This is a genomic window from Streptomyces sp. NPDC055749, assembly GCF_053617235.1.
The window spans coordinates 110,018-164,937 of sequence record NZ_JBSHFH010000013.1 but is presented as its reverse complement, the minus strand read 5'-3'; the positions used below and the strand labels follow the sequence as shown (position 1 = coordinate 164,937).

The window sequence follows — 54,920 nt, the reverse complement described above, 5'->3', positions numbered from 1 at the left end:
CGTCCTAGGGTTGCTGTGTGAACGAGCTCGACGTTGTGGGTGTCCGGGTGGAAATGCCCTCCAATCAACCGATCGTGCTCCTGCGTGAAGTGGGAGGCGACCGGTACCTCCCCATTTGGATCGGTCCCGGCGAGGCGACAGCGATCGCCTTCGCCCAGCAGGGCATGGCTCCGGCCAGGCCGCTGACCCATGATCTCTTCAAGGATGTGCTCGAGGCCGTAGGCCAGGAGCTCACCGAGGTCCGTATCACGGACCTCCGAGAAGGGGTCTTCTACGCGGAGCTGGTCTTCGCGAGCGGGGTCGAGGTGAGCGCGCGGCCGTCCGACGCCATAGCGCTCGCCCTGCGCACCGGCACGCCGATCTACGGCAGTGACGGGGTGCTGGACGATGCGGGGATCGCCATCCCTGACGAGCAGGAGGACGAGGTGGAGAAGTTCCGCGAGTTCCTCGACCAGATCTCGCCGGAGGATTTCGATACCAACAGTCAGTGACCGTCCAGCAGGGGTGCAGTCAGCGCATCCGACAAGCCGTTCCCGGTAGCGAGTCACGGGAAACCACCCTCAGGGTGATTATCACTCGGCGTGCCGAGTGTGGCGATCGTTGACGCACCCCGAGTGACTGCCTACCTTCGAGATGGCAGGTCAAGGACGGAGGTCGGCGTGAGAAGCAGCGGCGACGGTACGGTGGCGGGCGGGCCGTATCCGCAGCAGGGCAGTGCAGCCGACCACAGCATCAGGCAGCCGGTTCCACCGGTTCAGCCGGTGGTGGCGGCGGCGGACGGTGTGGCAGCGGTGGGCGACATCGGCTACCGGGGCCCGACCGCGTGTGCGGCGGCGGGTATCACCTACAGGCAGCTCGACTACTGGGCGCGTACAGGGCTGGTCGAGCCGAGTGTGCGTCCCGCGTACGGGTCGGGGACCCAGCGTCTCTACAGTTTCCGGGATGTGGTCCTCCTCAAGATCGTGAAGCGGTTCCTGGACACGGGTGTCGCTCTGCAGAACATCCGCAGCACGGTCCAGCATCTGAGGGCCCGCGGATTCCAGGACCTCGAACGCATGACGCTGATGAGCGACGGCGCGACGGTCTACGAGTGTTCCTCGCCCGACGAGGTCGTGAAGCTGCTCCAAGGAGGTCAGGGCGTCTTCGGCATCGCCGTCGGCGTCGTCTGGCGGGACGTGGACGTGGCCCTGTCCCAGCTGCACGGCGAGCGGGTCGATACCGGCGAGACACTGATCGGCAACAACCCCGCGGACGAACTGGCCAGGCGACGCAACCGCGCCGGGTGAGCGGTGTGGACTGCCCGGGCCTCCAGGGGCGCCGGGCAGGCCGATTGTCAGTGCCATAGGGCAGCATCGATTGATGTGAGAGCCGCGCCCACCATCCTGCATCTGGACATGGATGCCTTCTACGCCTCCGCGGAGCAGGCGGCGAAGCCGAGCCTGCGCGGCAAGCCCGTGGTGGTGGGCGGTCTCGGGCCGCGCGGGGTCGTGGCCACCGCCTCGTACGAGGCACGACGCTTCGGCGTCCACTCGGCGATGCCGATGGCCCAGGCCCGCAGGCTCGCGCCCAACGCCGCCTACCTGGTGCCGCGCTTCACCCTGTACCGAACGGTGAGCGACCAGGTGATGGGGCTCCTGGGGCGCATGTCACCCCTCGTGGAGCCGCTCAGCCTGGACGAGGCGTTCGTCGACCTGGAGGCCGGCGGGGTCGCCGACGACTCGGCCTCGGCCCGCGAGATCGGCGAGCAGCTGCGTACCGCGATCAGGGCCGTCACAGGACTCACCGGTTCCGTCGGTCTGGCCGGGTCCAAGATGCTGGCCAAGATCGCCTCGGAGGAGGCCAAGCCGGACGGGCTCTTCCTCATCGAGCCGGGTACCGAACGGGAACTTCTGGCGCCCATGTCCGTGCGCATCCTGCCGGGCGTCGGGCCGGCCACGGGAGACCATCTGCGGCGGGCCGGGATGACCACGGTGCGCGATCTGGCCGACGCCGGCGAGGCGGAGCTCGTACGGCTGCTGGGCAAGGCGCACGGCGCCTCGCTGCACCTCATGGCCCTCGGGTACGACGACCGGCCCGTGGTGGCGGAGCGGGACGCCAAGTCCGTATCGGTCGAGGACACCTTCGATGTGGACCTGCACGACCGGGTGCGCGTCAGGACCGAGGTGGAACGGCTCTCGGACCGGTGCGTACGGCGGCTGCGGGCCGCGGAGCGCTCGGGGCGGACCGTGGTGCTGAAGGTGCGGCGCTACGACTTCTCGACGCTCACCCGCTCCGAGACCCTGCGGGGGCCCACGGACGACCCCACCGTGATCAGGGAGGCCGCCGCGCGGCTGCTGGAGGCCGTCGACACCACCGGGGGCGTACGACTGCTCGGGGTGGGCGTCACGGGGCTTGCGGACTTCACCCAGGAGGATCTGTTCGCGCAGGCCGCCGACGCGCTGAGCGCCGCCGCGGACCTCGAGGCGACCGCCGAGGCCGGTGCCGACGAGGAACCGGCGGACGCGACCGAGGAAGCCACCGAGGAGACCCCAGAGCAGCTAGCCGCACGGCGCTGGCCCTCCGGACACGACGTACGGCACGAGACGTACGGCCACGGGTGGGTCCAGGGCAGCGGCGTGGGCCGGGTGACCGTGCGCTTCGAGGAACCGGGCGACGCCCCGGGCCGCGTACGCACCTTCCGCATCGACGACCCGGAGCTGCAGCCGGCCGAGCCGCTGCCGCTCGTGAAGGACCCCGTGGACTACTCCTCCTGGCCGGCCAGCCTGCCGAAGTCCCGGTCCGGGGCCACGTCCTCGGGGGGCGGCGAGTCCAGACCGTAGTGGCGGTACAGCTGCAGCTCCTGTTCCGGTGAGAGATGCCGGCCGACACCGAAGTCGGGCGCGTCCTTGATCAAGGCGCGGTCGAAGGGGATGCGCAGCGAGTCTTCGACGAATTCGCTCGGCTCCAGGGGCACGAAGGCGTCCCTGCTGAACAGCCCGGTACGCACCGCCGCCCACTCGGGCACACCGGTCGCGTCGTCGAGATAGACCTCATCCACCGTTCCGATCTTGGCGCCCTTGCGGTCGAATGCCTTGCGGCCGATCAGGCTGCGCGGATCGATATCGGTCTGCACGGTGCCTCCCACTGGTCGCAACAACTGAGGGTGGTCCCCCTATTACTCCACAAGCACTACGAAAGTGCAGATCGAGGGCGTCGGCCACTCGAGACGGCCGGCGCGTGCCCGCTGGTACGCTGGCAGTGGCTGCTGACCCCGTGCGGGAGAGTCCTCCGGTTAAGAACCCGGAGGCGCCGAAGGAGCAAATCCTCCCCGGAATCTCTCAGGCCCCCGTACCGCACGGTTGAGGTCACTCTGGAAAGCAGGACGGGACTCGTACGGGCAGATGCCGGCACGGGACCCTTCCTCACCGACGGTGAAAGCCGGTACGCCTTGGCGCGTGCCGGTGAAGCTCTCAGGTTGAGATGACAGAGGGGGAGGCCGTTCGGGCACCCACGCCGTGGTGCCCCTCGCAGGTCGTGACAGACCAGGAGGCCTCCATCATGACCCCCCGTCGCACTCCGCTCTCCCAGCTGGAGCAGGGCATTCCCTTCGAGCAGCGCCACATCGGGCCCGATGGCGAGGCCCAGGCGAAGATGCTCGCCCAGGTCGGCTACGGCTCCCTCGACGAGCTCACCGCCGCCGCGGTGCCCGACGTGATCAGGAGTGCGGAGGCGCTGAACCTCCCCGCCGCCCGCACCGAGGCCGAGGTCCTGGCCGAGCTGCGCTCCCTCGCCGACCGCAACCAGGTGCTCGCCCCGATGATCGGGCTCGGCTACTACGGCACCTTCACCCCGCCGGTGATCCTCCGCAACGTCATGGAGAACCCGGCCTGGTACACGGCGTACACCCCGTACCAACCGGAGATCTCCCAGGGCCGCCTCGAGGCGCTCCTCAACTTCCAGACCATGGTCGCCGAGCTGACCGGACTGCCGACCTCGGGCGCATCCCTGCTCGACGAGGGCACCGCCGCCGCCGAGGCCATGGCGCTGGCGCGGCGCGTCGGCAAGGTCAAGAACGGCGTCTTCCTGGTCGACGCGGACACCCTGCCGCAGACGATCGCGGTGATAGAGACCCGCGCGGAGCCGACCGGTGTCGAGGTCGTCGTCGCCGACCTTTCCGAGGGCATCCCCGCGGACGTCGCCGAGCGCGGTGTCTTCGGCGTGCTGCTCCAGTACCCGGGTGCCTCCGGAGCCGTCCGGGACATCAAGCCCGTCATCGAGCAGGCCCACGAGCTCGGCGCGATCGTCACCGTCGCCGCCGACCTGCTGGCCCTGACCCTGCTCACCTCGCCCGGCGAGCTGGGCGCGGACATCGCGGTCGGCACCACGCAGCGCTTCGGTGTGCCGATGGGCTTCGGCGGACCGCACGCGGGCTTCATGGCCGTACGCGAGAAGTTCGCCCGCTCCCTGCCCGGCCGTCTGGTCGGTGTCTCCGTGGACGCCGACGGCAACAAGGCGTACCGCCTGGCCCTCCAGACCCGCGAGCAGCACATCCGCCGGGAGAAGGCCACCAGCAACATCTGTACCGCTCAGGTGCTGCTCGCCGTGATGGCCGGGATGTACGCGGTCTACCACGGCCCCGACGGGCTGCGGACGATCGCCCGGCGCACGCACCGCTACGCCACGATCCTCGCCGAGGGCCTGCGGTCCGCCGGCGTGGACGTGGTGCACGGTTCCTACTTCGACACGATCACCGTGCGGGTCCCCGGCAAGGCCGAGGAGATCGTCGCGGAGGCCCGTGGGCGCGGTGTGAACCTGCGGCTCGTCGACGGCGACCTGGTCTCCCTCGCCTGCGACGAGACCACGACCCGTACGCAGATCTCCGCCGTCTGGGCCGCCTTCGGCGCCGACGGCGACATCGAGGCGCTGGACGCGGCCACCGCGGACTCGCTGCCCGATGATCTGCTGCGCACGGACTCGATCCTGGCCCACCCCGTTTTCCACCAGCACCGTTCCGAGACGGCGATGCTGCGCTACCTGCGCAAGCTGGCCGACCGTGACTACGCGCTGGACCGCGGAATGATCCCGCTCGGCTCCTGCACCATGAAGCTGAACGCGACCACGGAGATGGAGTCGATCACCTGGCCCGAGTTCGGCGCGCTGCACCCCTTCGCGCCGGCCGAGCAGGCCCAGGGCTTCCTGACCCTGATCCGCGAGCTTGAGGAGCGTCTGGCCGAGGTCACGGGCTACGACGCCGTCTCCATCCAGCCGAACGCGGGCTCGCAGGGCGAGTTCGCCGGTCTGCTGGCCGTTCGCGCGTACCACCGGGCCAACGGCGACGACCAGCGCACGGTCTGCCTGATCCCCTCGTCGGCGCACGGCACCAACGCCGCGAGCGCCGTGATGGCCGGCATGAAGGTCGTCGTGGTGAAGACCGCCGACGACGGCGAGGTCGACATCGAGGACCTGCGCGCGAAGATCGAGAAGCACCGCGACGAGCTCGCCGTGCTCATGATCACGTACCCCTCGACGCACGGTGTCTTCGAGGAGCACGTCGCGGACATCTGCGGCGAGGTGCACGACGCGGGCGGCCAGGTGTACGTCGACGGCGCCAACCTCAACGCGCTGGTCGGTCTGGCCAAGCCCGGCAAGTTCGGCGGCGACGTCTCGCACCTGAATCTGCACAAGACCTTCTGCATCCCGCACGGCGGCGGCGGTCCGGGTGTCGGCCCGGTCGGCGTGCGCGCCCACCTCGCGCCGTACCTCCCGAACCACCCGCTCCAGCCCGCCGCGGGCCCGGAGACCGGCGTGGGGCCGATCTCGGCCGCCCCGTGGGGCTCGGCGGGCATTCTTCCCATCTCCTGGGCGTACGTGCGCCTGATGGGCGGAGAGGGCCTCAAGCGGGCCACGCAGGTGGCCGTGCTCGCCGCGAACTACATCGCCAAGCGGCTCGAACCGCACTACCCGATCCTGTACAACGGCCCGGCCGGTCTGGTCGCGCACGAGTGCATCGTCGACCTGCGGCCGATCTCCAAGGCGACCGGGGTCAGCATCGACGACGTGGCCAAGCGCCTGATCGACTACGGCTTCCACTCGCCGACCATGTCGTTCCCGGTGGCCGGGACGCTGATGATCGAGCCGACCGAGAGCGAGAACCTCGCGGAGCTCGACCGTTTCTGCGACACGATGATCGCCATTCGCGGCGAGATCGAGAAGGTCGCCTCCGGTGAGTGGAGCGCGGACGACAACCCGCTGAGCAACGCCCCCCACACGGCGGCGGCGCTCGGTGGCGACTGGGCGCACGGCTACAGCCGTGAGACGGCGGTCTTCCCGGCCGGTGTGTCCCCCGCGGACAAGTACTGGCCGCCGGTGCGCCGGATCGACGGTGCCTTCGGCGACCGCAACCTGGTCTGCTCCTGCCCGCCGCTGGACGAGTACGACAACTGAGGTACAAGCGGTAGAGCGTGACGCGGACATGCGTCGGGGCCGGTGCGGAGACTTCTCCGGCCGGCCCCAGTTCGTACGGCCGCTGTCAGGGTCTGATCCAGACGGCGGACCCTAGGCGGCTTTCATGATCCGGCCGGTTTCCAGCGGCCGGTGCGGTGCGATGATCTGCCCGTCCGGGAGCAGTTCGCCGGTGTCCTCGAAGAGCAGGACGCCGTTGCACAGCAGGCTCCAGCCCTGCTCCGGGTGGTGTGCCGTGAGGCGCGCGGCTTCCCGGTCGGCGGAGTCTGCGGACGGGCAGGGTGGCTGGTGCTGGCACATGGATGGGTTCTTTCGCTGCGTTGAGTTGATTGTCCTGCGGCTTGACGGTGTGTTCATGGCCGCCCCCGTATCAGTCGGTCCGGTCCCAGTGTTGCCCCACGGGAGTCATTCCGCAGGGATTTCGTGGCAGCTCTTGTCCTCCTCTGAGGACGCATCACCCGGCCGGGCGGTTCAGGGCAACTCCACTGTCTCTTCGGGTGGTTCGGGGTGGCCCGTACGGACTAGTCCGTACGGGCAGAACCGCGCCCCCGCCGCGGAGTTCCGGTAGCCGGAACAGCGAGGCGGGGGCGACGGAAGGGGTTCAGGCGGGCGAGCCGAGCAGGGGGCCGGGCGGAATGCGCAGCGTCATCACGGGCAACAGGTCGGCGACCGCGTGCGGGCGGTGGGCGGCGATGCCCGGGGGTGCGGGCGCCAGTGGTACGAGAACGTCGGTCGGGTCGAGTGTGCCGCCGGACGCGTCGGCTGTGATGTCACCGTGCAGCCACAGCGTGAGCATGTAGAGACCGGGGATGGACAGCAGGCGCGGCTGGCACGGGGCCGTCGCCGCTTCGGCCTGTCGCACGGCCAGCTCCGTCGAGGCGATGTACGGGCCCTCGAAGAAGTGCGAGAAGGCCCAGCCGTCCGGAGTCAGCATGGTGTCCGCGGCGGCGATCGCGCGGTCCCCGCTGCGGATCATGAAGCGCCAGCCGGCGAGGCGGGTGCTGGGTGCTGCCTCGTTCGGAGTGATCCTGTCCAGTACGTGGACGGGGAGCGGTAGTTCGGGGCTCAGCGGTCCCTGGACGGACCGGAGAGCGGGCGTGCGGGCCTCGCGGACTGCGGTGGGAGAACCGAGTGCCGCGAGAACGCTGCGCAATGCGGGCGCGGGAGCCTGGGGTACATGCAGCGGCATGGTGAGTCGCCTCTCACTTCGGAGACACGGTGATGCGTGGGCGGGTGCAGACGGCGCTGTCGGCGTGCCGGGGCCAGAGGACGGCCGGTAACGGGGCCTGTGCGTCAACTCTCTGCCTCGTTCGCGGAGTTTATACGACACGTGTTCACACGGTGTTTCCGCTAGCCGTTTCCCATATTGTCCGCAAGGCGGTATCAGGACTTCGGAATGCGGAGTTTCAGGTGATTCGGCCTGCCCGGACTTCCTCCGCCAGGGGTTTACCCGATACGGCGGTAGGCTGAAACTCGACGATGCTTTCACCGCGCGTCAGGCAGCGGAATGTGCAGCTGCGCCATGCCGACGGAATGTGCCCCCGGCCTCCGTCATCAGACTATCGGCTACCCGGGGTCCATGAGGGCGTTATCGATCACGTCGTCTGGGCATTATCGATCGTGATACGAACGGCCTGGGCCGCGGGCCGGTCAAACGAGGAAGGACGCTGCCATGGGGGAGAAGGTCGTGGCGGGCGCCTTTGACCTGTCCGATCGGCAGGCTTACCGCGAGAAGCTCAACCAGTGCCTGGAGGGGCTGGGGAGGCTGCTGGCGGAGCGGAGGTTCGAGCGTCCCAGGAATCTCATGGGGCTGGAGATAGAGCTGAATCTCGCAGGTGCGGACGGTATGCCGCGGATGATGAATGCCGAGGTGCTCCAGCGCATCGCGAGCAAGGATTTCCAGACCGAACTGGGGATGTTCAATCTCGAAGTAAATATCGTTCCGCACCGTCTGAGCGGTCGCGTTTTCGATCAGCTCGCCGAGGAGCTGAGGACCGGGCTCGCCTATGCCCACCGGAAGGCCGGCGAGGTCGACGCGGGCATCATGATGATCGGAATCCTGCCGACGCTGGGCAGGGAGGACGTGGTCTCGGCGAATCTTTCCGAGGTGGACCGCTACACGCTGCTCAACGACCAAATGGCGGCGGCCCGCGGCGAGGATTTCGCCCTCGATATCGAGGGCGTGGAACGACTTGTCTTCACCTCTCCGTCCATCGCTCCGGAATCGGCGTGCACCTCGGTCCAGCTGCATCTGCAGGTGACGCCGGACCGCTTCGCCGACGTGTGGAACGCGGCGCAGGCCATCGCCCCCGTGCAGATCGCACTCGGGGCCAACGCGCCCTTCCTGTTCGGCAAGGAGCTGTGGCGGGAGACCCGGCCGCCGCTGTTCCAGCAGGCCACGGACGTCCGGCCGCCGGAGTTCCGCAATCAGGGCGTGCGCCCGAGGACCTGGTTCGGTGAGCGCTGGATCAGCTCCGCGTACGAACTCTTCGAGGAGAACCTGCGCTACTTCCCGCCGCTGCTGCCCATCCGCGACGACGAGGACCCACTGCGCGTGCTCGACCAGGGCGGGGTGCCACAGCTGGCGGAGCTCGTCCTGCACAACGGCACGGTCTACCGCTGGAACCGGCCGGTCTACGGCCTGTCCGGCGGTGTTCCCCACCTGCGGGTCGAGAACCGGGTGCTGCCGGCAGGACCCACCGTGACCGATGTGATCGCGAACGCGGCCTTCTACTACGGTCTCGTGCGCGCGCTGGCCGAGGAACCCCGGCCGGTATGGACCAGGCTGCCGTTCGCCGCCGCCGCCGAGAACTTCGACACCGCCTGCCGGTACGGCATCGACGCCGAGCTGCTCTGGCCCCGCCCCGGCCGCTCGGGCGGCATCACCAAGGTGCCCGCGGTCAAGCTCGTACGCGACGAACTGCTGCCCCTGGCCGCCGCCGGGCTCGATTCCTGGAACATCGAGCCCGCGGACCGCGATCTCTACCTCGGTGTCATCGAGGAGCGGTGCAAGCGGCGGATGAACGGGGCCTCCTGGCAGGTCGACACCTACCACCGGGCCCTGGAGGCGGGTCTCGAACGGGACGCGGCGCTGGCCGCCACCACCCGGCGCTACGGCGAACTGATGCAGGCCGGTGAGCCCGTGCACACCTGGCCGGTGGGCTTCCCCGCGCCCTGAGCCAGGGGGCCACGTCGCGGGCTACTCGCCCCCGGCGGGGCTGCTCTGTCCGGCCGTCATGATCGCCTGGAGGATCACCGCCTGGATCTCGGCCGGGTCGCTGACCTGGTAGCCGCCGCCCCCGGTCACCTCGGCTATCGCGGCCACCTCCTCGCGATCGGCGTCGGGACCGACGGCGATGGCGATGATCGGAACGGGGCGCTCCGGGTCCGCGATCGTCTTGAGCTGCGCGATGAGCGCGCTGCGGGAGATGCTGACCGGGTCCTGGTTGGAGCCGTCCGTCAGGATCACCAGGGCGTTGAACTTGCCCTTTACATACGTCGACTGCGCCTCCTTGTACGAGGCCAGCGTCGTGTCGTACAGACCCGTCGCGCCGTTCGGCACGGGCTGGAGTTCGGCGAACGCGGCGGCGAGCGCCTCCCGGTGGGTGCGACCGCCCTTCGCCGGGTCGCCGAGCCGGCGGGTGGGCATCAGCTTGCGGTAGTCCTTCGTGCCGTCGAGCGTCGTCGCGAACTCCCAGAGCCCGATCTCGTCGTTCGGCGTGAACTGGGTGAGTGCCTGGATCAGGGACGCCTTCGTGACGTCCATCCGTGACTGCCCGCGGCCGGGTACGAGGGTGGCCATGGAGCCGGAGGCGTCGACGACGGTGGTCAGCCGCGCGCTCTGCACGGTGATCGTCCACATGCCGAGCGTCTCCTGGAGCGCCGCCGCGGAGGGTGGAGCGGCGGCCGATGTGGCGTACGGCTGGGGCTTTTTGCCGCCCGCCGCCGCGACGACCGACGTGCCCGCCGTGCCGTCAGCGATACGGAACCCCCGCTGTTCCAGCGTGCGCCGGGAGCTCTCGTCCCTGAGCAGGGTCATGAACCGCAGGGCCGCGCGGGACTGGTCGGTGGTCAGTTCCGGTTCGTTGACCAGTGCGTACGGATAGTTGAGCAGCGGGGTGCCGTCCTTCGGATAGAAGAGGTCCAGCCTTCCGCCGCCGGTCGAGTCCGCGTTGTGCGTGAAGGCCGCCTGCTCCGAGAGGAGCACCGCCTGGTTGCGTTTCGGGTTGCCCTCCTCGGCGCCCGAGCTGTCCTGGGCCAGCGTCTCCAGCACCTGGGCGTCGCTGTCGGACATCCGCTGCGCCAGGACCTTCGCGGTCTCGGCGACCCGGGTGTCGCTGTCCCCGCCCTGTTCGTCGGACGAAGCGCCGATGCTGGCGAGCGCCAGCAGGCCGGTGGCGCTCCGCGCGGGGTCCGCGGCGCCGAGGCGTACCTTGTCCGACTGCATGGCGGAGGCGACCAGCTCGGCCCAGGAGTACGTCTTCCTGGGCCAGCCGAGCGTCCTGGACGCGGACGGCACCATGGCGAAGGCCACCGGGGACGCGGCCACCGAGTCGCCGGGGGCGACCGGGATTCCGTCGCCGTTCCCCCTGGCCCTGTCCAGCCAGAGGTCCGAGTCCGGCAGCCAGACCTGGTAGTCGGGTGCCTTGTCACTCCTGGCCAGCGCGTCCGCGACCTTGTAGGAGTCGCGGGCCACCACCTCGACGTACAGGCAGTGGCCGTCCGATCTCACCCCGTCCTTGCGCGCCCTGTCGGCGACGGCACGCACGGCGGGGGCGATGTCGGGGGAGGCGACCATGGACACCCGTACCGCGGAGTCCTCACAGGACTCGGAGAGCGACAGCAGACCGCCCTGCGCGGCGACCGCCGTTCCCGCCGCCACTGCGAGCACGAGCATGGTGGCGATGGCGACGGTGCGGCGGCGCCGGGGAGGGGCGTCCCCGGCGCCCTCCGTCGCGTAGTCGTCGGGCAAGCTGTGACGTCCCATGTCGGTGGTGCCCCTCCTTGAGGATGAACAAGGAAAAGGGGGACCACACCATCACCAATGGTGGTCGTCCCCCGGCAGGTCGCGCATGATCTTCGTACCTGCATTCGAGACCCTAGCGGGGCGGTGGGGAAGATGAGACGTGAATGCACAACTAAAGGCAGGTGTACAGGTGGAGGCGGGGCGTGTGGCTGATATTTATCCCCAAGAGGCCGTACCACGAAGGATCTTGCGGTCCGAGACGGTGCTGGTCCTGGCTCTCTCGCTCGGCGCCAGCGGGGTGTCTGCCCTTATCAGTTTTGTCGGATCGCTGACGAAGCCGGGGGGACTGAAGGATCAGGCGGCCACGCTCAACGGTTCGTACGCGCCGGGGCGGCCATGGCTGGATCTCGCCTGGCAACTGTTCGGAATCACCACGGCCCTGGTGCCTGTCGCCCTGGTGGCGCACCTGTTGATCAGGGAGGGGGCGAGCCTGCGGGCGATCGGTTTCGACCGGACCAGGCCCGGGTCCGACCTCGGCCGCGGCACCCTGATCGCCGCGGGCATCGGCAGCGCCGGGCTCGCCTTCTATCTGGTGGCGCGGGCCACCGGATTCAATCTGACGGTGGTGCCGGAGTCGCTGCCGGAGGTGTGGTGGAAGTTCCCCGTACTGATTCTCTCCGCGCTCCAGAACTCCGTACTGGAGGAGGTGATCGTCGTCGGCTATCTGCTCCGCAGGCTGGGGCAGTTGGGCTGGACGCCGATGGCCGCCCTGGTGGCCAGTTCGGTGCTCCGCGGCTCGTACCACCTGTACCAGGGCATCGGCGGTTTCATCGGGAACCTGGTGATGGGTGTGGTCTTCGTGCTGCTGTACCGGCGCTGGGGGCGGGTCGGACCGCTGGTCGTCGCGCACGCGCTGCTCGATATCGGCGCGTTCGTCGGCTACGCGCTGCTCGCCGGGAAGGTGGGCTGGCTGCCCACGCCGTGAGCGGACCGCCGGCGAAGGGGCGTGCGGGGTTTCCCGTACGCCCCTTCGGGCTGTCAGGGCGCGGTGAGCAGTTCGCCGTCGATGACCGTGACGGCGTGGCCGGTGAGCAGGGTGCGGTCGCCGCGCAGGGATGTACGGACGAGGCCGGTCCTGGCCGAGCACTGCAGGCCGGTGAGTTCGTCGCGGCCCAGCCGTGCGGACCAGAACGGCGCGAGGGCGGTGTGCGCACTGCCGGTCACCGGGTCCTCGTCGATGCCGACCCCCGGGAAGAAGCCGCGCGAGACGAAGTCGTAGCCGCGCGAGGGGTCTTCGGCCGCGGCGGTGGCGATGATCCCGCGCCGCGAGCAGGCGGCGAGTCCGGGGATGTCGGGCGTCAGCGCGCGTACGGCTGCCTCGTCCGCGAGTTCGATCAGCAGATCGCCGATGTGCTCCCCGGTGTCGAGGACGGTGACGGGCTCGGCCCCCAGCGCCCTCGCCAGGCCGGGAGGGGCGGTGGCGGGGGTCAGCGGGGCCGTCGGGAAGTCGAGGGTCAGCGTGCCGTCCGGGTGTGCGGTCGCGGTGAGGATGCCGCAGCGCGCCGCGAAACGCACCGTCCCGCTCGCGGTACCCGTGGTGTGCAGGACGTGGGCCGTGGCGAGTGTGGCGTGCCCGCACATGTCGACCTCGGTTGCCGGGGTGAACCAGCGCAGCGCCCAGTCGGCATCGCCGCCCGGCGGCAGTGGGTGGGCGAACGCGGTCTCGGCGAGGTTGACCTCGGCGGCGACCTGCTGGAGCCAGGTGTCGTCCGGGAAGCCGTCGGAGTCCAGGAGCAGGACCCCGGCGGGGTTGCCGGTGAAGGGGCGGTCGGTGAACGCGTCGACGATGCGAATCCTCATGACGTGACGGTAGGGCCGCGGGAGAGCCCCGGGCCAAGGCCAATCCGGGGTGACTGGACCGGAGGGGTCGCCGGAGGGGAGGCCGCTGACCTGTGACACCGAAGTAAGGAAGCGTCGTCGTGCTCCCGAACGCACCTATTTGCATCTTGTGAGCCCTCGCCGTATTTCAGGGGGATACCCGCGCTGCTCTGCCAGCGGCAGAACAGCGGCCGGACCGGGCTCGACGATTACTACAGTCCAGCCTCATGACGACGATTACGACGCGTACGGTCGAGTACCCGGCCGACGGTCTGACGATGATCGGGCACCTCGCGCTCCCGGCCGGTGTCGACCGCCGGCCCGCGGTGCTGCTCGGACCGGAGGGCACGGGGCTCAGCGACGTCGAGCGCCGCCGGGCCGATGCTCTCGCCGAGCTGGGATACGTAGCGTTGGCCTTCGACCTCCACGGCGGGCGCTATTTGAGCGACCCCGAGGAGATGCTGGCCCGTTGCATGCCACTGCTCGCTGATCCCGACCGGATGCGGGGCATCGGCCATGCAGCGCTCGACGTGTTGTGCACCGAACCGCGGACCGACCCCGACCGGATCGCCGCCGTCGGCTACGGCACCGGGGGCGCCGTCGTGCTGGAACTCGGGCGCGACGGCGTCAACCTGCGCGCGATCGGGACAGTCAACGCAACGACCACGGGCCGACCGGGCGAGGCGGCGCGCATTCGCTGCCCGGTGTGGGCCGGGGTCGGGTCGGAAGACCCGATCATGTCGCCCGCGCAACGGAACGAGTTCACCGCTGAGATGCAGGCCGCGGGCGTCGACTGGCGCCTCGCGGTCTACGGCGGCGCCTTGCACGCCTTCCACCACCCGCCGGTCGACCACCCCACGGTCCCCGGCGTCGGCTACCACCCACAGCACGCGCAGCGAGCCTGGCGCGACGTCGTCGACCTGCTCGCCGAGTGCCTGCCCGTGACGGAGGACCTGGGGGCCTGACCCAGGCACTGGTCAACGCTGACGTTGCCGACCGTCTCTGGACTCGGCACCAAGGAGCACCCGAAAGCTCGATTGCCAAGCGACACGTACCGATATATCGTTGAAGCATCGCGACAGATCAACGATGGAAGGAGCGTAGCGATGCGTTCACATGGACATGGCAATGAACACGGACATGGACACTGCGGGCCCGGTCATCGCGGTCAGGGCGACTTCGAGGAGAGGCGGGCTGCCTTCGGGCCGTTCGGGCCGCCCTTCGGCGGTGGGCCTTTCGGTGGCGGGCGTGGACGGGGCGGCGGTAGGGGGAGGGCGCGGCGCGGCGATGTGCGCGCGTCGATCCTCACCCTGCTCAAGGACCGGCCGATGCACGGTTACGAGATGATCCAGGAGATCGGCGAGCGGAGCGGCGGGGCCTGGCGGCCCAGTCCGGGTTCCGTCTATCCGACCCTTCAGCTGCTGGAGGACGAGGGTCTGATCGTCAGCGAGACCGAGGGCGGCAAGAAGCTGTTCACGCTCACCGATGCCGGGCGCACCGAGGCCGAGTCCGGTCCCGACGCGCCCTGGGAAGAGGCCGGGCGCGGTGTCGACTGGGAGAGTGTCAACGAGATCCGGCAGGCCGGCTTCGGTCTGATGGAGGCGTACGGCCAGGTCTGGAAGACCGGCTCCGCCGAGCAGCGGCAGAAGGCGCTCGGCGTCATCAATGACGCCCGTAAGCGGCTCTATCTGATTCTGGCCGACGAGGACTGACGCCGTCGTGCGCGAGTCCGCCAGGAAGGGCCCCGCGGCCTATGGCTGCGGGGCCCCTCCGGTGTCGGGTGCCGTGCGGTCGGGCAGCGGTCACGCGGTGACCAGGCCGCCCAGCTTGCGCAGTGATTCGTGCAGGGCGGACGTGGCCGAATCCTTCAGCTTGCCCGCCATGAGGGAGACCGCGGCGCCGGTGAACTCCCCGTCGATCCGTACGGTGGTGGCGTCTCCGTCCGGGGTCAGCGCGTAGCGCATGGACAGGTTGACGCCCATCGGCCCCTTGCCGGTGGTGGTCAGCAGCCGCCCCGCCTCCAGCTCCGAGACCGTCCACGTCACCTCGGCCGGGAAGCCCATCAGCTTCATGTTCTCCTCGTAGGTGGCCGCGAGCTCCAGGGAGCCGGGCCCGCCCTTGGGGAAGCTGGTGTGGGTGGCGTTCCACTCGCCGTACGCCGAGAAGTCCGTCAGCTGCGCCCAGACCTTCTCGGCCGGTGCCTCGATGCGTGCCTCCGCGCTGACTTCGGCCATGCGACCACCCCTTGCTCGTCGGGTTACGGTGCCGCGGAACGTAGTGGCAGCGGCGGAAACATTCAATACTGATGACCTGTCAGATCTGCTGGGTCTGGCGGCTCGGCCAGATCACCGCGGAGTCGAACCGGTCGGACGCGCGGGGGTGCGGGCCCTCGTCGTGGCAGTGGAACGCCGCCCAGAAGAGGTCGGCGGCCAGCGCGTCGGGCGGTGCGTAGACCCGGTAGACGTACTGCTGCCCGTCGACCGCCAGCAGGGCGACCATCCAGAACATTTCGCCCACCCTCCCTCCGACGCCGTCTTGAGGCTGTGGCCAGTGGGACGTACGCGCCGTGGCCGATGGTTGCTCCGGGAGTACGAGGCAAGGCGGCGCGCGCCGTTTCCCCTGATCGGTACCGCGCGGCTGCCAGATCTCATCCAGAAGGATGAGGAACCGCGCTGGTGTGCCCAACTTGGGTGGGATGTGCGAATGGGCCGCTCCGGGGATGCCTTTACGCCACGGGACTGATGGGGTGAGAGGTGTGCAAAACCGGACGCCGCGGATTCCTGAACAGCCCGCACCGAACCCTGCCGAGCTCGACGCCAGATTCACCGTGGAACTGGCCTCGGTGGTGACCGGTGCACGCAGGCGGGCCCTGCGCGACGGTGACCGCCACATCGACACCGCCCATCTGCTGCACTCGCTCATCGAGTCGGACCCCGAGGTCCGGGCGGCCTTCGACGGGGGTCCGCGACTCGCGAAGGTGCTCGGCTATCTCGTGCAGCGCAGCATCGGCTACGGGCTCCGCTGGCAGGGGGCGGTCGAGGACTCGGGCACTGTCCCCCTGGTGCGCGAGGCAGGGGTGGACGGCTGGTCCCCCTCGGCCGTGGCCGCCATGGAAGGGGCGCGGGCGCGTGCGGAGCGGCGCGGGGAGAGCAGGGCCGGCGGTCTGGATCTTCTCGCCGCGTTCGCCGCGGACTCCGAGTGCCGGGCGGTGGAAGTGCTGGACCGGGCAGGCGTGGACGCCACATGGCTGGCGGAGCGTACAGCCGACCGCACAGCGGAGGCGTCCGGCCAGGCATGACAGCCGTGACAGGGGTGACGCTACTGGTGACACCTGTCATGATGTGCCGATGTACGCGTCTCAGGGGAGAAGCGCCGGCCTGGGACTAGCCCTGGCCTCGGCGTTCGCATTCGGTGGTTCGGGAGTGGCGGCCAAGCCGCTGATCGAGGCGGGGCTCGACCCCCTGCATGTGGTGTGGCTACGGGTGGCGGGTGCCGCTCTTGTCATGCTGCCGGTCGCCTGGCGCCACCGGAATCTGGTCCGTGAGCGGCCCGCCCTGCTGGCCGGCTTCGGACTGCTCGCCGTCGCGGGTGTGCAGGCGTGCTACTTCGCCGCCATCTCCCGTATCCCCGTCGGCGTGGCCCTCCTCGTCGAGTATCTGGCGCCCGCACTCGTGCTCGGCTGGGTCAGGTTCGTGCAGCGCAGGCCGGTCACCCGGGCCGCGGCCGTCGGCGTGGTCCTCGCGGTCGGCGGACTCGCCTGCGTCGTCGAGATCTGGGCGGGACTGAGCTTCGACGCCGTCGGGCTGCTCCTCGCCCTCGGCGCCGCCTGCTGTCAGGTCGGCTACTTCGTCCTCTCCGACCAGGGCGGCCAGGACACCGAGGGCAGCGGCGGCAAGCACGCCGAACCTCCGCACCCGGTCGGCGTGATCGCGTACGGACTGCTCATCGGCGCCGCGGTTCTCACCGTGGTCGCCCGGCCCTGGGGCATGGACTGGTCGATTCTCGGGGGCAGTGCCGATATGAACGGCACCGGCGTCCCGGCCTGGCTGCTGCTCGGCTGGATCGTGCTGCTCGCGACCGTCGTCGCCTACGTCACCGGGGTCATCTCGGTGCGGCTGCTCTCCCCGCAGGTGGCGGGCGTGGTCGCCTGTCTGGAGGCGGTCATCGCGACCGTGCTGGCCTGGGTGCTGCTCGGTGAGCACCTTTCGCCGCCCCAGCTCATCGGCGGCAGCGTGGTGCTGATCGGCGCGTTCATCGCCCAGTCCTCGGCGCCGAAGCCGCCGTCTGGTCCGGTGGCCTCCGGGTCGGGTGTCCCGGGTGCGGAGCGGGGTGACGGGCAGGCCGAGGGGGAGTTGTCCGCCGGCCGGACCTCGCCGTAGTGTGACGATCATGCATCTGACTGTGCTTCCGCCGCCTGCCCTCTAGCGCGGGCGGCAATTCCTGACGAAGACCGGGCTCGGGCAGTCCCCGAGCGGTTCGTCGCTGCCCGCGTGCGGAGCCGAGCGACCACCTCCCGTTCTCTGTCTGGAGAAGCACGTGTCCCAATCCACGTCCGGCCTGCCCGTCGGCCGGAGCATCCTGTATCTGATCGTCGCCGGAGTCGCCTGGGGAACGGCGGGCGCCGCCGCTTCCCTGATCTTCCGGGCCAGCGATCTCGGCCCGCTCGCCCTCTCGTTCTGGCGCTGCGTCGGCGGGCTCGTCCTGCTCGCGGGGGCGCTCGCACTGAGGCCCGGACGCACCCCGGCACCCGCTGAGTCCCGCCGTCGCCGGCTGCTGCGCATCCTGGGTACGGGCATCGGCCTCACCGTGTTCCAGAGCGCCTACTTCGCGGCTGTGGAGGTGACAGGGCTCGCCGTCGGGACCGTGGTCACCCTGGGCGCCGGGCCCGTCCTCATCGCCGTGGGCGCACGGCTGACCATGGGTGAACGGCTCGGCCGCGGCGGGACGGCCGCCGTGGCGGGAGCACTCGCGGGGCTCGTCGTGCTGGTGCTCGGGGGCGAGGGCGCCGAGGTCGAGCCGCTCGGCATCGCCCTCGCCCTGCTGTCCGCCTCGGGCTATGCGGCCATCACGGTGCTGACCCGGTGGCTGGGGCGCGGAGGACAGGGCGGCGACGCGCTGGCCACCAGCGCCTGGGCCTTCGGCATCGGCGCGGTGGGACTGCTGCCCATGGCGGCCGCGGAAGGGCTCGTACCGCACACCGCGGACACGGCCCAGGTGGTGTGGCTGCTGGTCTATGTGGCCGCCGTCCCGACGGCGCTCGCCTACGCGTTGTACTTCGCGGGAGCTGCGGCCGTACGGTCCGCGACCGTGTCCGTGATCATGCTCCTGGAGCCGGTGAGCGCCGCGGTGATCGCCGTGACCGTGCTGCACGAACAGCTCACGGCCGCCACGGTCGTCGGCACGCTGCTGCTGCTCGTCGCGGTGGCCGGTCTCGCAGCGGCCGAGGCGCGCGGAGCAGCCCTCGCGCGCCGGGAGACGGTGCTCGTCTGACCCGTCCCCGGGCGGTGGTGTCACCGTGCGACGGACCCGCTCCCCTGCGGCGGGCCCGTCGCACGGATGCCGTTCAGAGCGACGTCAGATAATCCGGCACCGTGATCGCCGGGTCCAGGTCGTCGGCGGGGACCGGGGTCGCGTAGCCGCGGGTGAGCGGGACGACGCCGGACCAGTAGGGGAGCGAGACGTCCTCGGGGTCGTCGTTCGGACCGCCGGTACGGACCTTGGCGGAGACCTCGTCGAGGTCCAGACGGATCACCGCGGTGGCGGCGAGCTCCTTCGCGTCCGCGGGCCGCGAGTCCCGCGACCGGCCGGGCACAACCTGGTCGACGATGGCGTCGAGCGCGATCCGGCGCTCCTCGGGGTCGGTGACCGTACGGGCTATGCCGTGGACGACGACCGAGCGGTAGTTCATCGAGTGGTGGAAGGCGGAGCGGGCCAGCACCAGACCGTCGACATGCGTGACCGTGAGGCAGACGGCGAGGCCCGGGTCCGTCCTGCCCGCCGCCAGCAGCGGCCGGGAACCCGTCGAGCCGTGCACATAGAGCCGCTCGCCCACCCGGCCGAACAGGGTCGGCAGGACGACCGGCGCCCCGTCCCGTACGAAGCCGAGGTGGCAGAGGTAGGCCGAGTCGAGAACCGAGTGGACCAGCTCGCGGTCGTAGGTGGCGCGTTCGCGGCCCCTGCTCGGGACCGTCCGGTCCGTCGGCTCGTAGGGGGCAGCGACGCGCGGGCCCGTGCTGTCGGGCGAGATGGTGTCCGGCAGGGCGGTGTCCGACATTGCGTACTCCATTGCACTAGTGCATAATGATGTTTGTGCTAGGAGACTATCCGATCAGAGGGCGGCGTGCATCCGAGATCGCCGAGAGTGTGGAGCGGGCGGTCGGGTCGGGTGACCTCGCGCCCGGTCATGTCCTGCCTCCGATGCGGGAGTTGGCGACCCGGCTCGGGGTCAATCCGAATACCGTGGCGGCTGCCTACCGAACGCTGCGCGAGCGCGGGGTGATCGAGACGTCCGGACGCCGTGGCAGCCGGGTCCGGCCACGACCCGCGAGCACCGCGCGCGGCTCCCTGCGGGTCGAAGTTCCGCCCGGAGTGAGGGACTTGGGGGAGGGGAACCCCGACCCCCGCTTGTTGCCCGACCTCGGCGACGCGCTGGCCGCCGCGGCGCGCGCGAACACGGCGCGGCCCGGGATGTACGGGGACGAGCCGGTGCTACCGGAACTGGCCGCGCTCGCGCGGGCCGCGATGGACGCCGACGGGGTGTCCGCGGGGCCCGTGACCGTGACGTCCGGGTCGCTCGACGCGATCGAGCGTGTGCTCTCGGCGCATATGAAACCGGGCGACGCGGTCGCGGTCGAGGACCCCGGATGGGGAGCCCTGCTCGACCTCGTACCGGCTCTCGGTCTGCGTCCCGTGCCCGTCGGAGTGGACGACGAAGGGCCGCGCACCGCCGATGTGGAGCAGGCGCTGCGGGCGGGTGCGCGGGCGCTGGTGGTGACCGACCGGGCGCAGAATCCCACGGGCGCCGCGGTGAGCGCAGGCCGGGCGCGCGAGCTGCGGGCCGTGCTCGCCGGCCACCGCGGAGTCCTGCTGATCGAGGACGACCACGGGCACGCGATCGTCGATCTGCCCCTTCATCCGCTCACGGGGATCACGGACCGCTGGGCGTTCGTGAGGTCCGTCGCGAAGGCGTACGGGCCGGATCTGCGGCTCGCGGTGCTGACCGGGGACGCGGTCACGGTCGACCGGGTGGCGGGACGGCAGCAGTTGGGGCCCGGCTGGGTCAGCAGACTGCTGCAGCACGCCGTGGTGCACCTGTGGACCTCGAAGGCTGTCGACTCCGCGGCCGTCGCCCGGGCGTACGCGGAGCGGCGGGACGCGCTCGTGCGGGCGCTGCTGGACCGCGGCGTCCAGGCGCACGGCCGGAGCGGGATGAACGTGTGGGTGCCCGTCAGTGACGAGACCGGGGCGGTGACGCGGCTGCTGCGCGCCGGATGGGCGGTGGCGCCGGGCGCACGCTTCCGGATGTCCGCCCCGCAAGGAGTGCGGCTCACCGTGTCGGGGCTGGCCGCCGCCGACATCGAGCCGCTGGCGGATGCGGTGGCCGCGGCAGCGGGTCCGGCCCGGCCGATCAGCTTCGGCTGAGCCGCCGTTCTCCGGCGAGCGGTGCGCGGGCGCGGCTCTGGGCGAGGGCGGCCCCGGCGAGGACGATCAGGGCCCCGACCGGAGTGTTCCAGCTCAGCTGTTCGCCGAGCAGGGCCACTCCGGCGGCGGTGGCGATGACCGGGACGAAGTACGTCACCATCTGCGCGGTCGTCGGACCGACCTCCTGGACCAGCTCGTACTGGAGCAGCATCGCGAACCCCGTTCCGATAGCTCCGAGGCCAGCACCGAGAGCGTCGGCAGCAGCGGGAACCCCTCGGGGGCGGCGCTGAAAAACGGTGTCACCAGGGCGAGTTGGACGGTTGCGACGAGAAGCTGGCTGCCGGTCAGGGTGAGGGCGGACGAACCGCTGTCCGCCAGCGTCCTGCGTACATAGATCCAGCCGATCGGATAGCAGAGGGCGGCCAGCAGCGCCATCGCCGTACCGGAGAAGTCCAGCCCGGAGAAGCCCTGCCAGGCGCCGAGCACGGTCAGGACGCCGATGAAGCCGAGCCCGAGGCCGGCGACGCGGCGGCGGGTCGGGCGGTCCTCGGAGAGCGCGACGAGCGAGAGCGCCATGCCCCACAGCGGTGAGGTGGCGTTGCAGATGCCGGCGAGCGTCGACGGGATGGTGAGCTCGGCGTAGGCGAACAGCGAGAACGGAAGCGCGTTGAGGAACAGCGCCGCGACGAACAGATGGCCCCAGGTCCCGGCGGAGCGCGGCAGCCGCTCGCGGCGCACCGCCATGGCGACGGCGAGCACCGCCGTACCCGAGAGGAGGCGGCCGAAGGCGACCTGGAGCGGGGCGTACCCGTCGGTGCCCACCTTGATGAGCAGGAAGCTGAAGCCCCAGATGAGCGCGAGCGCCGCGAAGCGGATGCGCCAGTCCACCTTCCGGCGGCCGGCGGCAGCGGCGGGGAGCGGCGGCGGGGGGCCTGCGGAGGGGGTTCGGGGTGCTGCTCGCGGGGCGGAGGGGGCGCTCATGAGCTCAAGGATGACGACCGGAACCACGTAGGACAAGTGAGACTTTCTGTGGGTGTTCGCGTAGCATTTCTTACATGTTGAATCTGGAGCGGCTGCGGACGCTGGACGCCCTCGCGCGGCACGGCTCGGTGAGCGGGGCCGCCGACGGGCTGCACGTGACGACATCGGCGGTCTCGCAGCAGATGGCCAAGCTGGAACGGGAGGTCGGGCAGCAGCTGCTCGCGAAGAACGGCCGCGGGGTCCGCCTCACCGACGCGGGGCGGCTGCTCGCCGATCATGCCGCCCGGATCCTCTCCCAGGTGGCACTCGCGCAGTCCGACATCGAGGCGCAGCGCGGCCGGGTGGTGGGCGAAGTGCGGCTCGCGGCCTTTCCGACCGCGGCCCGCGGACTCTTCCCCGCGGCGCTCACGGCGCTGCGTGCGGATCACCCCGAACTCAAGGTCTGCACCAAGGAACTGGAGCCCGAGGACGGCATCCGCGCGGTGCTCCGCGGCGACAGCGATCTCGCGGTGGTGCTCGACTGGAGCAACAAGCGTCTGCCGGTGCCCGGTGGTCTCGCGAAGGCCGAACTCCTGGACGATGCACCGGACATCGCCATGCCGGCCGGCCATCCTCTCGCGGACCGTACCGAAGTCGATCTGGAGGACTTCGCCGACGACGAATGGGTGTCCTGGCCCGAGGGCGAATTCTGTTACGAGTGGCTGATGTTCACCCTGCGCTCCAAAGGGATCGAGCCCCGCATCGCGCATCTCGCGGGCGAGCATCACACCCAACTCGCGCTGATCGCCGCCGGTTTCGGGGTCTGCGTGGCGCCCCGGCTCGGGCGCGGACCGGTGCCGGACGGGGTGCGGCTGGTGCCCGTACGGCAGCAGATGCGGCGCCACATCCACGCGGTGTGGCGGACCGACGCGGACCGGCGGCCTTCGATCAGGGCGGCGGTCGAGGCGCTGCGCGCGGCGGGCCGGACACTCGGCGCTCCCGGAGTGCCCAGCCCCTGACGCCGGTCGGGCGGGCTCTACGAGAGGGCCGCCAGCTTCCGGAAGTCCCAGGAGGTGATGGCGTCCGGCGTGAGGCGCAGCCAGGCGTGCCGGCCGTCGTGCGGCATGGTCTCCAGGCCGAAGTACTTCGACGCGAACAGCTGCTCGGGCACGTCCAGTGCGGCGCAGATCTCGCCGGTACGGGGCGCCTCGCCGACGAAGACGGCCGTACCGGAGAGTTCCACGCCGCGCAGCTCGCCGTACTCCACCCCGTCGTCGACGACCACGGCGAGGCGCGGGTCGTGGCGCAGCTGGGACCACCGCAGGCTCCGGGTGATCGAGTACAGCCAGAGTGACGTGCCGTCCCAGACGAACCACAGCGCTCCGATGTGGGGACGTCCGTCCTCGGAGACGGTGGCGACCCGGCAGGTGCGCTGTTCGGCGAGGTAGGCGTCCCGTTCGCCGGGGGTCATCATGATCCGGCGGCCTCGCCGCTGAGTGGCGGTCATGGGGCGTTCCTTCCTGCTGGGCACAGTAACTGACTAGGTGTCAGGAATCATGAAGGCTCTTCCTTCGTCACGCAATGGGCGCTAGCCTCGCGCGCCCGGCCGACACGTACGAAAGGGGACGTCGTGCCTGCGAAGGACGTGAAGGATTCCAGGAGCCGGCTTGCCGAGCAGCTCGATCCGGCGACGACTGTCCTGCTGACCGTCGAATGCCAGCAGGGTGTCGTGGGCCCCGGCAGCGCACTGCCGGAACTCGCCGATGAGGCCCGGTCCTCCGGCGTGCTCGACAGGATCGCCCGGCTTGTCGCCGGGGCGCACGAGTCGGGGGTCCAGGTCGTGCACGCCGTCGCCGAGCGCCGCCCCGACGGGCGCGGCGCCAACCACAACGCCCGCCTGTTCCGGGCCGCCGCCCGGCTGCCCGTCCAGCAGTACGCCGGCAGTGCGGCGGTGCGGGTCGCCGCTCCCATCGAGGTGGCGGACGAGGACTTCGTCGTGCGGCGGCTGCACGGCCTCTCCCCGCTGGCCGGCACGGATGTGGGCGCGCTGCTGCGCAATCTGGGCTGCCGGACCCTGGTCGTCACCGGGGTCTCCGCCAATGTGGCGATCCCGAACGCCGTCTTCGACGCGGTGAACCTCGGCTGTACGGCGGTGGTGCCGGCCGACGCCATCGCGGGGGTGCCCGCCGAGTACACCCCCGCGATGATCCGTAACACGCTGGCCCTCGTCGCGACGATCACCACCGTCGACGAGGCGCTGGCCTGCTGGAAGCGCCCGGGGCGGCGGGGGCCGGTCACACCAGGCTGATCGAGCCGCCCTCGACCTTGATGGCCTTGGCGGGCAGCGGCTGGGTCGCCGGCCCGCCGGTCACGGTGCCGGTCTCGGCGTCGAACGTACTGCCGTGACAGGGGCAGTTGATGACGCCGCCCGAGATGCCCTTCACCGAGCACCCCTGGTGTGTGCACTTGGACGAGAACGCCTTGAACTCGCCGGCCTTCGGCTGCGTCACCACCACGCCCTGGTCGGCGAAGACCATCCCGCCGCCCTCGGGGATGTCGGTGGTCTTCGCGAGGACTTCGCCGCCGGTGTTCGCCGCGTCCCCGTCACCCTCCCCGCCCGTCGAGGCCGTCTCGCTGCCGCACGCGGTGAGTGCGGCAGCCACCCCTGCCGCACCGACCGCGGCGACGACGGTGCGGCGCCGGAGGCGGAGCTGACTCTCCTGCGATGCGCTCATGCCGGCTTTCCCTTCATCGGATGTATGACGTCGACCATGCATACGGGAGTGGGCGCCGTCGTGTTCAACGTTCGGCGAAAACAGGCCGTGCGCATGTCTTCACTGGGCTCGGGGGGGGGCTGTTACATTCCGGAAGGTCCTGCTCGGCGCCCTCGTCGTCGGCGCGCAGGGGCGGCCGGTGGACTTCCTCACCGTCCTGGTGCCGCGGTCCGACTACCTCATCGAGGACATCTGGGACGTGGTCGGGCTCCGCGGTACCGCCAGCAACGACATCCTCGTCGAGTCGGCGTTCGTGCCCGCCCACCGCGTGCTCCGCAACTACGAGCAGGCCCGGCTGAAGGTGCCCGGGCAGCAGGTCAACCCGGGGCCGCTGTACCGGCTGCCGTTCGGCGCGATCTTCACGAGCGCCGTCACCGCGCCGGTGATCGGAGCGGTGTCGGGCGGCTACGCCTCGTACGTGTCACGGATGAAGGAGAGGGTGCGGCTCAGCCTCGGCGGCGGCAGTTTCACCGAGGACCCGTTCGCCCAGGTCGCCATCGCGCGCGCCGCGTCCGACATCGACGCGACGGTCCTGCAGATGGACCGGAACCTGCGCGAGCTCTCCGCGCTCGCCGCCGCCGGGCAGGAGATACCCATGGAGCTGAGGCTGCGCACCCGCCGCGACCAGGTCCGGGGCACCGAACGGGCCGTCGCCGCGATCGACCTGCTCTTCAAGACCGCCGGCGGCAACGCGCTGCGGCGCGGCAACCCCGTCGAGCGCGCCTGGCGCGATGCCCACGCGGGCAGCGTCCACGTCGCCAACGACGTGGAGCGGGCCCTCGCCATGTACGGCCGGGGGGGGGCCTTCGGCCTGACGGTCGAGGACAACCTCGTCTGAGAAGCGCGAAACGGTCCCGGACCCCCGCGAGGGTCCGGGACCGTTTGCATGCCGCCCTCAGCCCTGACTGCCCGCCGCCTTCGCGGCGAGGTAGCGGGCGGGGAACTCCCCGCCGCCGTGCACCGCCAGGTCCGCCCCGTTGACGTACCCGGCCAGGCCGCTCGCGAGGAACAGGCAGGCGCGGGCGACGTCCTCGGGCACCGCCATCCGGCCCATCGGGACGACGCCCGCCACCGACGCCCCGCCGTCCGCACCGTAGACCGAGGCCGCGCTCTCCGTGCGGGTCAGCCCCGTGGTGATGTGGTTCACCCGGACCGTGGGAGCCCACTCCAGGGCCAAGGCCCTGGTGAGGGCGAGCAGCCCGGCCTTGGCCGCCGTGTACGCGGCGGTGCCGGGCTGCGGGTCATGGGCGGAGACGCTGCCGATGTTGACGATGGAGCCGCCGCCGTCCTGGGCCCGCATCACACGGTGGGCCGCCTGCGCCGCATAGAAGGGCGCGAGCAGATTCAGCGCGACGATCTTCTCCACGAAACGCGGCGAGACGGTCGCCGCGTCCGAGTCCGGGGAACCACCCGCGTTGTTGACGAGTACGTCGAGCCGGCCGAAGCGTTCCACCACGCTGTCCACCAACGAGGACACCGCCGCCGGATCGCGCACATCGGCCGGGACGAAGACCGCTTCCCGGCCCCCGGCCGCGGGTACGGAGTCCGGCGCGTTGCGGCCACAGACGACCACGTCGGCCCCGGCGCCGAGGAACGCCCCGGCGATGGCGGCGCCGATGCCCTTGGTGCCGCCGGTGACCAGCACCACGCGCCCCGTGAAGTCCAGCGGGCTGCCGATGTCCATGTGTCGTAGACCTCTCTCCGTCTGCTGGAACCCGCTCATCGCGCGGCCAGGCCGAGCGCGGCGGCGAGCCGTGCCCGGTGGTGCGCGGGCGGGCCGAACAGCTCGCCCGCCCCGTGCGCCCGCTTGAAATAGCGGTGCGCGTCGTGCTCCCAGGTGATCCCGATCCCGCCGTGCAGCTGGATCATCTCGCCGGCTACCGCCGAGAACGCCTCGGAGCAGACCGACTTCGCGACAGCCGCGGCCCGTGGCAGCGCACCCGGGTCCTCGTCGGCGGCGAACGCGGCGCCGAGCGCCGCCGAACGCGCCGACTCCACCAGGACATAGGCGTCCGCAAGCCGGTGCTTCACGGCCTGGAACGAGCCGATGGGCCGGCCGAACTGGACACGCTCCCTGGCGTATTCGACGGTCAGCTCCAGACAGCGCCCGGCCGCGCCCACCTGCTCTGCGGCGAGTGCCGTGCACACCAGGTCCCGTACGTGCTCCAGGCTCCGTCCGCCGTCGCCGTCCACGCCCAGCAGGCGTCCCTCGGCGCCGTCCAGCATCCAACCGGCCTGGCCCCGGGTGTCGTCCATGGTGACGACGGGGATCCGATGGACCCCTGCGCCGTCCGTCGCCACCTCGAAGAGCGACACTCCACGAGCCGTACGAGCCGCGACGAGCAGGACGCCGATGCCTGGCCAGTCCAGTACGTGTTCCTTGGCCCCGGTGACCAGCCAGGCGCCACCGGGACAGGGCACCGCCTCGGTGCGGATCGCGGCCGGGTCCCAGGAACCCTGCTCTGCCCAGGCCAGAGTGCCCACCGAGGTGCCGTCGGCGAGCCCCGGCAGCAGCCGCCCGCAGGCATCCTTGTCACCGGAGGCCAGCAACGCCCCCACCGTGAGCACCGCCGAGCCCAGAAACGGCAGCGGGCTCAGGCTCCGGCCCAGCTCCTCCATCAGCACATGGACGTCCCGGGCGCCACCGCCCGCCCCGCCGTACCCCTCGGGCACGGCGAGACCGGCTGCACCGATCTGTTCGGTCAACACACCCCAGGCAGACAATCCCTGATGTTGTGTCAGCACGGACCGTACGGCCGACCGGAGGTCTTCCTGTTCTTCTGTCAGCCTCATCGGGCCGCTCCCCTCGCTATGCGGTCAGACGGCCAGTACGCGGGCCCGGCAAGCGGCCGGAGTGCCCCACGCATCGCGCAGCGGGCGGGCCTTGCGGATCCAGAGGGACAGATCGAGTTCGTCGGTGTAGCCCACGGCCCCGTGCAACTGGAGGGCCGTGCGCGCCGCCCCGTACGCGGCCTCGCCCGCCGTGACCTTGGCCGCGGCGATCCCGCGCCCCGCGTCCTCGTCGCCCGCGGCCAGCGCGAGCGCTGCGCCGTGCACCAGCGGCTCGGCGAACTCCAGGGCCAGCAGGGTGTCCGCCAGGCGGTGCTTGACCGCCTGGAAGGAGCCGATCGCGACACCGAACTGGGTGCGCCGGGTGACGTATTCGACGGTACGGGCCAGCAGGGTCCGGCCGACCCCGAGCGCCTGGGCCGCCGTGGCGAGGGCGGCCACATCGGCCGCGTACCCCGCGGCGGCGGCCACTGCCGGGCCCTGCGCGAGGACCGTCCCGCCCGATGGCCGCGACAGCCGCCGTCCCGGGTCGGCCGATGGCTGTACGGGGCCCTGCCCGGCGGCGACGCGCAGGATGTCACCGTCCACCACGAACACCGCGTCGGTCATGTCGGTGTCCAGGGCGTACGGGCCGAGAGCCGTCAGACACAGAGAGGCGACGGACTTGCCCGAGGCGATACCTGGCAGCCGGGCGGCGGCCACGTCGTCTTCGCCGAGCCGGCCCAGGAGCGCCGCCGCTGCAACCGTCTCGACCAGTGGCCCAGGAACGGCGTGCCGTCCCAACGTCTCGAAGGCAACGGCCAGGTCCAGGGGCAGCATGCCGAGACCGTCGTGCTCCTCCGGTACGGCGAGTGCGAACACCCCGGCCTCGGCCAGCCGGGTCCAGACGGCCCGCCCCGGGCCGTGGTCGCCGGTGGCCCAGGACCGTATCGCGGCCGGGGTGTCGCAGGACGTGAGCAGGCCGTCGAGCGAGCGGGCGAAATCACGCTGCTCGGCGTCGAGGAAGAAGCGCATCACCGGCGTCCCTTCGGCAGGCCGAGCAGACGCTCGGCGATGATGTCGCGCTGGATCTCGTTGGTGCCGGCGTACAGGGGGCCGGCCAGGGAGAAGGTGTAGCCCTCCGCCCAGCCGCCGTCGGCGGGCGATTCGCCCGCGTGGTCGGCGAGTTCACCGAACGGACCGAGCAGGTCGAGCGCCGTCTCGTGCAGGGCAAGGTCCAGTTCGGACCAGTAGACCTTGTTGAGACTGGACGCGGCCCCGGCGGGTCCGCCCTCGTCGTGCAGTACGTGCGAGGCGCCCGCGTACGAGAACAGCCGGTAGGCGCGCGCCCCGATCACCGCGTCGGCGACCCGGTCGCGCATCGCCGTGTCCGCCGGGTCGCCGTGCTCGCGCCACAGGGTGGTCAGCCGGTCCGCGGCGGCCGTGAAACGGCCCGGGCTGCGCAGGGTGAGTCCGCGTTCGTTGCCGGTGGTGCTCATGGCGACCCGCCAGCCCTGCCCCGGCTCGCCGATGACGTCCTCGTCCGGGACGAACACCTCGTCCAGGAAGAGTTCGGCGAAGGCGGGCTTGCCGTCGAGCCGCCCGATGGGCCGCACCGTGACGCCCTCGGCGTCCAGCGGGAACATCAGATACGTCAGCCCCCGGTGCGGCCGGTCCGCGTCCGGGTCGCTGCGGAACAGGCCGAAGGCCCGGTCGGCGAAGGCGGCCCGGGACGACCAGGTCTTCTGGCCGCTGAGCAGCCAGCCGCCCTCGGTCCGTACGGCGGTCGACCTCAGCGAGGCCAGATCCGAGCCGGACTCCGGCTCCGACCACGCCTGCGCCCAGATGACCTCGCCGCGTGCCATCGCGGGCAGGATCCGGGCCCGCTGCTCTGCGGTGCCGTTCTCGAAGAGGGTGGGGGCCAGCAGATTGATGCCGTTCTGGCTGACCCGGCCGGGAGCCCCGGCGGCGTAGTACTCCTCCTCGAAGACCAGCCAGCGCAGCAGCGAACCGCCGCGTCCGCCGAACTCCTCGGGCCAGGAGACCACCGACCACCGGTCGGCGGCGAGCGTGGCCTCCCACTGCCGGTGGGCGGCGAATCCCTCGGCGGTCTCCAGTGACGGCAGCGGGGAGGCAGGGACGTGAGCGGCCAGCCAGTCGCGTACCTCGGTACGGAACGCCTCGTCGGCCGCGTCGAAATCCAGGTCCATCAGCCGGCCGCCTTCTTCATCGCCCCGATGTCCATGCCGCCCAGGGAGTCGCGTGCGGTCTCCGCGTTGTGGGCGTGTGCCACGTGGTGCAGGCCGAACACCGAGTCCAGGCCGGTGTGCAGCCCTTGCAGGTCCTCGGCCTGGTTGACGGCGCGCTTGGTCAGCGAGAGGCCGAGGCGCGGCATCTCGGCGATTCGCAGCGCCAACTCCTCTGTGTGTTGGGCCAGTTCATCCCTCGGAACGACCCGGTTGATCATGCCGACCTCGTACGCGCGCCGGGCGCTCATCCGGTCTCCGGTGTAGAGGAACTCCTTGGCGATACGGGGTGGCATCACCCAGGGATGTGCGAAGTACTCGACACCGGGGATGCCCATGCGGACCACCGGGTCTGCGAAGAACGCGTCATCCGACGCCACGATCAGGTCGCAGATCCAGGCGAGCATCAGACCGCCCGCGACGCACGCGCCCTGTACGGACGCGATGACCGGCTTGGGCAGCTCCCGCCATCGGCGGCACATCCCCAAGTACACCTCGGACTCGCGGGCGAAGCGGCTCTCCGCGCCCTCTTTGTCCGAGTGGTCCCACCAGAGTCCCGCACGGCGTTCGAAGGGCAGATGGGCGTCCCGCTCCGGTGTGCCGATGTCGTGGCCGGCGGAGAAGTGCTTGCCCGCCCCGGCCAGGACGATGGTCTTCACCTCGCTGTCGTCGGCCGCGCGGTAGAACGCCCGGTCCAGGGCGTAGGTCATCGCGGAGTTCTGCGCGTTGCGGTAGTCGGGCCGGTTCATGGTCACCGTCGCGACCGGACCCTGCTTCTCGTAGCGCACCGGTTCGTCGTGGGCAGCGGACATCGGCCCCTCCTTCCCTAACAAGTGTTTGGTAGATTAACGTACCCCCATGAGCAGCGTCGAGGAGTTCCGCACCGAGATCCGCGGCTGGCTGGCCGCCAACCTCACCGGTCCTTTCGCGGGCCTGCGAGGCCGCGGCGGCCCCGGACGTGAGCACGAGGCCTTCGCCGAACGGCTCGGCTGGGAACGGCATATGGCCGCCGAGGGCTGGACCTGTGTGGGCTGGCCCGAGGAGCACGGGGGCCGGGGCGCGACCATCGAGCAGCAGGTCGCCTTCCACGAGGAGTACGCCCTGGCCGACGCCCCAGCGCGCGTCAACCACATCGGGGAGCAACTGCTCGGCCCGACGCTGGTGGCCTTCGGCACTCCCGAACAGCGGGCCAGGTTCCTGCCGCCGATCGTCGCCGTCGAGGAGCTGTGGTGCCAGGGCTACAGCGAGCCCGACGCCGGGTCCGACCTGGCGAACGTACGGACCAGGGCCGAGCGGGACGGCGAGGAGTGGGTCGTCACCGGGCAGAAGGTCTGGACGTCACTCGCCCACGAGGCGCAGTGGTGCTTCGTCGTCGCCCGCACCGAGCCCGGCTCGGCCCGCCACCACGGTCTGTCCTACCTTCTGGTCCCGCTGGACGGGCCGGGCGTGGAGGTCCGGCCGATCGCCCAGCTGACGGGCACGTCCGAGTTCAACGAGGTGTTCTTCGACGGCGCCCGCACCCGCGCCGAACACATCGTCGGAGCCCCGGGCGACGGCTGGCGCGTGGCCATGGCGACCCTCGGCTTCGAACGCGGTGTCTCCACCCTCGGCCAGCAGGTCGGCTTCCGGCGCGAACTGGAAACCCTCATCGACCTGGCCAGGCGCAACGGCGCAGCCGACGACCCGCTGATCCGCGACCGGCTCGCCCGCGCCTGGACGGGTCTTGAGACCATCCGGTGCAACGCCCTGCGCATGCTCGACGGCGTGGCCGCCGGTGCGCCAGGGCCCGAGGCGTCCATCGGGAAGATCTTCTGGGCCACCTGGCACCGGGAACTCGGCGAACTGGCCATGAGCGTCCTGGGCGCCGGCGGCATGGTCGCCCCCGGGGAGCCGTACGAACTCGACGACTGGCAGCGGCTGTTCCTCTTCTCCCGCTCCGACACCATCTACGCCGGTTCCAACGAGATCCAGCGCAACATCATCGCCGAGCGCGTCCTCGGCCTGCCCAAGGAGATCCGCCCGTGAGCACCCAGCCGCCCTATGTACCGGGCCACTCCCTCCTGGACGGCCGCACCGCGGTGATCACCGCCGCCGCGGGCGCCGGGATCGGCGGAGCGACCGCCCGCAAGTTCCTTGAGGAGGGCGCCCGGATCGTCATCGGCGACGCCCACGAACGCCGCCTGAAGGAGAGCGCCGCCGCGTTCGCCGAGGAATTCGGTGCGGACAGCATCGCCGCACTGCCCTGCGACGTCACCGACCAGCAGCAGGTCGACGCCCTGTTCGCGCTCGCCGCGGAACGCCACGGCGGCCTCGACATCGTCGTCAACAACGCCGGGCTCGGCGGCACCGCCGACCTCGTCGACATGACCGACGACCAGTGGTCGAAGGTCCTCGACGTCACCCTGAACGGCACCTTCCGCTGCACCCGCACCGCCCTGCGCCACTTCAAGGAGCGCCACGTCAAGGGCCGCGGCACCGGCGGCATCGTCGTCAACAACGCATCCGTCATCGGCTGGCGCGCCCAGCGCGGCCAGGCCCACTACGCCGCCGCGAAGGCCGGCGTCATGGCACTGACCCGGTGCGCCGCCCTGGAGGCCGCCGATTTCGGCGTACGCGTCAACGCCGTCGCCCCCAGCCTGGCCATGCACCCGCACCTGGTGAAGGTCGCCACCCCGGACCTCCTCGCCGAACTCACCGAACGCGAGGCCTTCGGCCGGTACGCCGAGCCCTGGGAGATCGCCAACGTCATCGTCTTCTTGGCCAGCGCCTACTCCTCGTACATGACGGGGGAGACCGTCTCCGTCAGCAGCCAGAGGGCGTGAACGCGATCGCCACGAACGCCAACGCCGAGCGCCGCGCCGAACTCCTGGCGACAGCGGCCGGGGTGTTCGCAGCCCAGGGCTACAACGCCACCACCGTACGCCGCATCGCAGACACCGCCGGGCTCCTCGCGGGCAGTCTCTACTACCACTTCGACTCCAAGGAATCGATGCTGGACGAGATCCTCTCGGCCTTCCTGGACGAGCTGTGGGCGGGCTACGACGCCGTACTCGCCGCCGGACTCGGACCCCGGGAGACCATCGAGGCCCTCGTCACCCAGTCCTTCCGGCAGATCGACCGGCACGGAGCAGCGGTCGCCATCTACCAGCGGGAGTCCAAGCACCTCTCCGCCCAGCCGCGCTTCGCCTACCTCGCCGACACCCGGCTGAAGTTCGAGAACGCCTGGCTGCGCACCCTGGAACGCGGCGTCGCCGAGCAGACCTTCCGCAGCGACCTGGACGTGCGGCTCGTCTACCGCTTCGTCCGCGACACCGTCTGGGTGGCCGCCTCGTGGTACCGCCAGGGCGGCACGCACAGTCCGGAGGAGATCGCCCGCCAGTACCTGTCCATGGTCCTCGAAGGCATCACCACACATAACTGACACATCATCATGTCTCTTACGAAGGAGCTGTCATGGCTGAGGCCTACATAGTCGAAGCGGTCCGCACACCGGTCGGCCGGCGTAAGGGCGGGCTGTCCGCCGTCCACCCCGCCGACCTCGGGGCCCATGTCATCAAGGCGCTCGTCGAGCGCACCGGGGTCGACCCGGCCGCCGTGGAGGACGTCGTCTTCGGCTGCCTGGACACCGTCGGCCCGCAGGCCGGGGACATCGCCCGCACCTCGTGGCTCGCCGCGGGCCTGCCCGAAGAGGTGCCCGGCACCACCGTCGACCGGCAGTGCGGCTCCTCCCAGCAGGCCGTCCACTTCGCCGCCCAGGGCGTCCTGTCCGGCACCCAGGACCTGGTCGTCGCGGGCGGCACCCAGAACATGTCGATGATCCCGATCGCCTTCGCAAGCCGTCAGGCCGCGGAACCCCTGGGACTCACCGACGGCCCGTACGCGGGTTCGGTGGGCTGGCGCTCCCGCTACGGCGACGCGCCCGTCAACCAGTTCCACGGCGCCGAACTGATCGCCGAGAAGTGGGGCATCAGCCGCCAGGACATGGAGGAGTTCGCGCTGCGCTCCCACCAGCGGGCCCTGCACGCCATCGACGAGGGCCGCTTCGCCCGCGAGACGGTCGCGTACGGAGACGTGTCGGTGGACGAGGGGCCGCGCCGGGACACCTCGCTCGCCAAGATGGCTGCCCTCAAGCCGGTGGTCGAGGGCGGCCGGCTCACTGCCGGGGTCTCCTCGCAGGTCTCCGACGGCGCATCGGCGCTGCTCATCGCCTCCGAGCGGGCCGTCTCCGAGCACGGCCTGACGCCCCGGGCCCGCATCCACCATCTGTCGGTGCGCGGCGAGGACCCGATCCGGATGCTGTCGGCGCCCATCCCGGCGACGGCGTACGCGCTGAAGAAGGCCGGGATGTCCATCGGCGACATCGACCTCGTCGAGATCAACGAGGCGTTCGCGCCGGTCGTCCTGGCCTGGTTGAAGGAGACCGGCGCCGACCCCGACAAGGTCAACGTCAACGGCGGGGCCATCGCGCTCGGCCACCCGCTCGGCGCCACCGGCACGAAGCTGATGACGACCCTCCTGTACGAACTGGAGCGCACCGGCGGCCGATACGGCCTGCAGACCATGTGCGAGGGCGGCGGCCAGGCCAACGTCACCATCATCGAACGCCTCTGACGGGCCCCGCGGATGTACGGAAGGGGGTGGCCCGGACGATGATCCGGGCCGCCCCCTTTCGCGCGTACGGCTCAGCGGGCGCCGAGCGTCTTCAGCGTGGCCTGCGCCTCCGCCATGATCCGCTCGACCAGTTCCGAACAGGACGGCAGATCCTCGATCAGGCCCGCCACCTGCCCCGAGGCCATCACGCCGATGTCCGTACGCCCCTCGACCAGCGAGGCCTTCAGCAGCATCGGAGTGTTGGCGGCCAGCAGCACCTGACTCCAGGTCAGCTCCTTGCCGTGCTTCATCGCCAGTCCGTCGCGAATCAGTTGGGGCCAGCTCGCACCCGACTCCTTCCGGAAGGCCGAGGCGTGCCGCACCGCCCTGAGCAGGGAGGCCGCACGGCCTGAGCGCTCCAGGGAGTCGACCATGCCGGTGCGCAGCATGCGGTGCGGCAGGCCGTCGACCCGGTTCGTGACCGTGACGTCATTGACTGTGGCGGCCAGGTACTTGGCCTTCACCGCCGCCGGGACGGTGCTGTCGGAGGTGAGCAGGAAGCGCGTACCCAGTCCGATCCCGGCGGCCCCGAAGGCGAGCGCGGCGACCAGGCCGCGGCCGTCGTGGAAGCCGCCCGCCGCGATCACCGGGATGTCGACGGCGTCCACGACCTGGGGGAGCAGCACGGTGGTGGCCACGTTGCCCGTATGGCCGCCGCCCTCACCGCCCTGCACCATCACGGCGTCGGCGCCCCACGCGGCGACCTTCTCCGCGTGCCGGCGGGCGCCCACGGACGGGATGACGACGACACCCGCGTCCTTGAGACGCGCGATCAGCTCCTTCGACGGGGCGAGCGCGAACGACGCCACCCGTACCCCCTCGTCGATGATGATCCGCACCCGCTCGCCCGCGTCCCCCGCGTCCGCCCGCAGATTGACGCCGAACGGCGCGTCCGTACGGGACTTGACCTCGCGGACCGCCGCGCGCAGCTGCTCCACGGCCATCGTCGCGGAGGCCAGGATGCCGAGCGCCCCCGCGTTCGCGGATGCGGACACCAGCCGGGGACCGGCCACCCATCCCATCCCGGTCTGCACGATCGGGTACCGCACTCCGGTCAGTTCGGTGAGTGCGGTCGGCACGGGCCCGGTCATGCCGGGACCTCGCGCTCGCGCAGGCCCTTCGGGTCGATGACCTCGCGGATCAGCCGGAGCTCCGCCCCGGTGGGCTCCCGCGTGAAGGGCACCTCGTCGGGAATCGTGAGGGCGAACCCGGTGGCTTCGGTGACCTGCTCGACGCTCACGCCTGGGTGCAGGGAACGCAGCCGCATCGACCGGTCGGGGGTCTCGAAGTCGAAGACGCCCAGGTTGCTGACGACTTCGGGGATGCGGTGGTAGCGGGTCGCGGAAGACCCGGCAGCCGCCGCCCGGTCGTACCCGACCCCGCTGACCATGTCGACGTGCTCCACGAACACCCGCTGCGAGTGCTTCGGCACCCAGTAACTCGTCGGATTGTTCAGGGTGTTGACAGGGGCGCCCCGCACCCCGAGCAGCTGCCGGGCGGGCCTGGCCCAGTCGCCGATGCAGGAGATGTTCTGGTTGCCGTGCCGGTCGATCTGGCTGGCGCCCATCATCACGTGCCGACGGCCGGTGGCGGTGAGCGTCAGATGCTGACGGAACGGCAGCCAGCCCTCCACGCTCCCCGGCTTCACCCCCACCGCGGGGGTGTCGCCCATCAGCAGCGCCTCCCCGTCGGTCAGCAGCAGATCGGGCGAGAAGGTGAGCCTCGCCAGACGCGCCCCGATGGCGGGGACGGTGCCCATCGGGCTGGCGAGGATCTCGCCCGCGTCGCGCCAGGCCTCCGCGCAGGCCACCACGCAGTACTCGGCGCGGCTCGCCGTCGCGATGCCGGTGGTGTCGGTGCCGCTCATGCTTCCTCCTGGTGGAACGCGGTGACGGCGGCCTGGTAGGCGGCCTCGTCCCCGGACAGGAACCGTTCGACGAAAGCGGGCCATGCCTCGGGGTCGCGGGCGGCCCGCACATAGGCGCGCTGGAAGGTCTCGTCCCGGTCGTGGTCGGGCACGCAGGACGTGAAGTGCGCGCCGTTCGGTGTCTCGACGACCCCGTCCACGAACAGCCGCTTGACCAGCAGCGTCTGCGGCCCGTGCTCCTTCAGCAGGTCCGCCGTCTCCACGATCCGTTCGCAGGAGACGTACGCGTGGTCGGCGGCCTCGCAGAACAGGTCGTCGAAGTACGGGTCGGGGCCCAGGTACTGACCGTTGCCCTGCGCGTCCGAACGATTGAGATGGACCAGGGCGGCGTCCAGCCGCAGGCCCGGTGCGGCAACCAGCTTCTCCCCGTCCTCGTACGGTGAAGTGACCGTACGCAGCGCCGGGTTGACCTTCATCAGGTCCGAGCCGAGACCGGCCCGCACCGGCATGAACGGCAGCCGCTGCGCGCCCGCCGTCAGCCCCCACATCAGCATCGCCTCGTCGAGCTCGACCATCTCGAAGGCGCCGCGCTGCCGGGCGGCGGTGAAATGCGGTTCGAGCGGTATCGAGTCGAGCGTCCCGAACGCCGCGACCAGCTTGCGGATCCTCCCCGCGGCGGCGAGCAGACCGACGTCCGGGCCGCCGTAGGACACCACGGTCAGATCGGTGACGTCCGAGCGCAGCAGCGCCCGGACCAGGGCCATCGGCTTGCGGCGCGAACCCCAGCCGCCGATGCCGATCGTCATCCCGCTCGCCAGCCGGCCGACGACGTCGTCGGCCGTCATCCTCTTGTCCTGTGTCACGTCTGCTGCTCCTTGTCCGTGCCGAAGGTGTCGCGCACGCGGTCGGCGACGCCGCTGAGGTTGGCCTCGAAGGTGAAGCCCTGCTCGAAGCGGTAGCTGCGGCGTACGTCGACGGGGTCGATGCCGTTGATGGCGGCCTTGGCCAGCCGGATCAGATAACCGTCCTTGGCGGCGATCTCCCCTGCCAGTTCCAGGGCGGCCCCGGCCAGCCGGTCACGCGGGACGACGCTCCAGACCGAGCCGTGCCGGTGCAGCTCCTCGGCCGTCACGGTGCGCGAGGTGTAGTACAGGGTGCGCATCAGATGCTGCGGAACCAGCCGGGCCAGGTGGGTGGCCGCGCCCAGCGCGCCACGGTCCAGCTCCGGCAGGCCGAAGGACGCGTCGTCACTGGCGACGATCGCGTCCGCGTTGCCCACCAGGCCGATTCCGCCGCCCAGACAGAAGCCCTGCACGGCGGCGACCACCGGGACCTCGCACTCGTAGACCGCCGCGAACGCCTCGTAACAACCCCGGTTGGCGCCGATCAGCGCCTCGGGCCCGGCCGCGCGCTGCATTTCCTTGATGTCCACGCCCGCGTTGAATCCGCGGCCCTCGGCGGTGAGGACCACACAGCGGACGTCCGGGTCGGCCCCGGCGGCGCGCACCGCGGTGGCCAGGTCGTACCAGCCCTGTACGGGCAGGGCGTTGACCGGAGGGAAGTCCACGGTGACGACTGCGATGCCGGCTTGTGGGACGGAGGTGGAGACACCCATGAGCAGATCAGCTACCTTTCCACCAAACGTTTGTTAGGCCCGAAGGTAGCAGCGATACGGACGCCGCGGGAGAGTGTCATGCCACTCAGTGGTGGCGGCGCCCCGCTTCCCGCCCATCGAAAGGACACCCGTCATGAGCTCATCGACCGGTCTGTGCAGCGGACGCGTCGCCGTCGTCACCGGCGCGGGCCGCGGACTCGGCCGCGCCCACGCCCTGGCCTTCGCCGCCGAGGGTGCGAGGGTCGTCGTCAACGACCTTGGGGTGGGCCCCGACGGCTCCGGCACCGCCACCGGCCCCGCGCAGCAGGTCGTGGACGAGATCCGCGCGGCCGGCGGCGAGGCCGTCGCGCACAACGGCGACATCGCCACCGCCGAGGGCGCGGCCTCCCTGGTCGCGACGGCGCTCGACTCCTTCGGCCGGCTGGACACACTCGTCAACAACGCCGGATTCCTCCGGGACCGGATGCTGGTCAACCTGGACGAGGACGACTGGGACGCCGTGATGCGGGTCCACCTCAAGGGCCACTTCCTGCCGCTCAAGCACGCGGCGGCGCACTGGCGCGCCGAGGCGAAGGCCGGCCGCACGCCCGAGGCGAGGGTCGTCAACACCAGTTCCGGGGCGGGCCTGTTGGGCAGCGTCGGCCAGGGCAACTACGCGGCTGCCAAGGCCGGAATCGTCGGCCTGACCCTCGTGGCCGCCGCCGAGATGGGCCGCTACGGAGTCCAGGTCAACGCGATCGCCCCGGCCGCCCGTACCCGGATGACCGAGGCGACCTTCGCCGAGACGATGGCGGCGCCGGGCGAGGGGGCCTTCGATGCGATGGCCCCGGAGAACGTCTCGCCGCTCGTCGTCTGGCTTGGCTCCCCGGCGTGCGCCGGGGTGAGCGGCCGGGTCTTCGAGGCCGAGGCCGGACGGATCACGGTGATGGAGGGCTGGCGCCCCGGCCCCACCGCCGACAAGGGCGCCCGCTGGAGCCCGGCCGAGGCGGGGGCGGCGGTGACCGACCTGCTCGCCGCCGCCGAGGCGCCGCAGCCGGTGTACGGGGCCCGCTGAAACCTGGGGCGTGTCCGCAGAGTCCCGTCTGGCCGGCGGCGTCTGGCAGGCACTCTCGCGGCGTTGCCGAAATGCCCGAGCAGCTCCGCTGCAAGGGCACTCCGGCGCCTTGCGAGAGCACGCACCAGACGCCGCCGGCCCCGCCCTTCGGGCGGACGACGATACTTCGCGGACACTCCCTAAGACCCCTCGGGGTGGTGACGGCCCGTCACCACCCCCGCACCCCCGCCGGCCAGCAGCGCGGGGGACTCCGGACGGCCGTCCAGGATCCGGTTGGTCCGGGTGGTCACCTGCCACCCCGAGGGGGTGCGGCGCAGCCGCCAGTGGTTCGCCGTGGCCCGGCGCACCACGTACCGGCCCTCCTCGTGCACCACCATCAGCGAATGGCACACCGCCACGGCCTCGTCGCCGCCGACCGTGATGTGCGGCGGGCCCACGAGGTGCGCACAGCCCCGCCGTATCCAGCCCTGGTGCGCGGGGGAGCGCACCATCTCACGGATCTGCTCGCGGCCCGCGAGGACGATCTCGTCGATGTCGTACACACCGTCGGGTGCCCAGAGCGCGGCGACACCGTCCGCGTCGCCGCCGTCCACCAGTGGCCCGTACGCGGCCATCGTGCGGGCGATGTCACGTTCGTCCTCCAGTCGTCCGAGCCGGGCTCGACGGCGGCCAGCCGGTCCTCGCTCATGCGCGTGCCTCCCCGGCGATCACGGCGAGCGCCTCCAACTGCTCGACGTAGTGGCTCGCGGACCGCGCCGTCAGCGACACGCCGACCAGGGTGGCCCCGGCCTCGTACACCTTCCGCAGCGCCGTCCTCGTACCCTCGGCGTCGCCGGACGGGTCCTGCGGCCGGCCCGCACTCAGCACCACCTCGAAGCCCTCCGGGAGGGCGGCCGCGGCGACCATCTCGCGCAGCCGCTCCAGCGGCAGCCCGAACGGCACCCAGCCGTCGCCGTGCGTCACCGCCCGGCGCAGCGAACGCGGGGTGCGGCCACGGATCCACAGCGGCACCCGGGCCTGCACCGCGTGCGGCTCCACGATCAGACCCTCGTAGTCGAAGTGCTCACCGTGGTAGGAGGGTTCACGCCTGGACAACGAAGCGCGCAGCGCCGCGATCGCGTCGTCGGCGAGCGCGCCCCGGCCCTCGAACTCCGCACCGAGCAGCCGGAACCTTCCTCCAGACTGCCGACGCCGAGCCCGAGCACGAGCCGCCCGCCCGAGACGCGGTCGAGCGTGCCGTAGCGCTTCGCCAGTGCCAGCGGATGGTGGTAGCCGAGCACCAGAACCTGGGTGGCGAAACGGATCCTGCGGGTCCGGGCCACCAGGTATCCGAAGGTGGCGAGCGGATCCCAGTACGTTCCGCCGCGCTGTTCCGCGATGTCCGCGGGCACGGCGACATGTTCCGAGCAGGTCAGATGGTCGAAGCCGAGCCGGTCCGCGGCCTCGGCGACCGCTCCCAGTTCCTCGATGCCTGCGGTGCGCTCCCAGGGGGAGTGAACGCCGGGGACGGCCGTGACGACGGGACTGTTGATGCCGAGCCGCATGGGGGAAAGCCTTTCTCGGTCAGGATGGGACGCAGAGGGAGAGGCCATCCAAGTTCCCCCGCACTCCACGCGCAGGCCCCGTCCCGGTGGCCGGGAAACCGCGGCCGCTCCACCGGAACACCGCCGCGTTCCGCTGAACGCAACGGGGCCCACGGGGCCCGTGTTGCGCGGGAGAACATCGTCGGCCGGCGGAAGGACGTCAGCACCGTGCCCCGAACGAACGGCGAGAGAACCCCCGCACAACCCACCTCGGCCAAGCAGCGCCAGTGCTACGCCCGGATCCTGCGGGCCGCGGCACGCCTCGGTGCCGAGCACGGTCTCGAACGGATGCAGATGCACGACGTGGCCCGGGAGTCCGGCGTCGCGATCGCCACCCTGTACCGCTACTTCCCGTCCAAGACACACCTGTTCGCCGCGGTCATGCACGACCAGGTGCTCCGCCTCGACGCCGACACCCCTCCGCCGCCGCCGGGCACCGGCCCGGTGGAGGCGGTGAGCGACCTGCTCACCGGGGCGAGCCGACAGCTCTTCGAACAGCCGCTGCTGGCTCTGGCGATGATGCAGTCCAACAGCGTCTCCCATACCGGGGGCGGCGGCGGCCCGGCCCGGCGCACGGACGAGATCCTCATGGACCTGCTGCTGCGCACGGCGGGGGTGACCGACCCCGGCGACCGGGACCGGCGGGTGGTCCGCATCCTGGAGCAGGCCTGGTACGGCCTGCTCACCACCGTCCTGTACGAGCGCTCGTCGGCCGAGGCGGCGCAGGACGGCATCCGGCTGGCCTGCCACCTCCTGATCGGCCCGGTCCTGTCCGGTCAGCGGGACGGTACGCGCTCGCACACGACCGGAGCTCTTACGGTACGAAAGGGGGCCTCCCCCGGGCAGCAGCTCAGCTCGCCGACCGAACCGAGGGAGTACCCATGCCACGGAATGTCGTCGTCACCGGATCCGGATCCGGGATCGGTGCCGCGCTCACCGCGCTGCTCCGCGCCGAGGGCGACCGAGTGATAGGCGTGGACTGCGCAACGTCGCCTTCTCCCTCGCGCTGCTCACCATTCCCGGCATGGTGCGGCTCGCCCGCGCCACGACCATGGCGTACGCCAACCGGGAGTTCGTCGTCGCGGCCCGCGCCATGGGCGCGACCCGCTCCCACATCCTTCTGCGCGAACTGCTGCCGAACGTCCTGCTGCCCCTGCTGTCCCTGGCCGTCGTGATGATCTCGGTCCTCATCGTCGCCGAGGCCTCCCTCAGCTTCCTCGGACTCGGCATCCAGCCGCCCGAACCCACCTGGGGAAACATGATCGCCGAGGGGGAGTGCCGGGTCTTCGAGGAGCACCCGCACATCGTGCTCGTGACCGGCGCCTTCCTCTTCCTCACCGTGTTCGCCTTCAACATCGTCGGCGAGAAGGCTCGCGGGCGATGGGACTCCCGGAGCGTGAAGCTGTGACCACCACACCGCTGCCCAAGGACCCGGCACCGGCACCGGCACCGACGCGCCCGTACTGCTGAGCGCCACCGACGTACGCACCGTCTTCCACACCCCCCGCGGCCCGGTGCAGGCCGTCGACGGTGTCAGCCTGTCGCTGTCCGAGGGCGAGACCCTCGGCATCGTCGGCGAATCCGGATCGGGCAAGTCCGTGCTCGGCCGCACCCTCATGGGTCTCATCACGGACGGCCCGGGCACCACCGTCTCCGGAACCGTCCTGCTCGGCGGCCAGGACGTCCACGCCCTGAGCCCCGCGGGGCGGCGGGCCCTGTGGGGCACCGAGGTCGCCATGGTCTTCCAGGACCCGATGACCTCCCTGAACCCGGTGAAGAAGGTCGGCACGCATCTGTCCGAGAGCGTCCGTCTGCACCAGGGGCTGAGCCGCGCCGAGGCCCGGGACCGGGCCGTCGACCTGCTCCGGCAGGTCGGCATCCCCGAACCGTCCCGGCGCGCACGCCAGTACCCGCACGAACTCTCCGGCGGAATGCGGCAGCGCGTCGTCATCGCCATGGCCCTGGCCTGCGGCCCACGGCTGCTCATCGCCGACGAGCCGACCACCGCGCTCGACGTCACCGTACAGAAGCAGATCCTGGACCTGCTCCAGTCGCTCGCGCAGGACCTGCGAATGGCGACCGTCCTGATCAGCCACGACCTCGCCACCGTCGCCGGCCGCACGGACCGGGTCGCGGTCATGTACTCCGGTCGCCTCGTCGAGTACGCTCCCACCGCCTCGGTCTTCGACCACCCCCGGCATCCGTACAGCAGCGCCCTGATCGCCTCCATTCCCCGCCTCGATCTGCCCCCGCACACCCTGCTCCCCACGATCGAGGGACGCCCGCCCAATCTGCTGCATCCGCCCCCCGGTTGCCGGTTCGCCCCCCGTTGCGGCACGGCGACCGACCGCTGCACCACGGAATCCCCCCGGCTCGCCGGATACGCCGGTGACCGTGACACCGGCGGCGTCGTCGCCTGCCACCACCCCCTGGGCGCCGCCGAGGAGGCAGCCGTATGACGACCAACCGCACCACCGCGACCGAACAGGGCGCGCGGCCACTCGCGTTGAGCGCGCAGAACCTCGTCGTGGAGTTCCCGGCAGGACGCGGCCGGAAGGTGCACGCCGTCTCCGGGGTCGGCTTGGAGGTTGCGGCCAGCGAATCCCTGGGCATTCTCGGCGAGTCCGGCTGCGGCAAGTCCACCGTCGGCCGCTCCCTCATCCAACTCCCGCCCCCGGACTCGGGCACCGTACGCCTCGGCGATGTGACCCTCACCGGGCTCGCCCCCGAGGAACTGCGCCGGGCCCGCGCGCGGATGCAGATCATCATGCAGGACCCGCTCTCCGCCCTGAACCCCCGGCGCAAGGTCAAGGACTTGGTGTGGGAAGGGCTTTCGATCTGGGGGAGCGGCGACGACACCCGCGACAAGGACACCCGGATCGACACGGCGCTGCGCGACGTCGGCCTCGACCCCGCGACCGTACGGGACCGTCGGCCCCACGAACTCTCGGGCGGCCAGTGCCAGCGGGTCTGCATCGCCCGCGCGTTGCTCCTCGACCCCGAGGTGCTGATCTGCGACGAACCCGTCTCCAGCCTCGACGTGTCCGTGCAGGCGCAGATCCTCAACCTCCTGGAGACGACGACGCGGCGGCGCGGGCTGAGCATGGTCTTCATCGCCCACGACGTCTCCGTGGTCAAGAACATCAGCGACCGCGTCATGGTCATGTACCTCGGCAAGGTCTGCGAGGTACTGCCGTCCGACGGGATGCAGTACGAGGCCGTCCACCCCTACACACGGCTGCTGCTCGCCTCCCTCCCCGAGGCCCAGCGCGGCGTCGGCGCCGCCGAGGACCCGGCCGCCACCGCAGGCCCGGCCGCCGAACTGCCCTCCCCCCTGGACCCGCCGTCGGGCTGCCGCTTCCGCACCCGCTGCCCGCTGGCCACTGCACAGTGCTCCGCCGATGAGTCCCCGCTCCGAGACATCAGGCCCGGACACCGGGTCGCCTGCCACCACGCAGAACCGAGGAGGAACCAGCCGTGACCACCACCGGGACACCCGATGTCCTCGCCCCCGCCCAGCTGGGCCCGGTCAAGCTCCGTAACCGCGTCATCAAGGCCGCGACCTACGAGGGGCTCAGTCACAAGTCGCTGGTGACCAAGGACCTCGTCGACTTCCACGTCGCCTACGCGCGGGGCGGCGTCGGCATGACGACCGTCGCCTACTGCGCCGTAGCCAGGGAAGGACGGACCGACCGGCACCAGATCTACTGGACCGACGAGGCGATGCCGGGGCTTCGTGCCCTCACCGAAGCGGTGCACGCGGAGGGCGCCGCGGTCGCCGCGCAGATCGGCCACGGCGGACCGGTCGCCAACCCCAAGGGCAACGGCGCCCCGGCCCTTTCCCCGTCCAAGCACTTCCACGCCACGACCATCAGCTGGGCCCAGGAGGCGTCCGTCGCCGACATCCGGCGCATCACCGACGCGCATGCCGAAGCCGCCCGCCGCGCCGTCGATACGGGCTTCGACGCCGTCGAAGTGCACCTGGGCCACAACTACCTGGCCAGTTCCTTCCTCAGCCCGCGGATCAACCACCGCACCGACGCGTACGGCGGCAGCCTGGAGAACCGGGCCAGGTTCGCCCGGGACATCATGCGGGCCGTCCACGACGCGGTCGGCGGCCGGATCGCGGTCATCGCCAAGATGAACATGGACGACGGCGTGCCCGGCGGCTTCTGGCTCGACGAGGCCATCCCGGTGGCGCAGTGGCTGGAACAGGACGGCACCGTCGACGCCCTGGAAATGACCGCGGGCAGCTCACTGCTCAACCCGATGTACCTCTTCAAGGGCGACGCCCCGCTCGATGACTTCTCCGCGATCGTGCCGCAGCCGATCAAGCTCGGCGTGAAGCTGGTCGGCAAGCGGTTCCTGCGCAGCTACCCCTACCGGGACGCCTACCTCCTGGAGGACGCCCGGCAGATCCGCGCCGCCGTGAAGCTCCCGATGATCCTGCTCGGCGGCATCACCGACCGCCCGGTCATGGACCTCGCGATGCGTGAGGGCTTCGAGTACGTGGCCATGGCCCGCGCCCTGCTGCGCGAGCCCGACCTGATCAACCGGCTGCGGGATGACGCCACCACCCCGTCCCTGTGCATCCACTGCAACAAGTGCATGCCGACCAACTTCACCGGCACCCGCTGCGTGTTGGTAGACCGCAGCACCACCCGCCACGACACCTGGGGCACTCCCGCCGGGTACGTGGCATGAGGCCACCCGACGCCGTCGCGACCGCCGCCGCGGTCAGGAGCGGCGAGACCGACGCCCGTACCGTCACCGAGCAGGCGATCGCCCGCATCGAGAAGCTCGACCCCGGCCTCGGCGCGGTCATCCACACCCGGTTCGACGCCGCACGCGCCGAGATCGCGGCGGGCCTCCCCGAGGGCCCGCTGCACGGCGTCCCCATGCTCGTCAAGGATCTCGGCACCGACGTCGCGGGCCTGCCGGCGACGGGCGGCAGCCGCCTCTTCGCCGGTGTGACCGCCCGCCACGACAGCGAACTGGTCGCCCGCTACCGGCGTGCGGGTGCCGTCGTCCTCGGCACCACCAACACCCCCGAACTGGGCCTCAATGCCTCCACCGAACCGGCACTCTTCGGCCCCACCCACAACCCATGGAGCACCGCCCACTCACCGGGCGGCTCCAGCGGCGGCTCGGCAGCCGCGGTGGCGGCCGGGATGGTCCCCGTCGCGCACGCCAGCGACGGCGGCGGCTCGATCCGTATCCCGGCGGCGGCCTGCGGACTGTTCGGCCTCAAACCCAGCCGCGGGCGCGTCTCGCCCGCGCCCCGCCCCACGACGCTCTCGGGCCTCGTCTCCGGACACCACGCCGTCACCACGACCGTCCAGGACAGCGCCCTGCTCCTCGACGTCGTCGCGGGCCACCTGCCCGGCGACGCGTACGTAGCACCACCCCCCGCCGCGCCCTTCGCCGAACTGGCCCGCCGAGCCCCGGGACGCCTACGGATCGGATTGCTCACCGGACTGCCGGACGGCCCCGACGTACACCCGGACTGCGAAGGAGCGGCACGCGCCGCGGCCCTGCTGTGCGAACGCCTCGGCCACGAGGTCGCCGAGACCACCGCCCGCTACCGGCACGCCGACGTCGGCCGCACCTCCGGCGTCCTGATGGGCGCCGACATCGTCGCCCAGATCGACGCCCGACTGACCCGCCTCGGCAGAACCCTGACCGACGACGACATCTAGCCCTTCACCCGCGTCGTTTACGACACCTACCGCGCCCTCCCCGCAGCCGACGTCAGCCGCGCGCTGCGCCGCGCACAGGAGATCGGCTGGGAGGTCGGCGCGGCGTTCCACGAGTTCGACGTACTGCTCAGCCCGACCCTCGCACAGCCCACCTCACTGCTCGGCACCCTCGACACCACGACCCCGGAGACGATCTACCGCCGCGCCTCCGTCTACTCCGCCTTCACGAGCGTCTACAACGTGACCGGAATGCCGGCCATGTCCGTCCCCTTCGGCCACGACCGCGAAGGCCTGCCGCTGGGCGTCCAGTTCGCCGCACCACTCGGCGGCGAGGGGCTGCTGCTCGCCCTGGCAGCACAGCTGGAACGGGAGGCACCCTGGGGGACCTTGGCAATGGATTCCCAGGAAACGCTCGGCAAGATTCGAAAATAGAAGCCCTGGCCTGACGTCCGGCCGTGAGGCGCCGCCATTGGGTCCTGATCCATCGTTCTGTAGAACTGTCCGATATCGGCAGGTTAGAACGGGATCCCGGGCCGAGGCCGATGTGCAGGTTTACCTGATGCAGGGGTGGATTCAGCCTGTTCGCGGAGCCGTCGTCGGGGTCCATCAGTACCGTACGGAATGAGAGAGCGTCGAGGGTGTTCGCAGGCCCGTCCCTGCGTGTGTGGAGTCGGGCCAGGCCCGCACCCGTGACTGTCTGGCTGTTTTTGCTCGTTGCTTCTGGGAAGCGCGCCGTGGCAGCATTCGGCAGGTGTTCGATAACGGGGATGATCCGGCAGAGTCGCCTGCCCGGCGTTCAAAGATTGCCGACTTGGTCGATTGGCCTGCTGGCGAGGCGTCTTCCGCTGTGCGTGAGGCGCCGGGCCCAGCCCGTGTTATGACGCCGGACGGTGATCCGGCGGCGGTGGCCCGGCGTGAGTTTGCTGTGTTGCTAGGTGAGTTCCGGCGTACGGCGGTGTTGGTGCCGCTGGATTCCCACGGTGATCTGTGGTCGGCGGACCAGGACGGTGTGCGCTGGATCTGTGCGTTCTCGGATGAGGCGGCACTCGCCAGGTTTGCGATCGCTCGTGGGGATGCCGGGCGGGAGTGGACGTACCGGACGGTGCTTGGTGCTCGGTTGTTGGATGTGATGGTGCCGTTGCTGCCGGGCCCTGCAGGGGTGGCGCTGGATGCGGGCAGTGAGGACGGCGGGATGTTGTTCCCGCCGGTGGCGGGCGTCGTGCCGGAGGCGGTTGCGGTGGATCTCGGGGGGATGCAGTGAGCGGGGAGAGTCCTGATCTTGATGTGCCTCCGGAGGCGTTGGCTGCGATCGCAAAGGGGATCGACCTCGCACACGCGGAGCTGAAAGAGCTCGGGTTCATCGGCCAGGCGTCGACGGGTCGGGGGTTCTCGGATCTCGCTCTGTCGGGGCTGGAGTTGGGGCACGGCGGGCTGACGTCGGAGTTCCAGACGTTCTGTGACCGCTGGGAGTGGGGTGTGCGGGCGCTGACGCAGAAGGGGAACGGTTTCGCGCTCGGGGTCGGGTTGTCGGCGGGTTCCTTCGCGGAGCAGGAGCAGTACATCAAGGACTCGTTCAAGGTCGGTGTGAACTCTCTGAACGGGAATCCGCACCTGTCCGAGGACGAGGTCAAGACGATGAGCTGGGACACGATCAGCAGTCAGACGGCCTACGACAACCCTGACTACAGCGCGGAGTCGATGGCCGAGGCCCATCGTGAGGTGGGGCAGACCTGGCGGGACACCACGTACGACGTGGAGGACTCCCTGCTCGACTCGATGGAACGCAATGGGCTGGTGGACCCGGCAGTGCGCGCAGCGGCGGATGAACGCCTGAAGGAGCAGCTTGATCCGTCGCAGGCGACGATCGATCAGGCTGAGCAGCCGCGGTGGGGGGAGAGTCGCTGATGGTGGACTGGGGAAAGCTCGGCGGAGATCTTTACGACGGGGCCGGGAATCTGGTCGACAAGGGCAAGGAGCTTGTCGGCGAGGGGATCGACAAGGGCACCGATGTGGTCGGCTCCGGTCTGGAGAAGGTCGGTGCCGACCAGTGGGCGGATGGGGTCGAGGACTGGGGCGATGAGACCGCGTCCTCGCTGGGTGCGGAGGTCGGTGAGCAGCAACTCGGGCAGAGTGAGGAAGCGAACGAGCTGATCCATGGCAGGCCGGAGAAGATCGCCGCGGCGGTGAAGAACCTCCGGGACTTCCAGAAGGCGTTCGATCTCGTGGGCGGCGGGATGAAGCGGCTCGACTCCGGTCACTGGAAGGGTGTGGCCGCCGATACCTTCCGGGAGAAGTTCCAGACCCTGCCCACCGACTGGCTGCGGGCAGCGGATGCATTCGAGGACGCGGCGAAGGCGTTGGAGACGTACGCCGGGACGGTCACCAGCGCGCAGGGCAAGGCCCGTGAGGCGATCGCGCTCCATAAGGAGGGCAAGCAGGACTACGAGACGGCTGCTGCCGCGTTCCGGGAGAAGGCGGCGGCGTACGACGCGGTCCGCAACACCGATCACCCGCTACCGCACCCTGGGGAGTTCTCCGATCCGGGTGCCGTCAAGCGGCAGCATGCCCAGGAGATCCTGGAGCGTGCCCGACAGGCGCGCAACGAGGCTGCCGAAGCGGCCAAGGGCGCGATCACCGCTGCCATGGCGCACGCCCCGAAGGAACCGACCGGCCTGGACCGTGCCAAGCAGGAGTTCTTCGACTACGGCGTGGGCCAGGGCATCGAGCTCGCTCACTTCGGTGGCGGTGTCATCAAGGGCACAGCGGGACTGGTGAACTTCGTCCGCTCAGTCAACCCGACCGATCCGTACAACCTGACGCACCCGGCGGAGTACTACAAGGGCGTCAACATGACGCTGGCAGGGCTCGTCTCCACCGCAGCCAACCCCGACCGGGCGCTCAAGAATGCGTGGGACGCGGCCAAGGGCGACCCCTCCGAATTCCTCGGCCGGCTGGTACCCGAGCTGGTCAGCACCAAGGGCGCCGGGGGTCTGATCAAGGGCGGCCTGCGGGCCGGCATGAAAGACCTGGCCGACACCCCAAAGGGCAAGAACCGCCACGGACACGAGCAGAACCCCGACTCCAACGCCAAGAAGTGCAGCGACGTCAAGTGCGCCGGAGACCCCATCGACGTCGCGACCGGACGCATGCTGCTCCCGCAGACGGACATCGTGCTACCGGGATCGCTGCCCCTGGTTTTCGGGCGCGTCTTCGACTCCTCCTACCGAGCCGGCCGCTGGTTCGGAGCTGGCTGGTCGAGCACGGTCGACCAGCGTTTGGAGATCGACGCGGAGGGAGTGGTGTTCAGCTGCGACGAGGGCAGCCTCCTCGCCTATCCGCATCCCGCACCCGGCGTTCCTGTCATGCCAACGCACGGGCGGCGCTGGCCTCTGGACCGGGTGAACGACGGCTATACCGTCACCGACCCGGAATCCGGCAGGGTCCGGCACTTCGTCGACCAACCCAGTGGAGAACTGGCGCTTCTGGCTCAGATCGACGACCGCAACGGCCGCTGGATCACCTTCGAGTACGACCAGACGGGTGCTCCCGCGTCGATCGTGCACCACGGCGGCTACCACCTGAAGCTCACCACGAGCGAAGGAAGAGTCACCGCCCTGCACCTGGCAGGCGGCGCCCCTGACGGCACCGACCAGGAAATCCTCCGCTACGGCTACACCGACGGCCACCTCACAGCGGTCACCAACTCCTCAGGCAAGCCCCTGCGTTTCGACTGCGACGACCTGGGCCGTATCACCGCGTGGACGGACACCAACGGCAGCCGGTACGAGTACGTCTACGACGAACACGACCGCTGCGTCTACCAGACCGGTACCAACGGCCACCTCGAAGCCACCTTCACCTGGGACGACACCGACCCCGCCACCGGCCTGCGCATGACGTCCATGACGGACGGCCTCGGCCACACCGCGCGCTATGTGATCAACGACCGCTCCCAGGTCGTCGCTGAGATCGACGCCCTGGGCGCGGTCAACCGCTTCGAGTACGACCGCTTTCACCGGCTGTTGTCCGTCATGGACCCGCTCGGACACATCACCCGCTCCACGTATGACGAGCACGGCCGCCTCACCTCGGTAGTCCGCCCGGACGGGCGGAAACTGACCGCCGACTACAACGACATCGGCCTACCGGTGCGCGTCAAGGGCGCGGACGGGACGATCACTCGGCAGACCTACGACGAGCGCGGCAACCGTACGTCGGTTACCGAGGCCTTTGGCGCGACGACGGGCTACTCGTACGACGAAGCCGGACACCTCACGTCCGCGATCGATGCATTCGGGCACCGCACGGTGGTGCGGTGCGACAAGGCTGGTCTGCCCGCCGAAATAGTGGACCCTCTGGGCGCGACGACGTGTTACGAGCGGGACGCCTACGGACGCCTGGCTTCAATGACCGACGCCCTGGGAGCTGTCACTCGGTTCACCTGGACCACGGAGGGGAAACTGGCCCACCGTACCGACGCCGACGGCAGCGAACAGTTCTGGACGTATGACGGTGAAGGTAACTGCCTCACACACACTGACGCCATGGGAGGCGTTTCCACCTTCGAGTACACAGATTTCGACCTGCTCGTGGCACGGACCGGCCCGGACGCGGCGCGGTATGCGTTCAGCCATGACTCGCTGCTCCGGCTTAGCGAAGTGACGGATCCACAAGGGCTGACCTGGAACTACCAATACGATCCGGCCGGCCGGCTGACCGCGGAGAGCGACTTCGACGGCCGGGTGTTGACATACACCTACGATGTCGCGAGCCGCATGGCCTCCCGCACCAACGGTGCCGGTCAGACCATTCGGTTTGAACGCAACGAGCTTGGCCAACTACTTCGCAAAAACGCGGACGGAGTTCTCACCCACTACGAGTACGACGTCTTCGACCAGCTGGCCGGCGCATCAGGACACGACATCACTCTGACCCGGATGCGGGACCGTTACGGGCGCCTGAAGTACGAGACCGTCAATGGTCGACGTATCTCTTTCGAGTACGACGCCCTCGGACGCCGCACCGGCAGAAAGACCCCCGGCGGAGCCGTCAGCGCCTGGACCTACGATGCAGCAGGCCGACGTGATGAACTCACGACTGCCGGTCGAACCCTCACCTTCGAACGGGACGCGGCGGGGCAGGAACTGACCCGGCATATCGGCCCGACAGTCACGCTTAGGCGCGAGTTCGACATCATGGGCCGCGTCACCGCGCAGCACGTTACAGCGGCGAACCGTACTCTTCAGCATCGCGCTTACTCGTATCGCGCCGACGGAAACCTTACCGGCATCGAGGATCAGCTCCGCGGCAGCCGAACCTTCGACCTGGACTCCCTGGGCCGGGTCACGGCCGTGCACGCGTCGAACTGGACCGAGCGATACGCGTACGACGCCGCAGGAAACCAGACCGAAGCGACCTGGTCAGCTGCGCACGCCGGTCAGGATACGGTCGGTGCCCGAACCTATACGGGTACGCGAATCAGCACGGCGGGGAACGTCCGCTATGAGCACGATAAACAGGGGAGAATCGTACTCCGCCAGAAGCGGCGCCTTTCCCGAAAGCCTGAAACGTGGCGTTTTGTCTGGGATGCTGAAGATCGGCTCGTTTCGGCGGTTACGCCTAATGGAACAGTGTGGCGCTACCAGTACGATCCGATGGGCCGTCGTGCAGCCAAGCAGCGCCTTGCCGAGGGTGGCAGCATCATCCTGGAGCAAACCTATTTCACCTGGGACGATGTGCAGCTCTGCGAGCAACTGGCCACCGGGGAGGGAATGCCCAACCCTGTCATGCTCACGTGGGACTACGACGGCGCCCGTCCGCTGGCGCAGGTGGAACAGCTACTTTCAGTAGATGCGCCGCAAGAGATCGTCGATGAACGATTTCTCTCCATCGTTACCGACCTGATCGGCACCCCCAGTGAACTTATCCACGAGTCGGGCGAGATCGCCTGGCAGGCACTTACAACGCTGTGGGGCACAACGACCTGGGCGAAAAATAGTACGTCCTACATACCCCTTCGATTCCCGGGTCAGTATTTCGACCCCGAGACCGGCCTGCATTACAATCTTTACCGCCACTATGATCACGAGACGGGTCGCTATCTCACTCAAGACCCTCTGGGTCTTGCTCCTGCACCCAACCCCGCTACGTATGTTCGTAACCCTCATGCCTGGAGTGACCCCCTTGGGCTGGCTCCGTGCGAGAACAATGGCGGACTCGGGCAACTCGTCAAGGTTCACAAGCCTGACCCTGCTGCTGATGCGCTGGCTGAGCGTCTCGGCGGGGAGTCCAGGGTAAAGTTCGAAAATGACCCCAAAGGTAGGGAAATTGACGCGGTCAGTGATGAGTATGTGGCTCAATCGAAGCCGGCTGGAATGCTCGTGGGGAGCGCGTTTAGAAACCAGGTAAAAGCCACGTTCGAATATGCGATACAATCCGGGCGAACTCCCTATTTTCACTTCGAAGGCCCAACGGGTCCAGGTGTAATAGAGAAAATCCACGAGTACGGTCGACGATACGGAGTCGATCCCGTGATCGACATGGAGCCATTGGGGTGACGTAATGTATGAGTTTCATGGTTGGTTTGGGGTCGCTGAATCCCCTGAGGAGTCTGACGTCGGCACTCTCGACTCCGGAATCGCCGAGTTGCGGACTCGGGTCGCCGGAATTAATTGGGCAACTGGCGAAGTAGAGCTGAAAGTCCATAATGGAGAGTTCTTCGTCCTCGCCAATGGCCTCATGAACCGGCGCCGTGACGAAGCTGCTGACTTGGAGAGTCTTCTCCAGTACATTGCGGCTCGTTTCCCTGGCTCATGGGGGCTGCTTTATGAGCGATCGTCCGACATGGACGTGCCGCCGGGTCAAGGGGCGTTCCGTGTTCGTGTGATGGCCAGGGGCGAGATCAATGTGCGCTTGGATCCATTTCTTTCCCCCGTCCGGCCTACCATCGAAGACTGAGTGAATCCGTCGGGGGACACTCGGGGAGTTCGGTGAGGTCCCGCTTGTTTTTCCCGAGGTGGTCGGCTCCTGTCCGTCCCCGACCCCGGCGCAGGTCCCGGCACTCACCGCACGCATGACCCGCTCGGCAACCTTTGTGGCACCACAACAATATGGGTCCGCAACTACATCGACGGGCGATGTCGTGATGAGGACGTTGCTTCCTGGTATCCCCGCGATGACCATCTCGGTCTCTCGCCCGACCGGGCCACCGTGTGGTCCGCTTCAACGCCCGCCATGTGACCTGTGCCCCGACCGGTCCGTCTGCGCGAGGGGCAGCTCAGCGCGCACAGTGCACCAGTGCCTCGACGCACGTGGTGTCCCCGTGGCATCCGAGGCACCGAGTGAGGGGTGCCCTGCTGCCCGCGCCAGCACGCGCGAAGACCTCACGGCGGGCCCGATAGCCTGGCGAAATGCTCACAGAAGTCACCGCAACCCGCTACGTCACGCCCCTGCGGGAGGGCGGCTCGCTCCCCGGTATCGTCGAGGCCGACGATCTCGGTACGTACGTCATGAAGTTCACCGGCGCGGGGCAGGGCCGCAAGACCCTCGTGGCCGAGGTCATCTGCGGTGAGCTCGGCCGGCGGCTGGGGCTGCGTGTTCCGGAGCTCGTGACCATTCAGCTCGATCCCGTCATCGGGCTCGCGGAGCCGGACCAGGAGGTCCAGGAGCTGCTGAAGGCGAGTGGCGGGCTGAATCTCGGTATGGACTTCCTGCCTGGCTCGCTGGGGTTCGACCCGCTCGCCTATCAGGTGGAACCGGCCGAGGCCGGGAAGGTCGTCTGGTTCGACGCGCTGATCAACAACGTCGACCGGTCGTGGCGGAACCCCAACATGCTCGTCTGGCACGGTGATCCCTGGCTGATCGACCACGGTGCCACGATGATCTGGCACCACAACTGGCCGGGGGCGCAGGCATCGGCGGCCAAGCCCTACAACGCGTCGGACCACGTCCTCGCGCCCTTCGGCCCGGACATCGCAGCCGCGGCTGCCGAGCTGGCCCCGCTCGTCACCGAGGAACTGCTCACCGAGGTCGTCGCCGACGTGCCCGACGAGTGGCTGGTCGACGAACCCGGCTTCGATTCGACGGACGCGCTGCGCCGGGCCTATGTGGCACCGCTGCTGGCGCGCGCCGACGGCATTCACGAGCGGATCTCGCTGGACGCGCCGACCGGGACGAAGCCCTCGCAGGCTCCCGGCTGGCTCGTCGAGCGGCTGGACCCCCGGCCCGCGAAGAAGCGCGCCGGGCAGAGCGGCGCCGGGCAGAGCATTGACGAGCAGCGCAGTGACGAGCAGAACAAGGACGGCGGCCGATGACCCAGCGCGATGTCTTCGAGTACGCGGTGCTGCGGGTCGTCCCCAGGGTGGAGCGCGGCGAGTGCTTCAACGCGGGCGTGCTGGTGTACTGCCGGGCCAAGTCCTTCGTAGCGGCCCGTACGCACCTCGACGAGCGCAAGCTCGCGGCGCTGGACCCGCAGGCCGACGTCGTCGGCGTGCGGGCCGCCCTGCGCGCCGTGGAGGGGGTCTGTGACGGCGGCGACGCGGCGGGCCAGGCCTCGGGCGACGATCCGGGCCGGCGTTTCCGCTGGCTGATCGCACCGCGTTCCACGGTCGTCCAGCCCGGCGCCGTGCACAGCGGCCTCACCACCGATCCGGCGGCCGAGGTCGAACGGCTGCTCGACCTGCTCGTGCGCTGATCCGGCACCCGGCGGCGCCGCGCGGGAGGGCCCGGCCGCGGCGCCGGCGAGTGTGACATGCACCCCTGGACCCGTGTGCCGTTGA

55 protein-coding genes, 1 pseudogene and 1 riboswitch are annotated in these 54,920 nt (G+C 70.2%); of the genes and pseudogenes, 33 read left to right on the top strand and 23 right to left on the bottom strand.

Going from position 1 to position 54,920, the window contains the following annotated elements; translation table 11 throughout:
* The first annotated feature begins 17 nt into the window (after positions 1-17).
* The 3 genes from ACWGO0_RS13010 to ACWGO0_RS13000 all read left to right on the top strand — a co-directional run bounded on the left by ACWGO0_RS13010 (position 18) and on the right by ACWGO0_RS13000 (position 2,819).
* Positions 18-491, top strand: a complete 474-nt coding sequence (locus ACWGO0_RS13010; RefSeq protein WP_014044725.1) for a bifunctional nuclease family protein — start codon at positions 18-20, stop codon at positions 489-491.
* Between the two features lie 168 nt (positions 492-659).
* Positions 660-1,286 (top strand): MerR family transcriptional regulator, encoded by a 627-nt coding sequence (locus ACWGO0_RS13005; RefSeq protein WP_453532484.1) that lies wholly within the window; start codon positions 660-662, stop codon positions 1,284-1,286.
* Between the two features lie 75 nt (positions 1,287-1,361).
* Complete coding sequence (locus ACWGO0_RS13000; protein WP_453532481.1) at positions 1,362-2,819, top strand: DNA polymerase IV; 1,458 nt, start codon at positions 1,362-1,364, stop codon at positions 2,817-2,819.
* Here ACWGO0_RS13000 and ACWGO0_RS12995 read toward each other — a convergent pair.
* The gene (locus tag ACWGO0_RS12995) at positions 2,741-3,112 is read right to left on the bottom strand and encodes a PRC-barrel domain-containing protein (protein WP_453532478.1); all 372 of its coding nucleotides are present in this window, start codon (positions 3,110-3,112) and stop codon (positions 2,741-2,743) included. The genes ACWGO0_RS13000 and ACWGO0_RS12995 overlap by 79 nt on opposite strands.
* A gap of 133 nt (positions 3,113-3,245) precedes the next feature.
* A riboswitch (glycine riboswitch) is annotated at positions 3,246-3,343 on the top strand.
* Positions 3,344-3,537: 194 nt separating this feature from the next.
* On the opposite strand from ACWGO0_RS12995, the gene gcvP reads away from it, so the two are divergent.
* On the top strand, positions 3,538-6,423 hold the full coding sequence (gene gcvP / locus ACWGO0_RS12990) for an aminomethyl-transferring glycine dehydrogenase (RefSeq protein WP_453532475.1): 2,886 nt from the start codon (positions 3,538-3,540) through the stop codon (positions 6,421-6,423).
* A gap of 111 nt (positions 6,424-6,534) precedes the next feature.
* Here gcvP and ACWGO0_RS12985 read toward each other — a convergent pair whose 3' ends face one another.
* Together ACWGO0_RS12985 and ACWGO0_RS12980 are read right to left on the bottom strand one after the other, a co-directional pair.
* The gene (locus ACWGO0_RS12985; protein ID WP_185302003.1) at positions 6,535-6,741 is read right to left on the bottom strand and encodes a DUF5999 family protein; all 207 of its coding nucleotides are present in this window, start codon (positions 6,739-6,741) and stop codon (positions 6,535-6,537) included.
* A gap of 301 nt (positions 6,742-7,042) precedes the next feature.
* On the bottom strand, positions 7,043-7,630 hold the full coding sequence (locus ACWGO0_RS12980; RefSeq protein WP_453532471.1) for a hypothetical protein: 588 nt from the start codon (positions 7,628-7,630) through the stop codon (positions 7,043-7,045).
* 483 nt (positions 7,631-8,113) lie between these two features.
* Between ACWGO0_RS12980 and ACWGO0_RS12975 the strand changes: the two genes are divergently transcribed.
* Positions 8,114-9,619 (top strand): glutamate-cysteine ligase family protein, encoded by a 1,506-nt coding sequence (locus tag ACWGO0_RS12975; RefSeq protein ID WP_453532468.1) that lies wholly within the window; start codon positions 8,114-8,116, stop codon positions 9,617-9,619.
* Between the two features lie 21 nt (positions 9,620-9,640).
* Here the strand turns inward: ACWGO0_RS12975 and ACWGO0_RS12970 are convergent, their stop codons facing one another.
* Positions 9,641-11,428 carry a substrate-binding and VWA domain-containing protein gene (locus ACWGO0_RS12970; RefSeq protein ID WP_453532465.1) on the bottom strand — a complete coding sequence of 596 codons (1,788 nt, stop codon included), beginning with the start codon at positions 11,426-11,428 and terminating at the stop codon, positions 9,641-9,643.
* A 184-nt stretch (positions 11,429-11,612) separates the two neighbouring features.
* Between ACWGO0_RS12970 and ACWGO0_RS12965 the strand changes: the two genes are divergently transcribed.
* The gene (locus ACWGO0_RS12965) at positions 11,613-12,392 is read left to right on the top strand and encodes a CPBP family intramembrane glutamic endopeptidase (protein ID WP_453532462.1); all 780 of its coding nucleotides are present in this window, start codon (positions 11,613-11,615) and stop codon (positions 12,390-12,392) included.
* 53 nt (positions 12,393-12,445) lie between these two features.
* Here ACWGO0_RS12965 and ACWGO0_RS12960 read toward each other — a convergent pair whose 3' ends face one another.
* The gene (locus ACWGO0_RS12960; RefSeq protein WP_453532460.1) at positions 12,446-13,267 is read right to left on the bottom strand and encodes a PhzF family phenazine biosynthesis protein; all 822 of its coding nucleotides are present in this window, start codon (positions 13,265-13,267) and stop codon (positions 12,446-12,448) included.
* A gap of 245 nt (positions 13,268-13,512) precedes the next feature.
* Between ACWGO0_RS12960 and ACWGO0_RS12955 the strand changes: the two genes are divergently transcribed.
* Positions 13,513-14,250, top strand: coding sequence for a dienelactone hydrolase family protein (locus tag ACWGO0_RS12955; RefSeq protein WP_453532457.1), 738 nt, complete (start codon positions 13,513-13,515; stop codon positions 14,248-14,250).
* Positions 14,251-14,391: 141 nt separating this feature from the next.
* Positions 14,392-14,997: a PadR family transcriptional regulator gene (locus ACWGO0_RS12950; RefSeq protein WP_453532454.1), complete on the top strand. Its 606-nt coding sequence runs from the start codon at positions 14,392-14,394 to the stop codon at positions 14,995-14,997.
* A gap of 90 nt (positions 14,998-15,087) precedes the next feature.
* On the opposite strand, the gene ACWGO0_RS12945 is transcribed toward ACWGO0_RS12950, so the two are convergent.
* Together ACWGO0_RS12945 and ACWGO0_RS12940 are read right to left on the bottom strand one after the other, a co-directional pair.
* Positions 15,088-15,519 carry a type II toxin-antitoxin system Rv0910 family toxin gene (locus ACWGO0_RS12945; RefSeq protein WP_453532451.1) on the bottom strand — a complete coding sequence of 144 codons (432 nt, stop codon included), beginning with the start codon at positions 15,517-15,519 and terminating at the stop codon, positions 15,088-15,090.
* A 79-nt stretch (positions 15,520-15,598) separates the two neighbouring features.
* Positions 15,599-15,793: a hypothetical protein gene (locus ACWGO0_RS12940; RefSeq protein ID WP_453532448.1), complete on the bottom strand. Its 195-nt coding sequence runs from the start codon at positions 15,791-15,793 to the stop codon at positions 15,599-15,601.
* Positions 15,794-16,040: 247 nt separating this feature from the next.
* Here ACWGO0_RS12940 and ACWGO0_RS12935 point away from each other — a divergent pair, with 247 nt between their 5' ends.
* The 3 genes from ACWGO0_RS12935 to ACWGO0_RS12925 all read left to right on the top strand — a co-directional run bounded on the left by ACWGO0_RS12935 (position 16,041) and on the right by ACWGO0_RS12925 (position 18,775).
* A complete protein-coding gene (locus ACWGO0_RS12935; protein ID WP_453532445.1) occupies positions 16,041-16,583 on the top strand; it encodes a Clp protease N-terminal domain-containing protein in 543 nt (180 codons plus the stop codon).
* 49 nt (positions 16,584-16,632) lie between these two features.
* The gene (locus tag ACWGO0_RS12930) at positions 16,633-17,664 is read left to right on the top strand and encodes an EamA family transporter (RefSeq protein ID WP_453532442.1); all 1,032 of its coding nucleotides are present in this window, start codon (positions 16,633-16,635) and stop codon (positions 17,662-17,664) included.
* Between the two features lie 157 nt (positions 17,665-17,821).
* Entirely contained in the window at positions 17,822-18,775 is a 954-nt protein-coding gene (locus ACWGO0_RS12925) for a DMT family transporter (protein ID WP_453532439.1), read from the top strand.
* 73 nt (positions 18,776-18,848) lie between these two features.
* Here the strand turns inward: ACWGO0_RS12925 and ACWGO0_RS12920 are convergent, their stop codons facing one another.
* Entirely contained in the window at positions 18,849-19,559 is a 711-nt protein-coding gene (locus tag ACWGO0_RS12920; RefSeq protein ID WP_453532436.1) for a pyridoxamine 5'-phosphate oxidase family protein, read from the bottom strand.
* Between the two features lie 35 nt (positions 19,560-19,594).
* Between ACWGO0_RS12920 and ACWGO0_RS12915 the strand changes: the two genes are divergently transcribed.
* Positions 19,595-20,926: an aminotransferase class I/II-fold pyridoxal phosphate-dependent enzyme gene (locus ACWGO0_RS12915; protein WP_453532434.1), complete on the top strand. Its 1,332-nt coding sequence runs from the start codon at positions 19,595-19,597 to the stop codon at positions 20,924-20,926.
* On the opposite strand, the pseudogene ACWGO0_RS12910 reads toward ACWGO0_RS12915, so the two are convergent.
* Positions 20,913-21,907 (bottom strand): annotated as a pseudogene (locus tag ACWGO0_RS12910) (DMT family transporter). The gene ACWGO0_RS12915 and the pseudogene ACWGO0_RS12910 sit on opposite strands and share 14 nt — an antisense overlap.
* Before the next feature lie 74 nt (positions 21,908-21,981).
* Between ACWGO0_RS12910 and ACWGO0_RS12905 the strand changes: the two are divergent.
* Positions 21,982-22,905 (top strand): LysR family transcriptional regulator, encoded by a 924-nt coding sequence (locus tag ACWGO0_RS12905; RefSeq protein ID WP_453532431.1) that lies wholly within the window; start codon positions 21,982-21,984, stop codon positions 22,903-22,905.
* Between the two features lie 17 nt (positions 22,906-22,922).
* Here the strand turns inward: ACWGO0_RS12905 and ACWGO0_RS12900 are convergent, their stop codons facing one another.
* Positions 22,923-23,393, bottom strand: coding sequence for a pyridoxamine 5'-phosphate oxidase family protein (locus ACWGO0_RS12900; RefSeq protein ID WP_453532428.1), 471 nt, complete (start codon positions 23,391-23,393; stop codon positions 22,923-22,925).
* Between the two features lie 123 nt (positions 23,394-23,516).
* On the opposite strand from ACWGO0_RS12900, the gene ACWGO0_RS12895 reads away from it, so the two are divergent.
* Positions 23,517-24,194 carry a cysteine hydrolase family protein gene (locus ACWGO0_RS12895; protein ID WP_453532425.1) on the top strand — a complete coding sequence of 226 codons (678 nt, stop codon included), beginning with the start codon at positions 23,517-23,519 and terminating at the stop codon, positions 24,192-24,194.
* On the opposite strand, the gene ACWGO0_RS12890 is transcribed toward ACWGO0_RS12895, so the two are convergent.
* Positions 24,181-24,621 (bottom strand): Rieske (2Fe-2S) protein, encoded by a 441-nt coding sequence (locus tag ACWGO0_RS12890; protein WP_453532422.1) that lies wholly within the window; start codon positions 24,619-24,621, stop codon positions 24,181-24,183. The genes ACWGO0_RS12895 and ACWGO0_RS12890 overlap by 14 nt on opposite strands.
* Positions 24,622-24,799: 178 nt before the next feature.
* Here ACWGO0_RS12890 and ACWGO0_RS12885 point away from each other — a divergent pair, with 178 nt between their 5' ends.
* Entirely contained in the window at positions 24,800-25,498 is a 699-nt protein-coding gene (locus ACWGO0_RS12885; protein WP_453532419.1) for a hypothetical protein, read from the top strand.
* A gap of 57 nt (positions 25,499-25,555) precedes the next feature.
* Here ACWGO0_RS12885 and ACWGO0_RS12880 read toward each other — a convergent pair whose 3' ends face one another.
* The 5 genes from ACWGO0_RS12880 to ACWGO0_RS12860 all read right to left on the bottom strand — a co-directional run bounded on the left by ACWGO0_RS12880 (position 25,556) and on the right by ACWGO0_RS12860 (position 30,487).
* The gene (locus ACWGO0_RS12880) at positions 25,556-26,344 is read right to left on the bottom strand and encodes an SDR family oxidoreductase (RefSeq protein ID WP_453532416.1); all 789 of its coding nucleotides are present in this window, start codon (positions 26,342-26,344) and stop codon (positions 25,556-25,558) included.
* Positions 26,345-26,379: 35 nt separating this feature from the next.
* Positions 26,380-27,369 carry an acyl-CoA dehydrogenase family protein gene (locus ACWGO0_RS12875; RefSeq protein ID WP_453532413.1) on the bottom strand — a complete coding sequence of 330 codons (990 nt, stop codon included), beginning with the start codon at positions 27,367-27,369 and terminating at the stop codon, positions 26,380-26,382.
* A 108-nt stretch (positions 27,370-27,477) separates the two neighbouring features.
* The gene (locus ACWGO0_RS12870) at positions 27,478-28,464 is read right to left on the bottom strand and encodes an acyl-CoA dehydrogenase family protein (protein WP_453532410.1); all 987 of its coding nucleotides are present in this window, start codon (positions 28,462-28,464) and stop codon (positions 27,478-27,480) included.
* Positions 28,464-29,639, bottom strand: coding sequence for an acyl-CoA dehydrogenase family protein (locus tag ACWGO0_RS12865; protein ID WP_453532408.1), 1,176 nt, complete (start codon positions 29,637-29,639; stop codon positions 28,464-28,466). The genes ACWGO0_RS12870 and ACWGO0_RS12865 overlap by 1 nt, the downstream gene beginning before the upstream one ends.
* Positions 29,639-30,487 carry an enoyl-CoA hydratase gene (locus tag ACWGO0_RS12860; RefSeq protein WP_453532405.1) on the bottom strand — a complete coding sequence of 283 codons (849 nt, stop codon included), beginning with the start codon at positions 30,485-30,487 and terminating at the stop codon, positions 29,639-29,641. The genes ACWGO0_RS12865 and ACWGO0_RS12860 overlap by 1 nt, the downstream gene beginning before the upstream one ends.
* Positions 30,488-30,533: 46 nt before the next feature.
* On the opposite strand from ACWGO0_RS12860, the gene ACWGO0_RS12855 reads away from it, so the two are divergent.
* The 4 genes from ACWGO0_RS12855 to ACWGO0_RS12840 are packed head-to-tail and all read left to right on the top strand — an operon-like array spanning position 30,534 to position 34,286.
* The gene (locus tag ACWGO0_RS12855) at positions 30,534-31,700 is read left to right on the top strand and encodes an acyl-CoA dehydrogenase family protein (protein WP_453532403.1); all 1,167 of its coding nucleotides are present in this window, start codon (positions 30,534-30,536) and stop codon (positions 31,698-31,700) included.
* Entirely contained in the window at positions 31,697-32,497 is an 801-nt protein-coding gene (locus ACWGO0_RS12850; RefSeq protein WP_453532400.1) for an SDR family oxidoreductase, read from the top strand. The genes ACWGO0_RS12855 and ACWGO0_RS12850 overlap by 4 nt, the downstream gene beginning before the upstream one ends.
* Positions 32,494-33,096 carry a TetR/AcrR family transcriptional regulator gene (locus ACWGO0_RS12845; protein WP_453532397.1) on the top strand — a complete coding sequence of 201 codons (603 nt, stop codon included), beginning with the start codon at positions 32,494-32,496 and terminating at the stop codon, positions 33,094-33,096. The genes ACWGO0_RS12850 and ACWGO0_RS12845 overlap by 4 nt, the downstream gene beginning before the upstream one ends.
* A 32-nt stretch (positions 33,097-33,128) precedes the next feature.
* Positions 33,129-34,286, top strand: coding sequence for an acetyl-CoA C-acetyltransferase (locus tag ACWGO0_RS12840; RefSeq protein WP_453532394.1), 1,158 nt, complete (start codon positions 33,129-33,131; stop codon positions 34,284-34,286).
* A 71-nt stretch (positions 34,287-34,357) separates the two neighbouring features.
* Here the strand turns inward: ACWGO0_RS12840 and ACWGO0_RS12835 are convergent, their stop codons facing one another.
* Genes ACWGO0_RS12835 through ACWGO0_RS12820 form a run of 4 tightly spaced genes read right to left on the bottom strand, consistent with a single transcriptional unit; the run spans position 34,358 to position 37,807 of the window.
* Positions 34,358-35,416, bottom strand: coding sequence for an NAD(P)H-dependent flavin oxidoreductase (locus ACWGO0_RS12835; protein WP_453532391.1), 1,059 nt, complete (start codon positions 35,414-35,416; stop codon positions 34,358-34,360).
* Positions 35,413-36,192, bottom strand: coding sequence for a CoA-transferase subunit beta (locus ACWGO0_RS12830; RefSeq protein WP_453532390.1), 780 nt, complete (start codon positions 36,190-36,192; stop codon positions 35,413-35,415). The genes ACWGO0_RS12835 and ACWGO0_RS12830 overlap by 4 nt, the downstream gene beginning before the upstream one ends.
* The gene (locus ACWGO0_RS12825; RefSeq protein ID WP_453532533.1) at positions 36,189-37,037 is read right to left on the bottom strand and encodes a CoA transferase subunit A; all 849 of its coding nucleotides are present in this window, start codon (positions 37,035-37,037) and stop codon (positions 36,189-36,191) included. Before ACWGO0_RS12825 ends, ACWGO0_RS12830 begins: the two co-directional genes overlap by 4 nt.
* A 14-nt stretch (positions 37,038-37,051) precedes the next feature.
* The gene (locus ACWGO0_RS12820; RefSeq protein ID WP_453532388.1) at positions 37,052-37,807 is read right to left on the bottom strand and encodes an enoyl-CoA hydratase family protein; all 756 of its coding nucleotides are present in this window, start codon (positions 37,805-37,807) and stop codon (positions 37,052-37,054) included.
* A 133-nt stretch (positions 37,808-37,940) separates the two neighbouring features.
* Here ACWGO0_RS12820 and ACWGO0_RS12815 point away from each other — a divergent pair, with 133 nt between their 5' ends.
* A complete protein-coding gene (locus ACWGO0_RS12815) occupies positions 37,941-38,861 on the top strand; it encodes an SDR family oxidoreductase (RefSeq protein ID WP_453532385.1) in 921 nt (306 codons plus the stop codon).
* Positions 38,862-39,040: 179 nt separating this feature from the next.
* Here ACWGO0_RS12815 and ACWGO0_RS12810 read toward each other — a convergent pair whose 3' ends face one another.
* From ACWGO0_RS12810 to ACWGO0_RS12800, 3 genes are all read right to left on the bottom strand, one after another.
* Positions 39,041-39,475, bottom strand: coding sequence for a nuclear transport factor 2 family protein (locus ACWGO0_RS12810; RefSeq protein ID WP_453532383.1), 435 nt, complete (start codon positions 39,473-39,475; stop codon positions 39,041-39,043).
* 70 nt (positions 39,476-39,545) lie between these two features.
* The gene (locus ACWGO0_RS12805) at positions 39,546-39,977 is read right to left on the bottom strand and encodes an LLM class flavin-dependent oxidoreductase (protein ID WP_453532530.1); all 432 of its coding nucleotides are present in this window, start codon (positions 39,975-39,977) and stop codon (positions 39,546-39,548) included.
* Positions 39,902-40,405, bottom strand: a complete 504-nt coding sequence (locus ACWGO0_RS12800) for an LLM class flavin-dependent oxidoreductase (RefSeq protein ID WP_453532380.1) — start codon at positions 40,403-40,405, stop codon at positions 39,902-39,904. Before ACWGO0_RS12800 ends, ACWGO0_RS12805 begins: the two co-directional genes overlap by 76 nt.
* Positions 40,406-40,612: 207 nt before the next feature.
* On the opposite strand from ACWGO0_RS12800, the gene ACWGO0_RS12795 reads away from it, so the two are divergent.
* From ACWGO0_RS12795 to ACWGO0_RS12735, 13 genes are all read left to right on the top strand, one after another.
* Positions 40,613-41,413 (top strand): TetR family transcriptional regulator, encoded by an 801-nt coding sequence (locus ACWGO0_RS12795; RefSeq protein WP_453532377.1) that lies wholly within the window; start codon positions 40,613-40,615, stop codon positions 41,411-41,413.
* Positions 41,352-41,852, top strand: coding sequence for an ABC transporter permease (locus tag ACWGO0_RS12790; RefSeq protein WP_453532527.1), 501 nt, complete (start codon positions 41,352-41,354; stop codon positions 41,850-41,852). Before ACWGO0_RS12795 ends, ACWGO0_RS12790 begins: the two co-directional genes overlap by 62 nt.
* 55 nt (positions 41,853-41,907) lie before the next feature.
* Positions 41,908-42,903: an ABC transporter ATP-binding protein gene (locus ACWGO0_RS12785; protein WP_453532524.1), complete on the top strand. Its 996-nt coding sequence runs from the start codon at positions 41,908-41,910 to the stop codon at positions 42,901-42,903.
* A complete protein-coding gene (locus ACWGO0_RS12780; protein WP_453532374.1) occupies positions 42,900-43,925 on the top strand; it encodes an oligopeptide/dipeptide ABC transporter ATP-binding protein in 1,026 nt (341 codons plus the stop codon). Before ACWGO0_RS12785 ends, ACWGO0_RS12780 begins: the two co-directional genes overlap by 4 nt.
* The gene (locus ACWGO0_RS12775; protein ID WP_453532372.1) at positions 43,922-45,148 is read left to right on the top strand and encodes an NADH:flavin oxidoreductase; all 1,227 of its coding nucleotides are present in this window, start codon (positions 43,922-43,924) and stop codon (positions 45,146-45,148) included. The genes ACWGO0_RS12780 and ACWGO0_RS12775 overlap by 4 nt, the downstream gene beginning before the upstream one ends.
* Positions 45,145-46,143 carry an amidase gene (locus tag ACWGO0_RS12770; RefSeq protein ID WP_453532369.1) on the top strand — a complete coding sequence of 333 codons (999 nt, stop codon included), beginning with the start codon at positions 45,145-45,147 and terminating at the stop codon, positions 46,141-46,143. Before ACWGO0_RS12775 ends, ACWGO0_RS12770 begins: the two co-directional genes overlap by 4 nt.
* 63 nt (positions 46,144-46,206) lie before the next feature.
* A complete protein-coding gene (locus ACWGO0_RS12765; protein ID WP_453532521.1) occupies positions 46,207-46,575 on the top strand; it encodes an amidase family protein in 369 nt (122 codons plus the stop codon).
* A 370-nt stretch (positions 46,576-46,945) separates the two neighbouring features.
* Positions 46,946-47,404, top strand: coding sequence for an SseB family protein (locus ACWGO0_RS12760; RefSeq protein WP_453532518.1), 459 nt, complete (start codon positions 46,946-46,948; stop codon positions 47,402-47,404).
* Positions 47,401-48,048 carry a hypothetical protein gene (locus ACWGO0_RS12755; protein WP_453532366.1) on the top strand — a complete coding sequence of 216 codons (648 nt, stop codon included), beginning with the start codon at positions 47,401-47,403 and terminating at the stop codon, positions 48,046-48,048. The genes ACWGO0_RS12760 and ACWGO0_RS12755 overlap by 4 nt, the downstream gene beginning before the upstream one ends.
* Positions 48,048-52,700, top strand: a complete 4,653-nt coding sequence (locus ACWGO0_RS12750) for a putative T7SS-secreted protein (RefSeq protein WP_453532363.1) — start codon at positions 48,048-48,050, stop codon at positions 52,698-52,700. The genes ACWGO0_RS12755 and ACWGO0_RS12750 overlap by 1 nt, the downstream gene beginning before the upstream one ends.
* Positions 52,701-52,704: 4 nt before the next feature.
* Positions 52,705-53,100: an Imm7 family immunity protein gene (locus ACWGO0_RS12745; protein ID WP_453532360.1), complete on the top strand. Its 396-nt coding sequence runs from the start codon at positions 52,705-52,707 to the stop codon at positions 53,098-53,100.
* 452 nt (positions 53,101-53,552) lie between these two features.
* Complete coding sequence (locus ACWGO0_RS12740) at positions 53,553-54,455, top strand: HipA family kinase (RefSeq protein ID WP_453532357.1); 903 nt, start codon at positions 53,553-53,555, stop codon at positions 54,453-54,455.
* A complete protein-coding gene (locus ACWGO0_RS12735) occupies positions 54,452-54,835 on the top strand; it encodes a DUF3037 domain-containing protein (protein WP_453532354.1) in 384 nt (127 codons plus the stop codon). The genes ACWGO0_RS12740 and ACWGO0_RS12735 overlap by 4 nt, the downstream gene beginning before the upstream one ends.
* The last annotated feature ends 85 nt before the right edge of the window (positions 54,836-54,920 follow it).

What these genes read in the sequence shown, in the direction of transcription:
- ACWGO0_RS12825 (WP_453532533.1), bottom strand. Translation starts at nt 37,037, where the DNA reads ATGACGGCCGACGACGTCGTCGGCCGGCTGGCGAGCGGGATGACGATC.
- ACWGO0_RS12800 (WP_453532380.1), bottom strand. Translation starts at nt 40,405, where the DNA reads ATGCGGCTCGGCATCAACAGTCCCGTCGTCACGGCCGTCCCCGGCGTT.
- ACWGO0_RS12955 (WP_453532457.1), top strand. Translation starts at nt 13,513, where the DNA reads ATGACGACGATTACGACGCGTACGGTCGAGTACCCGGCCGACGGTCTG.
- ACWGO0_RS12905 (WP_453532431.1), top strand. Translation starts at nt 21,982, where the DNA reads ATGTTGAATCTGGAGCGGCTGCGGACGCTGGACGCCCTCGCGCGGCAC.
- ACWGO0_RS12950 (WP_453532454.1), top strand. Translation starts at nt 14,392, where the DNA reads ATGCGTTCACATGGACATGGCAATGAACACGGACATGGACACTGCGGG.
- ACWGO0_RS12985 (WP_185302003.1), bottom strand. Translation starts at nt 6,741, where the DNA reads ATGTGCCAGCACCAGCCACCCTGCCCGTCCGCAGACTCCGCCGACCGG.
- ACWGO0_RS12830 (WP_453532390.1), bottom strand. Translation starts at nt 36,192, where the DNA reads ATGAGCGGCACCGACACCACCGGCATCGCGACGGCGAGCCGCGCCGAG.
- ACWGO0_RS12835 (WP_453532391.1), bottom strand. Translation starts at nt 35,416, where the DNA reads ATGACCGGGCCCGTGCCGACCGCACTCACCGAACTGACCGGAGTGCGG.
- ACWGO0_RS12940 (WP_453532448.1), bottom strand. Translation starts at nt 15,793, where the DNA reads ATGTTCTGGATGGTCGCCCTGCTGGCGGTCGACGGGCAGCAGTACGTC.
- ACWGO0_RS12855 (WP_453532403.1), top strand. Translation starts at nt 30,534, where the DNA reads ATGAGCAGCGTCGAGGAGTTCCGCACCGAGATCCGCGGCTGGCTGGCC.
- ACWGO0_RS12860 (WP_453532405.1), bottom strand. Translation starts at nt 30,487, where the DNA reads ATGTCCGCTGCCCACGACGAACCGGTGCGCTACGAGAAGCAGGGTCCG.
- ACWGO0_RS12740 (WP_453532357.1), top strand. Translation starts at nt 53,553, where the DNA reads ATGCTCACAGAAGTCACCGCAACCCGCTACGTCACGCCCCTGCGGGAG.
- ACWGO0_RS12780 (WP_453532374.1), top strand. Translation starts at nt 42,900, where the DNA reads ATGACGACCAACCGCACCACCGCGACCGAACAGGGCGCGCGGCCACTC.
- ACWGO0_RS12815 (WP_453532385.1), top strand. Translation starts at nt 37,941, where the DNA reads ATGAGCTCATCGACCGGTCTGTGCAGCGGACGCGTCGCCGTCGTCACC.
- ACWGO0_RS12930 (WP_453532442.1), top strand. Translation starts at nt 16,633, where the DNA reads ATGTACGCGTCTCAGGGGAGAAGCGCCGGCCTGGGACTAGCCCTGGCC.
- ACWGO0_RS12735 (WP_453532354.1), top strand. Translation starts at nt 54,452, where the DNA reads ATGACCCAGCGCGATGTCTTCGAGTACGCGGTGCTGCGGGTCGTCCCC.
- ACWGO0_RS12750 (WP_453532363.1), top strand. Translation starts at nt 48,048, where the DNA reads ATGGTGGACTGGGGAAAGCTCGGCGGAGATCTTTACGACGGGGCCGGG.
- ACWGO0_RS12960 (WP_453532460.1), bottom strand. Translation starts at nt 13,267, where the DNA reads ATGAGGATTCGCATCGTCGACGCGTTCACCGACCGCCCCTTCACCGGC.
- ACWGO0_RS12970 (WP_453532465.1), bottom strand. Translation starts at nt 11,428, where the DNA reads ATGGGACGTCACAGCTTGCCCGACGACTACGCGACGGAGGGCGCCGGG.
- ACWGO0_RS12840 (WP_453532394.1), top strand. Translation starts at nt 33,129, where the DNA reads ATGGCTGAGGCCTACATAGTCGAAGCGGTCCGCACACCGGTCGGCCGG.
- ACWGO0_RS12890 (WP_453532422.1), bottom strand. Translation starts at nt 24,621, where the DNA reads ATGAGCGCATCGCAGGAGAGTCAGCTCCGCCTCCGGCGCCGCACCGTC.
- ACWGO0_RS12865 (WP_453532408.1), bottom strand. Translation starts at nt 29,639, where the DNA reads ATGGACCTGGATTTCGACGCGGCCGACGAGGCGTTCCGTACCGAGGTA.
- ACWGO0_RS12870 (WP_453532410.1), bottom strand. Translation starts at nt 28,464, where the DNA reads ATGCGCTTCTTCCTCGACGCCGAGCAGCGTGATTTCGCCCGCTCGCTC.
- ACWGO0_RS12920 (WP_453532436.1), bottom strand. Translation starts at nt 19,559, where the DNA reads ATGTCGGACACCGCCCTGCCGGACACCATCTCGCCCGACAGCACGGGC.
- gcvP (WP_453532475.1), top strand. Translation starts at nt 3,538, where the DNA reads ATGACCCCCCGTCGCACTCCGCTCTCCCAGCTGGAGCAGGGCATTCCC.
- ACWGO0_RS12880 (WP_453532416.1), bottom strand. Translation starts at nt 26,344, where the DNA reads ATGGACATCGGCAGCCCGCTGGACTTCACGGGGCGCGTGGTGCTGGTC.
- ACWGO0_RS12810 (WP_453532383.1), bottom strand. Translation starts at nt 39,475, where the DNA reads ATGGCCGCGTACGGGCCACTGGTGGACGGCGGCGACGCGGACGGTGTC.
- ACWGO0_RS12980 (WP_453532471.1), bottom strand. Translation starts at nt 7,630, where the DNA reads ATGCCGCTGCATGTACCCCAGGCTCCCGCGCCCGCATTGCGCAGCGTT.
- ACWGO0_RS12745 (WP_453532360.1), top strand. Translation starts at nt 52,705, where the DNA reads ATGTATGAGTTTCATGGTTGGTTTGGGGTCGCTGAATCCCCTGAGGAG.
- ACWGO0_RS12975 (WP_453532468.1), top strand. Translation starts at nt 8,114, where the DNA reads ATGGGGGAGAAGGTCGTGGCGGGCGCCTTTGACCTGTCCGATCGGCAG.
- ACWGO0_RS12900 (WP_453532428.1), bottom strand. Translation starts at nt 23,393, where the DNA reads ATGACCGCCACTCAGCGGCGAGGCCGCCGGATCATGATGACCCCCGGC.
- ACWGO0_RS12770 (WP_453532369.1), top strand. Translation starts at nt 45,145, where the DNA reads ATGAGGCCACCCGACGCCGTCGCGACCGCCGCCGCGGTCAGGAGCGGC.
- ACWGO0_RS12820 (WP_453532388.1), bottom strand. Translation starts at nt 37,807, where the DNA reads ATGGGTGTCTCCACCTCCGTCCCACAAGCCGGCATCGCAGTCGTCACC.
- ACWGO0_RS12945 (WP_453532451.1), bottom strand. Translation starts at nt 15,519, where the DNA reads ATGGCCGAAGTCAGCGCGGAGGCACGCATCGAGGCACCGGCCGAGAAG.